The 48,349-nt window shown below is 67.7% G+C and carries 43 protein-coding genes; 22 read left to right on the forward strand and 21 right to left on the reverse strand.

Annotated features, from left to right (window positions below; all coding sequences use genetic code 11):
- The first annotated feature begins 143 nt into the window (after window positions 1-143).
- From ACTIMO_RS16435 to ACTIMO_RS16450, 4 genes are all read left to right on the forward strand, one after another.
- Complete coding sequence (locus tag ACTIMO_RS16435; RefSeq protein WP_448183095.1) at window positions 144-1,187, forward strand: methionine ABC transporter ATP-binding protein; 1,044 nt, start codon at window positions 144-146, stop codon at window positions 1,185-1,187.
- Complete coding sequence (locus ACTIMO_RS16440) at window positions 1,184-1,888, forward strand: methionine ABC transporter permease (protein WP_448183096.1); 705 nt, start codon at window positions 1,184-1,186, stop codon at window positions 1,886-1,888. The genes ACTIMO_RS16435 and ACTIMO_RS16440 overlap by 4 nt, the downstream gene beginning before the upstream one ends.
- Before the next feature lie 98 nt (window positions 1,889-1,986).
- The gene (locus tag ACTIMO_RS16445; RefSeq protein WP_448183097.1) at window positions 1,987-2,913 is read left to right on the forward strand and encodes a MetQ/NlpA family ABC transporter substrate-binding protein; all 927 of its coding nucleotides are present in this window, start codon (window positions 1,987-1,989) and stop codon (window positions 2,911-2,913) included.
- A gap of 174 nt (window positions 2,914-3,087) precedes the next feature.
- Window positions 3,088-3,741 (forward strand): SDR family oxidoreductase, encoded by a 654-nt coding sequence (locus tag ACTIMO_RS16450; RefSeq protein ID WP_055769717.1) that lies wholly within the window; start codon window positions 3,088-3,090, stop codon window positions 3,739-3,741.
- Between the two features lie 415 nt (window positions 3,742-4,156).
- Here ACTIMO_RS16450 and ACTIMO_RS16455 read toward each other — a convergent pair whose 3' ends face one another.
- The 3 genes from ACTIMO_RS16455 to ACTIMO_RS16465 all read right to left on the reverse strand — a co-directional run bounded on the left by ACTIMO_RS16455 (window position 4,157) and on the right by ACTIMO_RS16465 (window position 6,975).
- On the reverse strand, window positions 4,157-4,702 hold the full coding sequence (locus tag ACTIMO_RS16455; RefSeq protein WP_448183098.1) for a heme-degrading domain-containing protein: 546 nt from the start codon (window positions 4,700-4,702) through the stop codon (window positions 4,157-4,159).
- Window positions 4,703-4,816: 114 nt separating this feature from the next.
- Complete coding sequence (locus tag ACTIMO_RS16460) at window positions 4,817-5,809, reverse strand: peptidase (RefSeq protein WP_448183099.1); 993 nt, start codon at window positions 5,807-5,809, stop codon at window positions 4,817-4,819.
- 209 nt (window positions 5,810-6,018) lie between these two features.
- On the reverse strand, window positions 6,019-6,975 hold the full coding sequence (locus tag ACTIMO_RS16465) for a pullulanase X25 domain-containing protein (protein WP_448183100.1): 957 nt from the start codon (window positions 6,973-6,975) through the stop codon (window positions 6,019-6,021).
- Window positions 6,976-7,211: 236 nt separating this feature from the next.
- Between ACTIMO_RS16465 and ACTIMO_RS16470 the strand changes: the two genes are divergently transcribed.
- Both ACTIMO_RS16470 and ACTIMO_RS16475 read left to right on the forward strand, forming a co-directional pair.
- Window positions 7,212-7,679 (forward strand): DoxX family protein, encoded by a 468-nt coding sequence (locus ACTIMO_RS16470; protein WP_448183101.1) that lies wholly within the window; start codon window positions 7,212-7,214, stop codon window positions 7,677-7,679.
- 142 nt (window positions 7,680-7,821) lie between these two features.
- Window positions 7,822-8,691, forward strand: a complete 870-nt coding sequence (locus ACTIMO_RS16475) for a Rieske 2Fe-2S domain-containing protein (protein ID WP_448183102.1) — start codon at window positions 7,822-7,824, stop codon at window positions 8,689-8,691.
- Window positions 8,692-8,752: 61 nt separating this feature from the next.
- Here the strand turns inward: ACTIMO_RS16475 and ACTIMO_RS16480 are convergent, their stop codons facing one another.
- On the reverse strand, window positions 8,753-9,988 hold the full coding sequence (locus ACTIMO_RS16480) for a saccharopine dehydrogenase family protein (RefSeq protein ID WP_448183103.1): 1,236 nt from the start codon (window positions 9,986-9,988) through the stop codon (window positions 8,753-8,755).
- Window positions 9,988-11,547 carry an APC family permease gene (locus ACTIMO_RS16485; RefSeq protein ID WP_448183104.1) on the reverse strand — a complete coding sequence of 520 codons (1,560 nt, stop codon included), beginning with the start codon at window positions 11,545-11,547 and terminating at the stop codon, window positions 9,988-9,990. The genes ACTIMO_RS16480 and ACTIMO_RS16485 overlap by 1 nt, the downstream gene beginning before the upstream one ends.
- Before the next feature lie 99 nt (window positions 11,548-11,646).
- Here ACTIMO_RS16485 and ACTIMO_RS16490 point away from each other — a divergent pair, with 99 nt between their 5' ends.
- Both ACTIMO_RS16490 and ACTIMO_RS16495 read left to right on the forward strand, forming a co-directional pair.
- Window positions 11,647-12,189, forward strand: a complete 543-nt coding sequence (locus ACTIMO_RS16490; RefSeq protein ID WP_448183105.1) for a TetR/AcrR family transcriptional regulator — start codon at window positions 11,647-11,649, stop codon at window positions 12,187-12,189.
- Window positions 12,190-12,331: 142 nt separating this feature from the next.
- A complete protein-coding gene (locus tag ACTIMO_RS16495) occupies window positions 12,332-12,823 on the forward strand; it encodes a hypothetical protein (protein WP_448183106.1) in 492 nt (163 codons plus the stop codon).
- Between the two features lie 234 nt (window positions 12,824-13,057).
- Here ACTIMO_RS16495 and ACTIMO_RS16500 read toward each other — a convergent pair whose 3' ends face one another.
- Window positions 13,058-13,507, reverse strand: a complete 450-nt coding sequence (locus ACTIMO_RS16500; protein ID WP_448183107.1) for an excalibur calcium-binding domain-containing protein — start codon at window positions 13,505-13,507, stop codon at window positions 13,058-13,060.
- Between the two features lie 128 nt (window positions 13,508-13,635).
- Entirely contained in the window at window positions 13,636-13,959 is a 324-nt protein-coding gene (locus tag ACTIMO_RS16505) for an NIPSNAP family protein (RefSeq protein WP_422391339.1), read from the reverse strand.
- Window positions 13,960-14,211: 252 nt separating this feature from the next.
- Between ACTIMO_RS16505 and ACTIMO_RS16510 the strand changes: the two genes are divergently transcribed.
- Entirely contained in the window at window positions 14,212-14,508 is a 297-nt protein-coding gene (locus ACTIMO_RS16510) for a hypothetical protein (protein WP_422391340.1), read from the forward strand.
- A gap of 77 nt (window positions 14,509-14,585) precedes the next feature.
- On the opposite strand, the gene ACTIMO_RS16515 is transcribed toward ACTIMO_RS16510, so the two are convergent.
- The 3 genes from ACTIMO_RS16515 to ACTIMO_RS16525 all read right to left on the reverse strand — a co-directional run bounded on the left by ACTIMO_RS16515 (window position 14,586) and on the right by ACTIMO_RS16525 (window position 17,549).
- A complete protein-coding gene (locus ACTIMO_RS16515; RefSeq protein WP_422391341.1) occupies window positions 14,586-15,275 on the reverse strand; it encodes a GntR family transcriptional regulator in 690 nt (229 codons plus the stop codon).
- 5 nt (window positions 15,276-15,280) lie between these two features.
- Complete coding sequence (locus ACTIMO_RS16520; RefSeq protein WP_422391342.1) at window positions 15,281-16,234, reverse strand: hydroxymethylglutaryl-CoA lyase; 954 nt, start codon at window positions 16,232-16,234, stop codon at window positions 15,281-15,283.
- An 82-nt stretch (window positions 16,235-16,316) separates the two neighbouring features.
- Complete coding sequence (locus ACTIMO_RS16525) at window positions 16,317-17,549, reverse strand: CaiB/BaiF CoA transferase family protein (RefSeq protein ID WP_448183108.1); 1,233 nt, start codon at window positions 17,547-17,549, stop codon at window positions 16,317-16,319.
- A gap of 345 nt (window positions 17,550-17,894) precedes the next feature.
- Here ACTIMO_RS16525 and ACTIMO_RS16530 point away from each other — a divergent pair, with 345 nt between their 5' ends.
- From ACTIMO_RS16530 to ACTIMO_RS16540, 3 genes are read left to right on the forward strand one after another with little or no spacing between them, the layout of a single operon-like run.
- On the forward strand, window positions 17,895-19,991 hold the full coding sequence (locus ACTIMO_RS16530; protein ID WP_448183109.1) for a hydantoinase/oxoprolinase family protein: 2,097 nt from the start codon (window positions 17,895-17,897) through the stop codon (window positions 19,989-19,991).
- A gap of 3 nt (window positions 19,992-19,994) precedes the next feature.
- Window positions 19,995-21,866 carry a hydantoinase B/oxoprolinase family protein gene (locus ACTIMO_RS16535; RefSeq protein ID WP_448183110.1) on the forward strand — a complete coding sequence of 624 codons (1,872 nt, stop codon included), beginning with the start codon at window positions 19,995-19,997 and terminating at the stop codon, window positions 21,864-21,866.
- Window positions 21,866-22,603: an isochorismatase family protein gene (locus ACTIMO_RS16540; protein ID WP_448183111.1), complete on the forward strand. Its 738-nt coding sequence runs from the start codon at window positions 21,866-21,868 to the stop codon at window positions 22,601-22,603. The genes ACTIMO_RS16535 and ACTIMO_RS16540 overlap by 1 nt, the downstream gene beginning before the upstream one ends.
- Window positions 22,604-22,656: 53 nt before the next feature.
- Here the strand turns inward: ACTIMO_RS16540 and ACTIMO_RS16545 are convergent, their stop codons facing one another.
- From ACTIMO_RS16545 to ACTIMO_RS16555, 3 genes are all read right to left on the reverse strand, one after another.
- Window positions 22,657-24,210 carry an LTA synthase family protein gene (locus ACTIMO_RS16545; protein WP_448183112.1) on the reverse strand — a complete coding sequence of 518 codons (1,554 nt, stop codon included), beginning with the start codon at window positions 24,208-24,210 and terminating at the stop codon, window positions 22,657-22,659.
- A gap of 199 nt (window positions 24,211-24,409) precedes the next feature.
- Entirely contained in the window at window positions 24,410-25,963 is a 1,554-nt protein-coding gene (locus tag ACTIMO_RS16550; protein WP_448183113.1) for a sulfatase-like hydrolase/transferase, read from the reverse strand.
- Between the two features lie 209 nt (window positions 25,964-26,172).
- On the reverse strand, window positions 26,173-26,970 hold the full coding sequence (locus ACTIMO_RS16555) for a nitrilase-related carbon-nitrogen hydrolase (RefSeq protein ID WP_448183114.1): 798 nt from the start codon (window positions 26,968-26,970) through the stop codon (window positions 26,173-26,175).
- Between the two features lie 135 nt (window positions 26,971-27,105).
- Here ACTIMO_RS16555 and ACTIMO_RS16560 point away from each other — a divergent pair, with 135 nt between their 5' ends.
- The 4 genes from ACTIMO_RS16560 to ACTIMO_RS16575 all read left to right on the forward strand — a co-directional run bounded on the left by ACTIMO_RS16560 (window position 27,106) and on the right by ACTIMO_RS16575 (window position 30,534).
- Window positions 27,106-27,279, forward strand: a complete 174-nt coding sequence (locus ACTIMO_RS16560) for a hypothetical protein (protein ID WP_157365820.1) — start codon at window positions 27,106-27,108, stop codon at window positions 27,277-27,279.
- Between the two features lie 26 nt (window positions 27,280-27,305).
- Complete coding sequence (locus ACTIMO_RS16565) at window positions 27,306-28,739, forward strand: purine-cytosine permease family protein (RefSeq protein WP_448183115.1); 1,434 nt, start codon at window positions 27,306-27,308, stop codon at window positions 28,737-28,739.
- A complete protein-coding gene (locus ACTIMO_RS16570) occupies window positions 28,736-29,833 on the forward strand; it encodes an alcohol dehydrogenase catalytic domain-containing protein (protein ID WP_448183116.1) in 1,098 nt (365 codons plus the stop codon). The genes ACTIMO_RS16565 and ACTIMO_RS16570 overlap by 4 nt, the downstream gene beginning before the upstream one ends.
- 86 nt (window positions 29,834-29,919) lie before the next feature.
- Window positions 29,920-30,534: a TetR/AcrR family transcriptional regulator gene (locus ACTIMO_RS16575; RefSeq protein WP_448183117.1), complete on the forward strand. Its 615-nt coding sequence runs from the start codon at window positions 29,920-29,922 to the stop codon at window positions 30,532-30,534.
- Between the two features lie 24 nt (window positions 30,535-30,558).
- Here ACTIMO_RS16575 and ACTIMO_RS16580 read toward each other — a convergent pair whose 3' ends face one another.
- Both ACTIMO_RS16580 and ACTIMO_RS16585 read right to left on the reverse strand, forming a co-directional pair.
- Window positions 30,559-31,929, reverse strand: coding sequence for an ammonium transporter (locus ACTIMO_RS16580; RefSeq protein WP_448183118.1), 1,371 nt, complete (start codon window positions 31,927-31,929; stop codon window positions 30,559-30,561).
- Between the two features lie 124 nt (window positions 31,930-32,053).
- A complete protein-coding gene (locus ACTIMO_RS16585; protein ID WP_448183119.1) occupies window positions 32,054-32,752 on the reverse strand; it encodes a TetR/AcrR family transcriptional regulator in 699 nt (232 codons plus the stop codon).
- Window positions 32,753-32,952: 200 nt separating this feature from the next.
- Here ACTIMO_RS16585 and glnT point away from each other — a divergent pair, with 200 nt between their 5' ends.
- From glnT to ACTIMO_RS16600, 3 genes are all read left to right on the forward strand, one after another.
- Window positions 32,953-34,314, forward strand: coding sequence for a type III glutamate--ammonia ligase (glnT, locus tag ACTIMO_RS16590; RefSeq protein ID WP_448183120.1), 1,362 nt, complete (start codon window positions 32,953-32,955; stop codon window positions 34,312-34,314).
- 6 nt (window positions 34,315-34,320) lie between these two features.
- Entirely contained in the window at window positions 34,321-35,316 is a 996-nt protein-coding gene (locus tag ACTIMO_RS16595; protein WP_448183121.1) for an alpha/beta fold hydrolase, read from the forward strand.
- A gap of 105 nt (window positions 35,317-35,421) precedes the next feature.
- Window positions 35,422-36,306, forward strand: a complete 885-nt coding sequence (locus tag ACTIMO_RS16600; RefSeq protein WP_055769770.1) for an NAD-dependent epimerase/dehydratase family protein — start codon at window positions 35,422-35,424, stop codon at window positions 36,304-36,306.
- A 223-nt stretch (window positions 36,307-36,529) separates the two neighbouring features.
- On the opposite strand, the gene ACTIMO_RS16605 is transcribed toward ACTIMO_RS16600, so the two are convergent.
- The 6 genes from ACTIMO_RS16605 to ACTIMO_RS16630 form a co-directional block, all read right to left on the reverse strand.
- The gene (locus ACTIMO_RS16605) at window positions 36,530-38,230 is read right to left on the reverse strand and encodes a DUF222 domain-containing protein (protein WP_448183122.1); all 1,701 of its coding nucleotides are present in this window, start codon (window positions 38,228-38,230) and stop codon (window positions 36,530-36,532) included.
- A 189-nt stretch (window positions 38,231-38,419) separates the two neighbouring features.
- Complete coding sequence (locus tag ACTIMO_RS16610) at window positions 38,420-39,298, reverse strand: GntR family transcriptional regulator (protein ID WP_157365821.1); 879 nt, start codon at window positions 39,296-39,298, stop codon at window positions 38,420-38,422.
- A 20-nt stretch (window positions 39,299-39,318) separates the two neighbouring features.
- Window positions 39,319-39,462, reverse strand: coding sequence for a hypothetical protein (locus tag ACTIMO_RS16615; RefSeq protein ID WP_422391358.1), 144 nt, complete (start codon window positions 39,460-39,462; stop codon window positions 39,319-39,321).
- Between the two features lie 97 nt (window positions 39,463-39,559).
- Complete coding sequence (gene pdxA / locus ACTIMO_RS16620; protein ID WP_448183123.1) at window positions 39,560-40,585, reverse strand: 4-hydroxythreonine-4-phosphate dehydrogenase PdxA; 1,026 nt, start codon at window positions 40,583-40,585, stop codon at window positions 39,560-39,562.
- Window positions 40,582-41,877 carry a four-carbon acid sugar kinase family protein gene (locus ACTIMO_RS16625; RefSeq protein ID WP_448183124.1) on the reverse strand — a complete coding sequence of 432 codons (1,296 nt, stop codon included), beginning with the start codon at window positions 41,875-41,877 and terminating at the stop codon, window positions 40,582-40,584. The genes pdxA and ACTIMO_RS16625 overlap by 4 nt, the downstream gene beginning before the upstream one ends.
- Window positions 41,874-42,875 carry a 2-keto-3-deoxygluconate permease gene (locus ACTIMO_RS16630; protein WP_448183128.1) on the reverse strand — a complete coding sequence of 334 codons (1,002 nt, stop codon included), beginning with the start codon at window positions 42,873-42,875 and terminating at the stop codon, window positions 41,874-41,876. Before ACTIMO_RS16630 ends, ACTIMO_RS16625 begins: the two co-directional genes overlap by 4 nt.
- 593 nt (window positions 42,876-43,468) lie before the next feature.
- Here ACTIMO_RS16630 and ACTIMO_RS16635 point away from each other — a divergent pair.
- From ACTIMO_RS16635 to brxC, 3 genes are read left to right on the forward strand one after another with little or no spacing between them, the layout of a single operon-like run.
- On the forward strand, window positions 43,469-44,089 hold the full coding sequence (locus tag ACTIMO_RS16635) for a DUF1819 family protein (RefSeq protein WP_448183125.1): 621 nt from the start codon (window positions 43,469-43,471) through the stop codon (window positions 44,087-44,089).
- Window positions 44,082-44,693, forward strand: a complete 612-nt coding sequence (locus tag ACTIMO_RS16640; RefSeq protein ID WP_448183126.1) for a DUF1788 domain-containing protein — start codon at window positions 44,082-44,084, stop codon at window positions 44,691-44,693. The genes ACTIMO_RS16635 and ACTIMO_RS16640 overlap by 8 nt, the downstream gene beginning before the upstream one ends.
- 8 nt (window positions 44,694-44,701) lie before the next feature.
- The gene (gene brxC, locus ACTIMO_RS16645) at window positions 44,702-48,223 is read left to right on the forward strand and encodes a BREX system P-loop protein BrxC (RefSeq protein WP_448183127.1); all 3,522 of its coding nucleotides are present in this window, start codon (window positions 44,702-44,704) and stop codon (window positions 48,221-48,223) included.
- Window positions 48,224-48,349: the final 126 nt, after the last annotated feature.

Raw genomic sequence — 48,349 nt, forward strand, 5'->3', positions numbered from 1 at the left:
CCCTGACGAACCCGTCCGGCGGCACCTCCGCGACACCCCGCTCCCGCCCGCCCCTGGCGCACCCCTCCGGCCGCGCACCCGCGACGCCCGCGACGCTTGCGTTCCAGCCCCTCCCGACCCGTTCGACCTTCCCGAGGAACCCCATGATCTCGCTGAGACACCTGACCAAGACCTACGGCCGCGGCGACGCCGCCGTCACCGTGCTCGACCACCTCGACTTCGAGGTGCCCACCGGGCGGATCGCCGCCGTGGTCGGCCCGAGCGGTGCCGGCAAGAGCACCCTCGCGCAGTGCATCAACCTCCTCGAACGCCCCACGTCGGGGTCCGTCGTCGTGAACGGTGAGGACCTCTCCGGCCTGCCCGAGAAGCGCCTCCGCGACGCCCGGCGCCGGATCGGCACCGTCTTCCAGTCCTCGAGCCTGCTCAGCCGCCGCACGGCCGCCGAGAACATCGCCCTGCCCCTCGACTTCCTCGGAGTGACTCCGCAGGAGACGAGGAGCCGGGTCGGTGAACTGCTGGAGCGGGTGGGACTCACCGACAAGGCGGGCCACTACCCGTTCCAGCTCTCCGGCGGGCAGGCCCAGCGCGTCGGCATCGCCCGGGCGCTCGCGCTGCGTCCCTCCATCCTCCTGGCCGACGAAGCCACGTCCGGGCTGGACCCGGACACCACGCGCTCCGTCGTCGGACTCGTCCGCGAACTGCGCGACGACCTCGATCTCACGGTCGTGTTCATCACCCACGACATGGACACGGTGCGTCAGGTCGCTGATACCGTCGCCCGGCTCGACCACGGGAGGATCGTGGAGCAGGGCAGCCTCGTGGACCTGCTGACCTCGCACGGCTCCCGCCTCGGTCGCTCGCTGCAGCCCCGCCGCGGCCACGCCGGACCGGAAGCCGGCACGCGGACGTGGTTCGTCACCTACGATTCCACCACCGTTCCCGGCGACTGGATCCAGCGCGTGACCGCCGACCTCGGGGCGAGCGTGCACCTCCTGGGGGCATCGGTCGAGACCGTGCACGGCGTCAACACGGGCAGTGCGACGCTCGGCATCGCGACGGACGACGACGCCCGCGTCGTGGCGGCGCTCGCCCGGTGCGGACTGAGCGGCACTCCGGACCACTCCGCCGCAGCCTTCGGTCCGACCGACGGGCGGATCCTCGCCGGAGCCCTCGAGGACGCGGCATGAGCGCCGTCGTCCTGCCGCGCGCCGACGTCCCCCTCGGGGACCTGCCCGCCCTCCTGCTCCCCGCCTACGGGGAGACCGTCACCATGGTGTGCATCGTCATGGCCGTGGTCCTCGTGATCGGGACCCCCCTCGGCGTGCTGCTCCACAACGCGGCTCCCGGCGGGCTCCATGAGCGCCCGGCACTGCACACCGTGCTCAGCTGGATCATCAGCATCGGCCGGTCGCTGCCCTTCCTCATCCTCATGGCGGCGATCGTGCCGTTCACGCGCTTCGTCACGGGTACGAACATCGGCATCGCCGCAGCGGTCGTGCCGATGTCGCTCGCGGGCATCGCCTTCTTCACGCGTATCGTCGAGAACGCCCTGCGCTCGGTGCCGCCGTCCATCATTCAGGTGGCACGGGCCGCGGGCGGGTCCCACCTCCAGATCATGCGGTCCGCGCAGTTCGGGGAGGCCGTCCCCGCGGTGATCGGCGGCCTCACCATCCAGGTGATCGCGATGATTGAGTACTCGGCTATCGCGGGCACCATCGGTGCCGGGGGCATCGGCTACGTCGCCGTCACCTACGGCTACCAGCGGTTCGACAACACCGTGATGCTCGCGACGATCGTGATCCTCGTCGTCACCGTCGCCCTCGTGCAGGTGGCCGGCGACCGCCTGGTCCGGTTCACCACGCCGCAGAAACGGCTCCAGCGCGCCTGACGCCGCGGCGTCGTCGGCTCCATCCCGCTCCACCGCCACCCGGTTCCCCTGCTCCACCCGACACCGCGCCCTCCGGCGCGCCCAGAAAGGCCTCCACCATGTCCGAGAACACCCCTTCCCCCTCCGCCGGCACACCGATTCCCGAGGCCGATCACGGCTTCACGCTCCGCACACGGCGCAGGGCCCCGTGGATCGCGGGAGGCGCCGTCGTCGTGCTCGCGGCCGGTGCCTTCATCGCCGTACCGCTCCTGAATCCCGCGGAATCCGCAGCCGAGACGGAGGGCGCTACCCTCCTCGTCGCCACCGCCGAGGGGAACCACGCCGAGCAGGCGCTCATCGAGTTCATCGACCGCGAGGTCGCACCGAAGTACGGCATCGACATCGAGTTCACGGGGCTCAGCGACAGCAACACCATCAACCGGGCGGTGAGCGAGGGCGAGGTGGCAGCGACCGTCTACCAGCACGAACTGTGGCTCGGGCAGGTCCTCGAGGCCAACCCGGACTTCCGCGAGACCGCGGTGGCGCCGGTGTTCCGCTGGGGCTTCGGCATCTGGTCGGACAAGTACACGAGCGTCGACCAGATCCCCGACGGCGGCACCATCTCGCTGTACTCCGACCCCGCCAACGAGGCCCAGGGGCTGTGGCTGCTCGAGCGGGCCGGCCTGATCACCCTGAAGGACGGCGTGGACAAGTGGGCGGCCACCCAGGACGACATCGCGACCAACCCCAAGAACCTCACCTTCACGCTCCTCGACTTCGGGGCGCAGTCGAGGGCGCTCCCGGACCTCGATGCCGCCGTCGGCTACACCGAGTACTACACCGCGGCGAAGGTGCCCCTGGAGAAGCAGATCTTCGCGCCGGCGGCGCCGGACGAGTTCGCCTCGCAGCTGACCGTCGGCACCGACTACCTGGAGACGGAGAACATCCAGAAGCTCACCGAGGCCTTCGCCGACCCTGCCGTCCAGGAGTTCCTCACCACGGACCCGAGCGTGAAGGACCTCCTGCTGCCGATCGACGCCTCCTGAGGGCTGCGTCCGGGGACCGCGTCCCACCGTCCCATCACCCGGGCGCGGGAGACACGGCGTCCGGGTGATGGGAATACGGGTGCGCTCCGGGCTGAACCGCCCGGAAGCGGTGGCTTCGGCGCGGGGTGGGGACTAGCGTCGGGACCAGACAATCCATCGATCGAAGGAGTTCCCATGTCACGCGTAGCCATCATCGGCGGGCACGGCAAAGTAGCGCTGCACCTCACGAAGATCCTCACGGACCAGGGCCACCAGGTCAGCTCGATCTTCCGCAACCAGGACCACGCCGCCGACGTCGAGCAGGCAGGCGCCACGCCCGTCGTCGCCGACCTCGCGGAGCTCTCGGTGCAGGACATGGCGGACGTCTTCAGCGGGCACGACGCCGTGGTCTGGTCCGCCGGATCCGGTGGCAGCAGCCCCGAGGCCACGTACGCCATCGACCGCGACGCCGCGATCCGGTCGATGGACGCCGCCGAGCAGGCCTCTGTGGGCCGGTACGTCATGGTGTCCTACCTCGGGGCGGGCAAGGACCACGGCGTGCCCGAGGACAACAGCTTCTTCCACTACGCCGAGTCGAAGGCCGCCGCCGACGAGCATCTGCGCAACTCGAAGCTGGCCTGGACCATCCTCGGTCCCGGCTCCCTGACCACAGATCCGGGGACCGGCACCATCGAGGTGTCCGACAAGCCCCAGCAGGATTCGGTGCCCCGCGAGGACGTGGCGCACGTGGCCGCCGTCGTGCTCGGGGACCTCGGGACGGTGGACCGGACCATCCAGTTCAACAGCGGTCCGACGCCGATCGCCGAGGCGATCGAGGCAGCCATTTAGGGCGCACACCACCGAACGATGACGGCGCCGGGCCTGGTCCGGCGCCGTCGTCGTGTGCCGGGCTTGTGTGTTCCGGGCTTGGTCGCCGCGTCCTTCCCGCACCAACCGGCCCGGCTGCCCTGTGACTGGTGTCGCGACGGGACAGGCCGCGGCGGATAGACGCCGCTGCTTCGTGCATGCCGTTCACGCCCCGAACTGCGTGTCACGGCCCGACACGCCGCGACGGAGCGGCCTACCGACCGAAAGGCGTGTACGAAGGCCCACCCGGAGGCTGACTCGGGGCGGGTGGGACGACGACGGCGGCCGAGAGGCCGCGCGCGAGAGCGCACCCCGGAGGTTGACTCGGGGCGGGTGGGACGACGACGACGGCCGAAGTGTGCGCACGAGGGCATACCCCGGGCGGGGAGGAACCCGGTCAGAGCCCGTCGGCGGCGTGGAAGGTGCGGAGCGCCTCGACCACGAGCTTGTGGTCCTCCAGCTGAGGGAGGCCGGACACCGTCACGGTCGCCACCGGTCCCACGCCGCGGATGTACAGGGGGAAGGAGCCGCCGTGGGCCGCGTGGGTCGTCGGGTCCACCATCGGGTTGCCCTCGAAGCGGCCGCCGTTGCGCCGTGCCCTCAACCCGACGAGCAGTGACGGCACCAGGTAGCGGGCAGCGGTGCGGCTCTTGGCGTCGAGCCAGAAGTCGTTGTCGGGTGTGGCGCCGTCGAGCGCGGCACGGAAGAGGATGTGGTTCGGTTTGCTGATGCCGATGGCGATCGGCAGGTTCCGGCCGACCCCCATCTGGACGAGGAGCTGACCGAGCGCCACCGCGTCGTCGTTGGTGAAGCGGGTGAACTGGAGCTCGGCAACCTCTCCCTCGACCTTCGCGATGAGCGCTTCGAGTGCTTCCGCGGGCTGGTCGGCGCCTCCGTTGGGATCGAACGGACGGAGGACTGTCGAGGGGGCATCATTGCTCATTGGTCAAATCTACGTGGTCGGGAGTGGTCGGCGGAATTGCCGGCGGCGGACGATCTCCGGTGGTCTTGACACCGCGCGGAAGCGCCGTCCGTGCGGCTCGGACGGCGGGCGGGGTCAGTGTCCGGGCGCGCAGGGTCCGGACCCGAGAAGGGCCAGGCCGGCCCGGTCACCCGGGCCGAAGGACACCAGCCCGGTGTTCGCTGCATACATCAGCTCGCGCGGATCATCCACGTGATCGAGCCCCACGACGTGGGCGAGCTCGTGCATGAGGGTCGCCCGGACGAGGTCCCTCCCCGCGGGATACGCCAGCGTCTGGGTCGCATCGGTTGCGTCGATCTGCACCTGCCCGGCGACGTACACGAGTGGCTCACCGGGGACGTAGGCGTACTCACTGCCACCCAGTCCGGCGATGTCGCCGGCGAGCTGGGGAATCTCCGCAGGGCTCGTCCAGGTGATGAGGAGTGGCGCCCAGGTCCGGCCGTAGAGCTCCGGCTGGTAGAGATCGCGCTCCTCGGACGGCCCCTCCGACGTCGTCCCGTCGTCGACGAAGTGCAGTCCGGTGGCCGCGGACACCTCCGCCACGGCTTCCTGGACGAGCCCTTCCGTCCCCGGCGGCGCGTTGTGCGGCCGGACGACGTAGTGCACCGGGCGGCACGGGTCGACAGCTACCCACTCCTGCGACTCGGTGGGGGACGGGAGGAGCCGATAGGCGCCGGAGGCCGGAACGAGTGGTGGCACGCCGAGCGGACTGTCCTGTGCCTCGACGCCCCGGGGCGGCACATTCGCGCCGGGCAGGTAGGGCAGGGCGATCGGCAGGACGAAGCGGTCGAACAGCGACGGCGTCGCGTACAGGAAGGCAACGAGCAGGACGACCCCGATCGCGGTGACGGAGGACCGGGTGCGGGACGCCCGCCGTCGTGATCCTCGGAGCCCGGCCCGCCTGCTCCGCCGGGAGCCGGTTGCAGGAGCGCGCCATGGGTGAGGATCCCTGGCGCGTCCCACTGCGTCGTCCAGCGCCCACTGCGGGACCCTGCCCGAGGGCGAGCGCCGCAGCCTGCTGGCCCCGTCCCTGCGCTCGTGGTACCACTCCCGATCCATCGCACCCATGTGCAGCCCCCATCCTGTCCCTCCCATGCTGCGGCAGGTCGTGGACGCGGGCGGACGGCGGGGCGGGTCCTTGGGCAAAGCTGCGGCAAGGCTGAGCGGAACGGCGACGGCCCCGCCTGCTGGGCGGTCACGACCTCCGCGGGCACGGGAACGACGACGGCCCCCCTCCTGCTGTGGGGCAGGAGACGGGGCCGTGGGCCGGGACCGGGCTAGGAGGTCGTGATGTCCCTCGTCGCGTAGTCGAAGCGGAACGTGACCGACGCGTCCGAGAGCAGGTGCAGTTCGTGGTTGGCGCCGTCGCGCACGCCGAACCGGCCGTAGTTCTCGTCCCAGCCGCCGTTCACGAGGATCTTGAACTGATAGGTGCCGGCGGGCAGCTGCAGCGTCTGCTTCCAGAGGTTCTCGGTCGGCTCCCACACGAACTGCAGCTCGCGGAGGTCCGTGCTCCAGTGGCCCGCCTCGCCGAACAGCGGATCGAAGTCGCCGGAGAGTGCGACGGACTGCGGCTGACCCTGCCAGGCCTCGTCGGCCGGGGTGCTGGTCGGTACCTGCTCGGTGGCGACGTCGGGGGAGACCTCGAGGGTCGGGGCGACGTCGGGCGGGGTGGGGTCCTCGGAGGTCGTGGCGTCGGCGGGGGCGAGGTCCGCCATGGTCTCCGAGATGTCCGACTCCTCGGCTGTCGCGGGCGGCTCCGATCCCTCAGCCGACGCCGTCGCGCCCGCCTCCGGGTCGGCCTGGACGGCCTGCGCGTCCTCGCCGAGGGACTCGGGGGACTGCGGCGCGTGCGTGACGGCCGGGGCCTGCTCGGGCACGGGGGCGCCGCTGATCATGGCGTTGATGAACTGGTCGGGATCGGCGAACGCGTGGACCGCGCGGATGCCCTCGTCGGTCGCCGTCCAGCCGGAGCGGCCCTTGACCAGCCAGCCGGCCTTCACGAGCTTGGCCGTCGCCGTCGTCAGGGCCTTGTACCCGCGGGGGACGCCGCCGGAGAGGAGCTCTGCCTCCTTGGCGTCGAAGGGGACTGCCGCCACGGCCTGCGACATCACGTCGCTGGGCGCGACGCTGTTCCCGGCCTCCTGGTGCTCGGCGAGCAGGGCGAGGGTGGTGCGCAGGCGGACGTTGGTGCTGTTCCGGGGGGCGATGACGATCTCCTTCGTGGTGTTCATACGGCGTGCTGCGGTCCATCATGACCGCGGGTCCCCGCGCGCGGTGAGGAATCTGCGGAGCGCATGCTCCTACCCAGGCGGATCGCGGCGTGCTAGGACTGCGGACGGCAGCACATTGATGGTATCGAAGGAACCCCGCCCGGTGCGCCCCGGGGCGCCGGATGACGGCCCGACATCCGGGGGCGACGCCGTGGACCCGGCCGTGCCATCCGGTGGGACGGTGCTAGGTTCGCGGGATGGCAACCAGACCAGCGATCAGGACGAGACCCGGCACGACGACGGCGCCCACCTCGCTGCCCCGCACCATCGCGCGCTTCGTGCTCGGGGCGTTCCTCCTGTTCGCGGGGACCGCCCATCTCACCGTCGCGCGGTCCGAGTTCGCCGCGCAGGTGCCGTCCTGGCTGCCGCTCGACACGGACGTCGTGGTGATCGCGTCCGGCGTCGTCGAACTGCTCCTCGGTGCGGCGCTCGTCGCGCTCCGGCGGTACCGGGTCGTCGTCGGGTGGGTGGTCGCCGCGTTCTTCGTCGCGATCTTCCCGGGCAACATCGCCCAGTACGTCGAGGGTGTGAGCGCCTTCGGCCTGGACACCGACGCGGCACGCCTGACGCGGCTGTTCTTCCAGCCCGTGCTCGTCCTCTGGGCGCTCTGGTCCACGGGCGCCTGGCGGGACCGTGCGGTCCTGAGCCGGACCGTGCGGTCCTGAGCCGGACCGGGCGGAACCCTCCGTGGCCCTAGGGTACGCGGCCCGATCCGGCAAGAGCCCACCACCCGCCGGTGTTCATCAGTATGCTTCCCATATCAGCTGGTGGTGTTCGCCGCCCGGACCTGCGATATGGGAGAACTCCATGAAGACACTCCGTCCCCTCCAGTCCATCGACAAGCTCGAGAACGCTGCCGCACTGGATCCGGTGGCCAACAAGGTCCGTGATGTGGTGCAGGCCGTGCTCAAGCCCGGTGCCCTGCGTGATGTCCTGCACGGTGTGCCCATCGGCCACCCGCTGCACCCCCTGATGATCCTCGTCCCGACCGGAAGCTGGCTCTCCGCGGCGGTCCTGGACCTGATCCCGGGATCCAATAAGGCGTCCGCCGTCCTCATCGGCACCGGTGTCGCCAGCGCTGCCCCCACGGCGCTCGCCGGCTGGGCCGACTGGTCCGAAGGCCACGAGCAGCAGCTGCGCGTCGGGATCGTGCACGCGACCGCCAACCTGATCGCCGTCGGCCTGTACACCGGCTCGCTCCTCCAGCGGCTGCGCGGCAGGTCCGGCAAGCTGCTCTCCTACACGGGCCTCGTGGTCGTCTCGGCCGGTGGCTTCCTCGGTGGGCACATGTCCTACCGGCAGTCGCTCGGCGCCAACCACAACGAGGACGTGCCGCACCGCATCGAGGCCCGCTGGCACTCCATCGGGTCCCTCGAGGAACTGCAGGACGGCAAGCTCGAGAAGCGCGTGCTGGGCGAGATCCCGCTCGTCGTCTTCCGTCGGGGCAGCGAGGTCTCGGTGCTCTCCAACACCTGCAGCCATCTCTCCGGGCCGCTGAACGAGGGCAAGGTCACGTTCGACGACGGCAATCCGTGCGTCGTCTGCCCGTGGCACAACAGCGGGTTCTCACTGAAGACCGGTGAGGTGGTGCAGGGTCCCGCGACCTCTCCTCAGCACTCCTTCGAGACGCGGGTGATCGCCGGCCAGGTCGAGGTGTCGCTCCCCAACGCGGGCTGAACGGGCAGGGCCGGATCTCGGCGGCGGCGCGGGCGGAAGCGCTCGCCGGCGTCACCCCGGGTCAGGCCGCGCCGGCGTCGCGCTCCTCGAGGCCCCACGGCGAGCCGTAGCCGGCGGGGGCGTCCGCGGCGAGCAGGTCAAGGAACGGTTGGGCGTCGAAGGCCTCCGGGCCGAGGACGCCCGATCCGCTCCAGGCACCGGAGGCCAGGAGTTCCAGGGCGATCACCGGATTGACGGCGGTCTGCCAGACCACGGCCTGCGAGTTGTACTCCGCCATGGACCACGCGTTGTCCACCACGTGGTAGAGATACACGGCCCGGGGTGCGCCGTCCGTCCCGGTGCCCGTCACGTACGCGCCGGCGCAGGTCTTGCCCTTCATGCGGCTGCCGAGCGTCGCCGGATCAGGCAGCGCGGCTGCCACGACGTCGCGCGGGGCCACCGACACGCCCTTCACGTCGAGGGGTGCGGTGGAGTCCAGGCCCAGGGTGTGCAGCGTGCGGAGCACCGTGATGAACTCCTCGCCGAGCCCGTACTTGAAGGTGACCCGGCGGGCCTTCGTCCAGCGCGGCATGAGGATCACTTCCTCGTGCTCCACGTTGACGCATTCCACCGGGCCGATCCCCTCGGGGAACTCGAACACTTCCGGCTCGCTGAACGGCGCGGTGGTGAACCAGCCACGCTCCCGCTCGAAGATCACCGGTGGATTCAGGCATTCCTCGATCGTGGTCCAGATGGAGAACGACGGCGCGAAGTCGTACCCCTCGACGGTGAGATTGGCGCCGTCGCGCACCCCGAGTTCCTCGATGGAGGAGAAGAGATGGTCCTCCGCGTAGCGCGCGAAGACGTCGGAGAGGCCCGGTTCCACGCCCATACCGACGAGCGCGAGGCGGCCGGCGGCCTCCCATTGCGTGGACGCGGCGAACTGCTCGTCGCCGAGCATCACCCCGGTGTGCTCGTGCGGGTGGTCCGGGTGCGGTGTGGACAGGCTCATCGCCATGTCGAGGTACGTGGCGCCCGCCTCGAAGCAGCCCTCGAAGATCGGCATCACGAAGCGCGGGTCCACGGCGTTGAGGACGTGCGTGATGGAATGCTGGCGGACCACGGCGGCGACGGCGGACGACGACGACGCATCGATCTCCGCGGCGACCAGCCGGGGGTCGCCGAGTTCGTCGACGAGCGCCTGCGGGCGGGCGGGGTCGTAGTCGGCGATCACGAGGGCGTCGAAGAACGGCCGCCGGACGGCGATCCGGGCGGCGGCCGAGCCGACGCCGCCGGCGCCGATGATGAGGATGCGCATCAGGAGAGTCCTCCGTCGATGGAGCGTCGGTAGATGTCAGGGGAATCGGGGACCAGGACGGGGGAGTCCTCGGTGAGGGTCTTCCCGGCGAAGAACGGGCGGGAGGAGGGGCGGGTGCGCCAGAGCAGCATGAGGACCAGGCCGAGGGCCAGGGATCCGATGCCCACCACGAACGTCCCGCCGATGCCGAACAGGACGCTGTACCCGTAGTCGACGTCGGCCATGTCGATGGCGGACTTGATGAAAGCCGCGGTGAGCATCAGGGCCCCGAGCAGGGGGAGCAGGAAGCGGAAGACCACGTTGTGCCGGGAGTCGAAGAGCTCGCGGCGGAAGTACCAGACGCAGGCATAGCCCGTGATGGCGTAGTAGAAGGCGATGGCCAGGCCGAGCGAGAGGATCGAGTCGGCGAGGATGTTCTCGCTGATGATCGTCATGACGACGTAGTACGCGATCGCGGCGATGCCCATGACCAGTGTGGAGAACGACGGCGTCCGGAACCGGGGGTGAACGGCGGCGAAGCGCTCGGGCAGGGCCCGGTACACGGCCATCGACAGTGTCCCGCGGGCCGTCGGGAGGATGGTGGTCTGCGTGGAGGAGACGGCCGAGACCAGCACGGCGATCACGAGCAGCCAGGACCACGGGCCGAGGACCACGTCCTTGAGTGCCAGAAAGACGTCGTCGGCGTTGGCTTCGTTGCCGAGGCCCACGCCGTCCTCGCCCACGCCCGCGTACATCATCGCCGCGACGGTGACGCCGACATACGTCACCAGCAGCAGGACGGTCGAGATCAGGGCGGCGCGGCCCGGAATGCGCCGGGCGTCCTTCGTCTCCTCGTTGAGGGCCAGGCACGCGTCCCAGCCCCAGTAGATGAAGAGCGCCAGGAGGATCGCCTCGGTGAAGCCCTCGACGCTCTCGAAGGCGAAGGGGTTGAACCAGTCCGCCGACGGCGCCGTCGCGTTCTCCGCGGTTCCGTTGGCCACACCCACCAGTGCGAAGACCACGAAGAGGGCCAGCGCGAGGTACTGCACGGCCAACAGGATGTTCTGGAGGCGGGCACCGATCTCCACGCCGCGATAGCTCACATAGGTCATCAGGGCGATGAACACGACGCCGGTCGCCGTGACCACGAGCGGATCCTCGGCGAGTGACCCGTCCCCGACGAGCAGCCAGAGGTAGATGCCGCCAATCTGCGCGAGGTTGGCCAGCACGATGATTCCCGCGACGGCGACGCCCCACCCGGCCATCCAGCCGGCCCAGGGGCCGAAGGCCTTCGTCGCCCAGGTGAAGGACGTCCCGCAGTCCGGGACGGCCTCATTGAGTTCACGGTAGGCGAAGGCGACGAACAGCATGGGGATGAACGCCACGATGAAGGCGATCGGCGCCTGGGCGCCGACGGCGAGGACCACGAAGCCGAGAGTGGCGACGAGCGAGTAGACCGGGGCTGTCGAGGCCAGGCCGATCACCACCGAACCCCACAGTCCGAGTGTCCCGGCGGCGAGCCCCTTGCCCTGGGTGTGGGGGTCGCCCGAAAGGGTGTGGTCGGCGGGGCTGAGCGGCATGGCGACCTCGACTCCTCGGCGGCGTCGGTCCTCCGACACCGTGATGCAGCACACAATACCGACCAGTCGGTTTTCTGACCAGCCCCTAGACTTCCCCTCATGCGCCTCGCCCCACGGACCCCCCAGCGACTGCTCGACGCCTACGAGGACCTGCTGGTGACCGAGGGGGAGCGCGGTGCGACACTCGATGCCATCGCGCAGCGCGCCGGCGTCTCCAAGGGCGGGCTGACCTACCATTTCCGCTCGAAGGACGAGCTGACCGCAGCCCTCTTCGACCGGTTGCGCCTCCTCGTCGAGGAGGACCTCGGGATCATGCGCGCGGCTCCCGCCGAGGCCGCGCGGTACTACATCAGGAGTTCGCTCGACATCGCGAGCCCCCTCGAGCGCTGCAACGTCGCGGTGACGCGGCTGGCACAGGGTTCCAACTCCGGGGCCAACGAGCTGCTCGCCTGGTGCCGCGTCCAGTGGTTCGACGTCCTGCTGCAGGCCCTCGGCGACGAGGACATGGTGCACCTGGTGATGCTGCTCGGCGACGGCATCTACTTCACCGCTTCGCTCAGCGGGACGGGCGCCATGCCGTCGGAGACCGATCCTGCGACGATCGACCGCATCATCGGCCTGATCGACACCATCACGCCCTGATCCCGCGGCTGGACGTCCCGCCGTGGACTGCGGGACCGGGGTATCCCTCCGATCGTCACACGCAGGGCGAGGCGCGTTCACCCGGACGCCATGTTCGGTTCGTAGACAGGGATGGACCCGTCCGTCCTGACCCGGGAGCAGCATGCCGTCACCCACCTCCACCTCTCGCATCACCGCCCGGCGCGCGGCGACACACCGCACCGCCGCGCGAGCAGCTGCCGTGCTCGCGGCCGTCATCGTCAGCGGCGCGGGCCTGCTCGCGCTCCCGGCCAGCGGCGCCGTCGTACCGGCCGTCAGCTCCTCGGGCCAGGCCGCTGTCCTGACGCTCGGGGACACGGGTCACGACAAGAGCATCGGGTCCGATCAAGATCTTGGCGACGACCGGAGCGTCGGCTCAGCTGGGAACGTCGTTCATGAAGGGAGCGTCGGGTCCAACGCAAGCGTCGTTCATGACGGGAGCGTCGGGTCGGATGACCGGTCGGACGACGACGTGGTGTTCAGTCCGACGGGCGAACTGGCGTCGACCGGGGCGAGCGGACTCCTGCTGGCAGCAGCGGGTGTCGTCTTCGCCCTCCTCGGCGTCCTGCTCCTGGTCCTCCGGCGCCTGACCCGGGGTGACGCCACAACCGCCTGATCCTTGATCCACGACGTGGACCGGCCGAGATCGAACCCGAGGGTGCAGAGGGCGCGATGGTGCGTCGTGCTGCGGCACTGCGAACTCCGCGGCGACGTCGATCCGCCCGTAGTTCTTCCAGCGCCTCGCGGGGGTGTGGAAGGTGGTGTGTGTCCGGGTCCTGCGTCGCCGTGGCCCCGGACACGACGATGCCCGGCACCGAAGGCGCCGGGCATCGCGATGAATGGGGAGGGGTCAGTTCGTGGCCATCCGGCGGCGGACGACGAAGGCGCCGCCGATGACGGCCAGCACGAGGCCGCCGCCGAGGGCGAGGGCCGCGGAGTCATCGCCCTGCGGGGCCTGGGCGACGCCGGTGTCAGCGCCACCGACGGGCATCTGGCCCATCTGCTGCGGCACGGTCGGCGTCGTCACCGGAGGAGTGGTAACGGTGTTCTCGGCGACGATCCGATCGACGATGCTGGCGTCGTATGGTGGCGTCCCCGGCTCATCGCAACCCGTTGCATCGCCGTCGCGGTTCAGCCCGGGCTGGTAGCCGGGCGTTCCCACGGGGATGTTGTAGACGCCGGCCGCTGCAGCCTCGCTGCAGTTGTTGAACGGCAGTCCGACGGCGAGGGCCGGGCCTGCGGACAGGACGGACAGGCCGGCGACGGCGGTGGTGGCCAGGGCGATCGAGATCTTCTTCACTGAATACTCCTGAGACGTTGGTGGTGCTGGTTCCCCGACCGTACGGGGGCGACGGTCCTGGTGAGGCGGGGACAGCTGGCCTCAGGAAGAGGTTGCAGAGCGCAACTACATGGCCTATGCGGTCAGGGTTACGGCTTGAGGAGCACCGGCACCAGATCGGTCGCGTCGAGCATGACGGCCTCGATCTTCTCCGTCAACGAACCGTCGATCTCCGACGCCGCCTTCGCATCGATCCACCGCTGGTCGGTGCCGAACGCCGTCCAGTTCGCCTTCGGGTCGCCGTCGTGCCGGAGGAGGTAGATGAGGACCTCCGGATTGTCGACGGGCGTCCAGTAGCCGAGGCTCGTCATGTTGTGCTCGGTGAAAAGGTCGATGGTGACGGAGCGGAAGCGCTCCATCAGCGCGTCCATTCTGCCGGGTGTCGCGGTGTAGGTGCGCAGTTCGTAGGTCATCCCCCGATCCTGTCGCAGAAGGAGTTCTACGTCGAGCCGGTCGCTGAAGGATGGGACTCCCTGCCCCGGCAGTGTTGCCTGAGGCCCCCGTCCTTCCCCCGGTGGTCCGTGCTGAGTAGAGTTCGCCGCACGGGCCCCCGTGGGCTCGTCGGGAGCAGACCTGCGCTGGGCAGAGTCGTGGTGTGCGACCACTGTTGGACGTGTGTCTGCGACCTGGAAGCAAGGACACTTCTCCAGAGATCGAGGCACGTCATGTACAAGACATCACTGTTCGGCGCCGTCGTGTGCGTCGTCGTACTGGCAGGTGCGGGAGCCGCTCCTGCGTCGGCTCAGGGCCAGGTGGAGCGAGGCCCCGCGCACGCCAATTCCATCTGTTCGTACTCGGGCCAGAATGACGAACCCGACGCGGACTTCCCCGAGGGCGGGCGGGTCCAGTCCTACGGGCAGCTGGTCAGGGCCGGCCTGAAGGCACAGGTCCCGAGCCCCGGGATGCTGTGCAACGGGCACCTGTTCCCCTTCCCTGAAGGGTTCGGGCCGGAGGTTCCCTAGTCCATCGACACGTCGGCCCTCGGTCTCGGGGCCGGTGTGCCGGCACTGCGGACCAGGCAGCCTCGGACGCGCGGGACCTACCGCGTCGAGGGGTTCGCGCCCGCCGCGTTCCGCGCCGCGAGGATGTGGGTGCGCATCACGGCCTCCGCCCACTCGCCGTCGCGCGCCTGCGCCGCGGCCACGAGCTCCGCGTGGTGCTGCATGGACCGCCGTAGCGCCTCGCCGCTGTACTTGCGGAACGTGTGCGCGACGACGGCGGGCCGCATGACGGCCTGCAGCGCCGTCGCGACGTGCCGGTTGCCGCACCGCTCGATGAAGATCCCGTGGAACGCCGCGTTGAGGGCACTGAGCCCCTCCATGTCGCCGCCGTTCGCGACCACGGCCTCCATGCGCGCCGACAGCGCTGCGAGCTCGACGACGTCCTCGTCCGTCAGGTTCGGTATGGACAGCAGGACGGCGTGCGGCTCGAAGCCCGCGCGGACGTCGTACAGGCCGGCGACGTCCTCGGGCGAGAAGTCGACCACCTGCGCGCCCTTGTTGCGGCTGAGTTCCACGAGCCCCTCGGCCGCCAGCCGGCTGAGCGCCTCCCGGATGGGGGTCCGGCTGACCCCGATGCGTTCCGCCAGGTTCGCCTCGCGCAGCCATGACCCGGCGGCCAGCTCCCCGGAGGCGATCATCGACCGCAGCCGCCCGTACGCGCTCTCGTCCCGCGGGGCGTCCGTCAGCGGTGCGGGGGGAGCGGGTGCGGCAGCGGCAGTCGTCTCCATGCCTGTCACGCTATCGCGTCGGGCCAGGACGCGGCGGCCAGTGCGGCGCGGGTACCGCCCCTCGACACGAAGGACGACGACGCCCGCCCGGTGAGCTCGACGATCCGTTCCGAGGCCAGCATGTACCGGTCGAGGTCGATGCCCGTGGTGATGCCGAGCCCGTCGCACAGGTGCACGAGGTCCTCCAGCGCGGCGTTGCCCAGCACCGATGGGTCGCCCGGGAACCACAGGTCCCCGCCGAGCCCGGCGAAAGATCCCTCGAGCCAGGTGGCGCCTGCGAGCATCGCCGCGAGCGCGTTGGCGGGCGCGAATCCGTTGCGGTTGTGCAGGTGCACGCCGACATCCAGCCCAGGGTAGAGGCGCCGCACCTCGGCGATGCCGTCGTACATCTCGCCCGGCTCCTCCTCGCCCGAGGTGGCCGCCAAATACACGCCGTCGGCCCCGGCGTCCACGGCGGCACGGACGACGCGCAGTCGTTCCTCCCGCGTCACGGGCCCGCGCGCGGGAGCGAAGAAGGCGCAGGCGACCGCGACGACGAACCGGATGCCCGCCCGGTCGGCGAGCGCCCCGATGCGCTCGACGTCGGCGAGGATCTGGTCGACGGTGAGGCGCTGGTTCCGGAGGCTCACCTCCTCGTCGGCGGACACGACGACGACGAGTTCGTCCAGTCCGCAGTCCACGGCCCGTTCGGCGCCCCGGAAGTTCGGCGCGAGTCCGCGGTACCGGACGCCGTCCATCCTGGGGACGGCGGCCATGACCTCGGCGGCGTCGGCGAGCTGCGGGAGGACTTTCGGGTGCGCGAAGCTGACGGCCTCGATCTCGCGGACCCCGGCATCGATGAGGATGTGCACCAGCTCCACCTTCTCCGCCGTCGGCACCATCGCGGGCACCGACTGCAGGCCGTCGCGCAGCCCCACCTCGACGAGCCGGATCGAGGACGGCAGGCTCGGGAGACTCATGCGAGCCACGGTGTACGCGGGGCGGTGGGGATGGCGCCGTCGATCCCGACGTCGGTGGCCCGGTGGTCCGACGGTGACGTGCTCATGCGAGCCCCCGCCCGCGCAGGGAGGCGAGGGCGGCGTCGTCGACCCCCACCTCCGCGAGGACCGCTGCCGTGTGCTCCCCGAGCGCCGGCCCGGGCCAGCGGACCGTACCCGTGGTGCGGCTGAGCCGGGGGAAGACGTTCTGCTGCGCGACGGGGCCGAGGACGGGATGCTGCACCTCGGTGATGGACTCCCGCGCCAGGTACTGCGGGTCGGTGAGCATGTCGACGGGGCGGAAGATCTTGCCGGCGGGGACACCGTGCGCCTCGAGCGCGGCCTCGAGGACGGCAGCGTCCTGGGTGGAGGTGTAGCCGCCGATCAGGGCGTCGAGCTCGGCCTGCCGTTCCCCGCGGGCGCCGTGCGTCGCGTACCGGGGATCCGTGGCGAGATCCGGCTGCCCGATGGCTGCGGCGAGCCGCCCGAACACCGTGTCCTGGTTGGCGGCGATCAGCAGCCAGGAGCCGTCCGCGGTCGGGTAGACGTTGCTCGGCGCGACGTTCGGGAGGATGGCGCCGGTCCGCTCGCGCTGGTAGCCGGAGATCTGCCACTCGGGGACGAGGGACTCCATGACGCCGAGCACCGCCTCGTAGATCGCCGAGTCGACCATCTGCCCGCGGCCGCTCACCTCGCGCTCGCGGACCGCGGCGAGCGCACCGATGGTCGCGAACAGGGCCGCGAGCGTGTCCCCGATCGAGATGCCGACCCGCGAGGGCGGCGTCGAGGGATCGCCGACCACGTAGCGGAGGCCGCCCATCGCCTCACCGATGGCACCGTACCCGGCCCGCTGCGCGTAGGGCCCGTTTTGGCCGAACCCGGAGACGCGCACCATGATTAGGCGCGGATTCAGGGCGGCGAGGTCGGCGTACCCGAGGCCCCAGCGCTCCATGGTGCCGGGACGGAAGTTCTCGATCAGGATGTCCGCGCGGGCGATCAGCTTCCGTGCGAGGTCCTGGCCCTCCGCCTCGCGCAGGTTGAGGGTCACGGACCGCTTGTTCCGCCCCACCACGGACCACCACAGGGACTGCCCCTCGGGGAGCTGCCGGCCCCACTGGCGAAGGGGATCACCCTTGGCCGGGTCCTCGATCTTCACGACGTCGGCCCCGAGGTCACCGAGCATCTGGCCGCAGAACGGGCCGGCGAGCAGCTGTCCCAGCTCGATGACGCGGAGACCCGCGAGTGGTCCGGTCGACGCCGGTGGCTGGTCGGGGGAGGGAGTCTCACTGGCGGTCATCGGCAGGCCTCCGGGGCATCGGGATGTCCGGACAGAGTGGCCGAACGTATACAACTTCGCACTCACACGCCGAGATGGCAAGGGATGATCTACCCTGTTTCAGAAAGTTGTATGCAAACCATTGACGCTCCCGCCCGGCGCTCCTACGCTTTCACCAGCGGACGGCGTGACGCACGCCACTTCGTGCCGGAGCCCCCTTCTCCTGCACGGGTTCGTGCGACACCACCCGTCCGCGAGTGCACCACCAGCCCTGCGCGACGCGCCGCGTCCCCCATCCGGCGCGTCGCGCAGCCCACGGCCCCGTCCAGGCAGCACCCTGATCCACCCCCACCCAGAGGAGACCTGATGGCGTTTCGGCTCGGCGTAGACGTGGGCGGCACGTTCACGGACATCCTCCTCATCAATGAGGCCACCGGCGAGACCCACCGGTACAAGACGGCGTCGACGCCCGAGGACCAGTCCATCGGGGTGCTCCACGGCATCGAGCAGGCCTGCCGCGCCGCAAAGGTCCCGACGTCGGAGGTGACGGAGGTGCTCCACGGCACCACCGTGGCCACGAACGCGATCCTCGAGCACAAGGGTGCTCGCGTGGGCCTCGTGACCACCAAGGGTTTCCGGCAGGTGCTGCAGATCGCACGGTCCTTCGTGCCCGGCGGCCTGGCCGGCTGGATCATCTGGCCCAAGCCCGAGCCCCTCGCCGACCTCGAGGACACGGTCGAGGTGAACGAGCGCGTCACCACCAGTGGCGAGGTGCGCATCGAGCTCGACGACGACGACGTCCGCACCCAGCTGCGGAAGCTCAGGAAGCGCGGCATCGAGGCCCTGAGCATCAGCCTGATCAACTCCTATGCGAACGGCAGCCACGAGGCGCGGATCGCCGAACTCGCCGCCGAGGAACTGCCCGGCGTCCCCGTCTCCGTCTCCTCGGTGGTGCTGCCCGAGCTCCGCGAGTACGAGCGCACCATCACCACCGTCGCCAACGCGTACGTGCAGGGCCAGGTCTCGCGCTACGTCGGCAATCTCGAGGACAAGCTCACGGCGGCCGGCATCGAGGGCCACCTCTCCATCCTCAGGAGCGACGGCGGGCTCGTCTCCGGGAAGGTCGCCGCCGACAACCCCGTGTCCCTGCTGCTCTCCGGCCCGGCGGGCGGCGTGACCGGCGCGGTCTGGGCCGCCGAGCAGGCCGGCTTCAAGAACCTCCTCACCTTCGACATGGGCGGTACGTCCACCGACGTCGCCCTCGTCCAGGACCTCACCCCGCGGATCGGCCGCGAGACGACGGTCGGTGACCTGACGGTCCGCGCGACGTCGGTGGACGTCCGGACGGTCGGTGCCGGCGGCGGGTCGATCGCCCACGTCCCGCAGCTGACCGGCGCGCTCCGGGTCGGTCCGCAGTCCGCGGGCGCGGTGCCCGGTCCGGCGTCGTACGCCAAGGGCGGCACCGAGCCGACCGTGACGGACGCGAACGTGGTGCTCGGCTTCCTGCCGTCCCAGCTCGCCGGGGGTGAGATCGGCCTCGACGTCGAGGCCGCCGGCACTGCCGTGAAGGCCATCGCGGAGGCGATCGGACTCGACGGCGTCGAGAGCGCGGCCGAGGGCATCATCGACATCGTCAACGAGAACATCTACGGCGCCCTGAAGCTCGTCTCCACGCAGCAGGGCTTCGACCCGCGGGACTTCGCGCTCGTGGCCTTCGGCGGGGCGGGTCCGCTGCACGCCAACGCGCTCGGCAAGCTCACGGGTGCGTGGCCGGTGATCATCCCGCCGTCGCCCGGTGTGCTGTGCGCCTACGGTGACGCGACCACGAGCCTCCGCGACGAGTCCGCCCGGACCCTCGTGCGGCGCTTCAGCGAGCTCGACGATGCCCAGGTGCGCGGTGTGCTGGAGGACCTCGCGGCGACGGCGAAGGAGTCGCTCCTCGCCGCGGGCCTCGCGGAGGAGGACCTGACCGTCACCTACTCGGCGGACCTCCGCTACCACGGGCAGGGTTTCGAGATCCCCATCCCGGTGGACCTCCGGACCTTCCGGGACAGCGGCGACGACGGCGGCCTGACGGCGCTGCGGGCCTCCTTCGACACCGAGCACGAGCGGCTCTTCGCCTTCCTCCTCGACAACGAGCACGAGCTGGTGACGGCCCGCGCCACGGTGAGCGGACCACGTCCGCAGGTCGCGAGCGTCACGCTCGACGCCGGACCGGCCGACCCGCTGCTGGCGCTTCGCAGCACGCACTCCATCTTCGTGGGCGGTGAGCACCACGAGGCCTCCATCTACGACCGGCACCTCCTGAAGGCCGGGAACGTGATCACCGGTCCCGCGGTCGTCGCCGAGATGGACTCCACCACGCTGGTGCTCCCGGGGCACGCGGCCACGGTGCATCACCACGGGAGCCTGCTGATCAGGCCGATCGAGAACGACGCAGCAGCAACCACGAGTGAGGACTGACCCATGGCCCAGCTGATCGAGACCGCCACCTCGGAGCTCACCGCGGTAGACGTGGACGTGGTGACGCTCGACCTCATCGAGAACGCGCTCCGCAGTGCCCGCTACGAGATGGACGAGACCCTCTTCCGCACCGCGCTCTCCCCGGGCATCCGCGAGCAGCACGACGAGTTCCCGCTCATCGCCGATCCCGAGGGCAAGATGATCGTGGGACAGTTCGGGCTCTCCATCCCCGACTTCCTGGCGAACTTCAGCGGCACCATCGAGGAGGGGGACGTCCTCATGACGTCGGACCCGTACTCGTGCGGGGCGGCGATCAGCCACGCGAACGACTGGCTCGTGGTCATGCCCATCTTCTTCGAGGGGCGGATCGTCGGGTGGGCGTCGCAGTTCGGGCACATGACCGACGTCGGCGGGAAGACCCCGGCATCCATGCCCACGGACGCGCGGACCATCTTCGAGGAGGGCGTGATCATCCCGCCCTTCAAGCTCTACCGGAAGGGCGAGCGGGACGACACGGCGCTCGGCATCATCCTCAACCAGGTGCGGAAGCCGGACTGGAACCGGGCGGACCTGAACGGGATCGTCGCGGCGTGCCGGACGGCGTCGCGCCGGGTGCAGGAGATGTGCGCGCGGTTCGGGGTGGACACGTACACGTCCGCACTGAACGCCCTGCTGGACCGGAACTACCGGGCCATGAAGGCGCTGCTGGCGCTGGTGTTCGAGGAGGGCAAGCCGGTCTCCTTCACCGACTACATCGACGACGACGGCCGCGGCTACGGTCCGTACGAGCTGACGATGACCATCACGCGGACCGGCGACAAGGTGCTGATCGACCTCACCGGCAGCGCCCCGCAGGCGCAGGGGCCCATCAACTACTACATCAACGAGAACCTGATCCGGATGTTCTTCGGCATCTACATGATCACCGTCGCGGACCCGCAGATCCTGTGGAACGACGGCTTCTACCCGCTCGTGGACGTCGAGATCCCGGAGAACTCGTTCTGGAAGCCGGCCTACCCGGCGGCGCTCAACGGCCGTAACCACGGCATCGGCCGCCTGTTCGACCTCTTCGGCGGGCTCCTCGGCCAGGCCAACCCGGACCTGCTGAACGCCGCCGGCTTCTCCTCATCACCGCACTTCATGTACTCGGGGAACTACAGCGAGGGCGAGCGGAAGGGGGAGTGGTTCCAGCTCTACTCGATCGGGTTCGGCGGGATCCCCGGCCGTCCCGTGGGCGACGGTCCCGACGGCCACTCGCTCTGGCCCTCGTTCGTCAACATCCCCTGCGAGTACCTCGAGAGCTACTACCCGCTCATCATCGACCGCTGGGAGACCATCCCGGACAGCGGCGGCGCGGGCCTGCACCGTGGGGGCAACGGGGTCGACGTCGCCTACCGGTTCCTGGAGGCCGGCACCATCGCCATCCACGACGACCGCTGGCTGACCTACCCCTGGGGCGTGAAGGGCGGCGAGCCCGGCGCGCGCGGGACCAAGTGGATCGACCGGGCGGACGGCAGCCGCGTGGTGCTCGCGTCCAAGGTGCACGACGTCACCGTCGGCACGGACGACGTCCTCCACTTCGTGACGTGGGGCGGGGGCGGCTGGGGCGACCCGCTGGCCCGCGACCCCGAGCTCGTCTGTAAGGAGGTGCGGCGTGGCCTCGTCACGCAGGCCGGTGCCCGCACGTACGGGGTGGTGTGCGACGACGACGGTGACCTCGATGCTGCTGCCACGTCCTCGCTGCGCGCCTCGATGAGCGAGGGTCGTGAGGAGCCGTTGCCGCTGTTCAACCGGGGCGATTCCATGGAGAACCTCCTGGCCAACAGCCTCGCCGAGACCGGGCTGCCGGCACCGACCCCACCGCTGGCGGTGTAGTGGCTGCTCCAGCCGACCCGTCCGGTCCCACGCCTGCGGGGTCCGGGGAGTCGCCGCCGTCGGGCTCGCTCTCGGGGTCACCCGCTGCGGGGTCCGGCGATGGGTCGTCGCCCGGGTCCTCCGCCGGGTCGTCCTCCGGGTTCTCCTCCGGCTTCGACGGGACGCTGACACCGGGGCCGCGCCGCGCGGTCATCGCCGTCGATCTCATGCGGGCCTACTTCGACGACGCCAGTCCGCTGTGCCTGCCGTCGTCGTCGTGCCTCCACGGAGCCGCAGCCGTCCTGGCAGCCGCACGCGCGGCCGGGTACCCCGTCTTCCACACGGTGGTGCGCTTCGACGACGCCGCGCACGGGGGAGTGTTCCTCCGGAAGGTGCCCGCGCTGCAGCTGCTCATCCGGCCGAAGCCGGGAGGGGTGCCGCCCCTGGGCGAACTCATGCCCGACGTCGCGCCGCTCGAAGGGGAGACGGTGCTGGTCAAGCAGTCGGCCAGCGCCTTCTTCGGCACCGACCTGGCAGCGCTCCTCCACGAGGCACGGGTGGACACCGTCATCATCATCGGCGTCAGCACGAGCGGCTGCGTCCGGGCGACGGCGGTCGATGCGATCCAGCACGACTTCGTGCCGATCGTCGTCCGCGATGCCGTCGGCGACCGGGACGACGCAGTGCAGCGGGCCACGCTGTACGACCTGCAGGCCAAGTACGCCGAAGTGGTGGGCCTCGACGAGCTCACCTGGTGAGGCGGCTCTCCCCGGCCCGTCACTGCGGCCGGCAGGTCAGCGGGGGCGGAGGATCAGGACGTGCCCTCGGCCGCCCACGCCCTCGCGTAGAACGGGAGCGAGAGCGAATCCAGGAGGATGTCGTAGGCCTTCGGAGCCAGGGCCTGGGACGAGTTCGCCGGGATCTCCGGTGTGAAGACCGAGACGCCGAGCCCGGCCGCACCGTCCTGCAGCGTCAGCCCGGCGGCCTCCAGGAGCGTCGGGTACAGGCTGAACTGGTCCGCGTTCTGGCGCAGCGGGACGGGCCCGCTGCCGCCCGGGATCCAGATCCGGTTGAAGATGGAGCGGGTGGGATTGCCGTCCAGCTGCTCGTGCAGCGGATCGGTGGGGGGTGATCGCCGGAGGTGGTCGCCCACGATCACCACGGCGGTGTCCTCGAGATAACCCTGGTCCCTCATGTGGTTCACGAGCCCTGCCACCTGGGCCACGGAGCACGAGTTCACGGAGAGCACGTCGATCTCGGTGTCGACCTGGCAGTAGTCGTAGATGTGGGACGGCTCGTGGGTGTCGAGCGTCAGCATCGAGAGGTTGAACCGCTGTCCGGTCCGTTCCGACTCGGCGTGCAGCCGGTCGACCTCCAGCTTGGCCTGGTTCATCAGGCTGCCGTCGCTCAGGCCCCAGTCCTCACGGAAGGCCTCGGGCGGTTCGTCGGAGGCACGCCAGTCGTTGAGGTCCTTCACCTCGGTGTAGCCGTGCGTCCGGAGGTAGGTCCCCTTGCCGGCGAACGCGGCGTTGGCGCCGGTCAGGAACACGCTGGTGTAGCCGTGACCCTTCAGCACATCGCCCGAGCAGGTCAGGCCGCCGAGATAGGTGGGGGTGTCGGTGCCGAGGTCGTTCGTCAGGGGCTCGCTCGCGGCGGCGCCGGTGGCCTTCAGCGGTACCCCGCACTCGGACGCGACGATGCCGGACATGGTCCATCCCCCACCGCGGTACTGCCGGAGGGACCCGGTGTTCACCCAGCCCTCGGACGGCTGGGTCACCTCCTTGATGGGAGCGAAGGCGTCCTTCTCGAACAACCGCTCGTCCTCGAGCGTGGCCTCTCCCGATTCGAGGTAGACGACCACGAGGTTCCGCGCATTCTCGTCACTGGTGACGACCGGCTCCACGTAGTAGTCGCCGAGGTCGGCGTCGGAGTTGGCCGCAGCGATGTAGTCGGCCACGCCCACGGTGTTGGCGAACGCCGTCGTACCGCTCACGACGACGACCCCCACCAGGGCGACGGCCAAAGCCCGGGTCCTGGCGGCGGACGCCGCCCGGCGCATGTGGCGACCCGGCAGATCACGGGGGTGGCGCCACCGGTAGTGCAGGAATCCTATGGCCGCGCTGATCAGGATGGGGGCGACACCGATGCCGAAGATCCCTATCCAGACGATGGAACCGCCACCGCCCTCGGTCTCCACGGACACGAGGTTGAGCATCATCTGGCTGACGGAGATGTCGCCCCAGTAGTGGCGGATGCCGAGGCCGGCGATCAGCAGCACGAGGCCCGCCCACAGCAGGAGGTAGAGCAGCGCGTAGGCCAGGGCAACAGCGATCGGTCGGGCCGACTGTCGAATGCTCCAGGACATCGCTCCACCTCCTCTTCAACATGTCCGCGGACGTCGGCTCGCCACAGTGGCAGAACTCTCGGGGGACCATCGGATCCTAGTGGCGCTGCGTCGTTCGTTCAACAACCGTTCGAGTGTCGTTAATCATCTGTTAGCTCCGCAGGTGACACGAAGGCATCCGGTGCGCAGCCATCCGGACCTTCCCGCCACGGGAGCGTGCCTACGGTGCCACAGCTTCGTCCGCCCACGCGTCGGAGTAGAAGGACGGCGAGTTCGAATTCAGGAGCTCGGCGTAGAAGTTGTCGTCCAGCGCCTGCGCGGAATCCACCGGGATGTCCGGCGAGAAGGCCGAGACGCCGACGCCGGCCTCGCGGTCCTGGAGCGTCAGGCCCGCGGCCTCGAGCATCGTCGGGTAGAGGTTCAGCTGGTCGATGCCGGAGCGCGGTGTGAGCTCGGCGCCGCCCGGGATCCAGATCCGGTTGAAGACGGTGCGTTTCTCGTGGTGGTCCAACTGCTCGTGGAAGGCGTCGCCGGCGCTCATGTGCTTGAGGTGGTCGCCCATGATCACCACGGCGGTGTCCTCGAGGTAGCCCTGTTCCTCCATGTGGTCGACGAAGCCGGCCACCAGCTCCATGGAGCAGGCGAACACTGAGGTGACCTCCTGCTCGGTGTCGACCGAGCAGTAGTCATACACGTGGACCGGTTCATGGGTGTCGAGCGTCAGGACGGAGAGGTTGAACGGCTGGCCCGTCTGCTTCGACTCCGCGTGCAGCGAATCGAGCTCCTCGCGGGCGTTGGCGAGCAGGCGCTCGTCGCTGAGGCCCCAGTCGGGGCGGAAGTCCGAGGTGGATTCGCCGACGGCGCGCCACTGGGCGAGGCCCTTGATCGAGGAGTAGCCGTGGCCCCGGAGGAAGGTGTCCTTCGCGGCGAACGAGGAGTTCGCGCCGCCCAGGAAGGTGCTGGTGTAACCGTGCTCGCCCAGGACGTCGCCGAGGCAGGTGGCGCCGCCCAGGTAGGTGTCGACGTCGCTCTCCGGCACGGCGGCGCGGCCGCTGCTCTCGTCCGACGCGCTGCCACCCTTGAGGGGGATACCGCACTGGGTCCCGACGAGGCCGGCCATGGTCCAGCCGCCACCCTGGTACTGCTGGAGGTCCTCGATGGTCTGCCACCCGTCGGCGGCCTGCGTGACGTCCTTCAGCGGCGCGAAGGCGTCCTTCTCGAACAGCTGGTCGTCGGCGAGGGTCTGCTCACCGGACTCGAGGTAGATCAGGACGAGATTCCGCTTGTCCTCGTCGCTGGTGACGACGGGCTCGGCGTGGAAGTCCTGGATGTCCCAGTCGGAGGTCGACGCCCGGATGTAGTCGGCGACGCCCACGGTCGTGGAGAACGCCGTCGTGCCGCCGACGACGACGGCCGCCACCAGGGCGGTGGACACCGCGCGCTTGACGAACGGCCCGCGGGACGGCCGTCCGCCGTCGTCCGCCTGGCGGCGCTTCCGACGCCGAAGGAACTGGACGAGCGCGATGCTGCCGGTGATCAGGAGGGGCGCGACGCCGATGGCGAGGATGCCCCGCCACAGGAAGTCACCGCCGCCGTCCGTCTCGACGGACACGAGGTTGAGGCGCATCTGGCCCACGGAGATCTCGCCCCAGTAGTAACGGATGCCGGCGGCGGCGATGAGGAGGGTGAGGCCGGCCCAGATGAGCAGGTAGACCAGCAGCCGTCCGACGACGACGCCGACCCGTCGGGTCACGCCGGGGATTCGGGACTGCATGGCAACACCTCACGTTCCAACCATCAGGTGCCTGCCGGGCACCACTGACGTCCGACCTCTCGCAAAGGGTGGACAAGACCAGTGCCCTAGGGTACCCGTTCAACCTTGGTTCATCCTGTGTTCACGGGTTCGGTGGTATAACGGGTGCCCGAAGTGGAAGCGGGATCGTCAGGTCGACGGCGTCGAATCGAGTCGACGGCGTCGCCCGATCAGGCGTAGAGGTCCGGGCGGCGGCAGGTCAGGTAGGTATTGAGCTCCCGGGCGCGGAGGACCTCGGCCCGGGACACCTCGGCGATGAGCAGTTCGTCACCCTGCCCGGCGAGGCCCAGGAAGGTGCCGTACGGACTGGTGATGCAACTCATCCCGGTGAAGTCCGGAGCGGTGTGGTTGGCGTAGGCGATGTAGATGCCGTTCTCGAGGGACCGCGCCGGCACCAGGAGGGTCGAGATGCGCTCGGCGTTGTAGGTGGCGTGTGCGGGGCGATCGCCGACGTCGCCCGTGGCCGGGACCGCCGTCGGGATGAGGAGGAGATCGGCACCACGCTGCGCGGTGTTCCGTGCGTATTCCGGGAACTCGATGTCGTAGCAGATGCCGAGGGACACCGTCAGGCCCAGGAGGGGCACGAGTTCCGGGATGTCACTTCCCGGAAGGAAGACCGACTGTTCCTCGGCGCCGAAGAGGTGCGCCTTCCGGTAGCGGGTGAGTTCGGCTCCGCGGTGGTCGAACAGGGAGGCGCTGATGTACCGACCATTCGCTGTGGCGTCGACGGTCGAACCGACGACGGCGATGCCGCGGCGCCGCGCGATGGAGGAGAGCCCAGCGCGGATGCCCGGCCCGTCCGAATCGGCCACGTGCTCGGGGGCGTAACCCGTGGCGAACAGTTCCGGGGTGACGAGGATCTGGACCCCCTGCCCGGCAGCCCGTTCGGCGGCGCCGTCGATGCGGCGCAGATTCTCCTCGACGGCACCGGCGGTCCCGGTGGCCTGCAGTACTGCCAGAACCGGCATGATCCGTCCCTCCGGGTACCGTCCCGAACCTGTGGTGCACGCCACATGATCCGGGACAAAACCATTGACAGCCCTCATGATAGGCACAACTATTGAGCCGAACCGAATGACATTCGATTATTGGAGGCGGTATCAATGGACTCAGCAGATGCGGTACCCGAGGACGGTCTGCACCGTCGGCTCACCGAGATCTCGCACGAGGAGCAGGGGCACCCCTCCCGCGCCGCGCTCTCGGCGAAGGACCTCGTCCTCTACATCGCGGTGACCCTCGGGATCACCGCGATCGGCTTCCTGGTCCTCGCGCTGTGAGCGGCAGCACCAGCAGGGACGGGGCTGTGGGGGCGGACACTTCCAGTGGATCGCTCGGGTCGCTTCCGCTGCTGCGGAAGGAGCGGATCTGGAACGGCGCCGATTTCACCGGCGTGAACATCAGCCTCGCCATCGCGACGTGGGCGTTCCTCGTGGGCGGGTCGACGGCGCTACTCGTCGGCTTCCAGCAGGGCATCGCGGCGATGGTCATCGGCAACGCGATTGGGCTGGGCTTCATGGTCCTCGCGAGCGTCGTCGCCAGCCAGCGCTACGGCGTGGAGCAGTACACGATCCTCCGGCCGGTCTTCGGGATCGTCGGCGTGGGCATCCTGGTCTTCACCGTCATCCTGATCACCGAGATGGGCTGGTCCTCACTGCTGGCCATCATGGTGGGCCGAGCGGTCACCCAGGTGTCCAATTCGGCGTTCGACACCGGATTCGACCCCGAGAGCCTGATGGTCACGTTCTTCGCGCTCGTCGCCATCGCCGTGTCCTGGTGGATCCTGTCGCGCGGCCCCGTGACGATCGGCCGGTTCAACAAGTTCATCGCGCCTGGCCTGATCGTCGTGACCGTCTTCCTGATGATCTTCCTCGTCCTCAACACCTCCTGGGACACGCTGCTCACCGCCGCCCCGCTCGCCCCGTTCGAGGACGACCGCCTCAACTTCGCCCTCGCCGTGGAGTTCAATGCCGGCGTCGGCGTCTCCTGGTACCCCGTCATGGGTTCGCTCGCCCGGCTGACCAAGACCCCGAAAGCAGCCCTCTGGCCCTCCTACCTCGGGCTGCTCGGCGCCACGCTGATCGCGCAGGTCGTGGGGATGGCCGCAGCACTGACCCTCGGGGACTCGGACCCGACCGTCTGGATGCTGCCCTTCGGCGGACCCGTGCTCGGGGCGTTCATCCTGCTGTTCATCGCGTTCGCCAACATCACCAGTACGTCGTCGATCGTCTACTCGACCGTCCTCGCCATCCGGCAAGCCAGCGGCAACCTGCTCTCACGGGTCCGGTGGGCATGGCTCTGTGCCGCGTTCTTCGTGCTGCCGGCCATCCTCGCCTTCTTCCCGGGATTCATGTACCAGCGGTTCATGACCTTCGTGACGCTCAGCGGAGCCTTCCTCGCGCCCATGTGCGGTGCGATCATCGCCGACTACTTCCTGCTGCGCCGCCAACGGGTGGCGCTCGAGGATCTCTACCGGCACCGCGAGCAGAGCGCCTACCACTTCTCCGGTGGGATCAACTGGGCAGGGCTCGGGGCCGTCGTCGTCGGTGCTGCCTTCTACCTCGTGATATACAACCCGGTCACCCTCACCACGCTGCCCGTCTTCAGCTACATCACGGCGTCGCTTCCTTCCGCGATCGTCGGTGCGCTGGTCTACCTCGTGCTCGCGCGCGTCCTGTACGTGGGCCGCGGCGTCGGCGACTACGCTCCCACCACCACGAAAGTCGAGGGCCGTTCATGAGCCGCACGTCCCGAGCAGCCGTCCACCGCAGCGGCAGGCCGGATCTCGACCTGACGACCGTCGACGTCGCCGATCCCGTACACGGAACCGTCCTCGTCCGCATGGGTGCCTCGGGTGTCTGCGGGTCCGACCGGCACGTGCTCGACGGCGACTGGACGCTGCCCTCGCCCACGGTCATGGGCCACGAGGGCGCAGGAACCGTCGAGGCGATCGGCGACGGCGTCACCGACGTCGAAGTGGGCGACCACGTGATCCTCTCGTGGTTCTACCCCTGCCGGCGCTGCACCGCCTGCCTCTCCGGGAAGTCCTACGTCTGCTCCGGCAGCCGATCCGAGGAGTGCCTCCTGCCCGACGGCAGCACCCCGCTCTCGCTCGACGGCGAGCGCGTGTTCCCCTACCTGACCGTCGGGTCCATGAGCGAGTACGCCGTCGTGCCCGAAGCCGGCGCGATCCGCGTGCCGAAGGACGTCCCGTTCGACGTCGCCAGCCTCATCGGGTGCTCGGTTGCCACGGGCTTCGGCGCCGTGGTCAACGACGCCTGCGTGGAGGCGGGCACGTCCGCCGTCGTCGTCGGCACCGGGGGAGTGGGCCTCTCCATCATCATGGCGCTGCGGCTGGTCGGTGCGAACCCGATCATCGCCGTCGACCTCAGCGAGGAGAAGCTCGCTGCTGCCCGGGACTTCGGGGCGACCCACACACTCGTGCCGTCCGCGGACCTGGCGGAGGAGATCGGCACGCTGACCGGGGGAGGTGCAGCCTACGCGTTCGAGGCGATCGGCCGGGTGCAGACCATCGAGTCGCTCCCGTCGCTGATCGCAGCGGGTGGCAAAGCCGTCATCGTGGGGCTGCCGCCCGAGGACAGCCCGGTGTCCATCGACGCCCTGGCGCTCGCGGAGAGTGGCAAGTCACTCATCGGTTCTAACTACGGGTCAACGGTACCGGGGCGGGACTTCCCCCGCCTCGCGGAGCTGTTCCTCGCCGGTATGCTGCCCGTCGACCGGCTCATCTCGGACCGCATCGGGCTCGACGACGTCAACGAGGCCTTCGAGGCGATGCGGCGGGGGGAGCGCGCGCGGAGCGTTATCGTCTTCTAGCGACGGCTTGTCGGGCGACGACGGCGTTTTCCGCCTCGCGACCCGGAACATCACTCGGCGGCTCGGCCGCTTCTGTCAGGGGGACCATGGGGCGGCCACGCCGAGCGATTCTGTCGCCGGAGAAGATCTATAGGGCTGCACTGGACCTGGTGGACGAGTTCGGCGACTTCACGTTGCCCGGGCTCGCGAAACGGCTCTCGGTCAGTCCGTCGTCGATCTACCACCATGTGCAGGGGCGGCCGGAGATCATCAACGGGATCCGGTCCGTCATCGGCGCCGATGCCCTCGCGTCGGGCGACTTCTTCACGGCGGGAGCCGACTGGCGGGATAGGGCAGCGGCGTGGGCGCGGAGCTATCGGAGGGCCCTGGGGCAGCACGCGAAGTGCATCCCGCTGCTCGTCGGTGAGGCCGTGACGGACCACGCGACGCTCGAGATCTACGAGCACCTCGCCGCGCTCTTCGTCGAGCAGGGATTCTCCGCGAATGACGTGGTGGTTGCGGTGACGGTGCTCGACAACTTCATGCTCGGATCGGCCCTGGACGTGGCTGCGCCCGAGTCGGCCTGGCTCGCCGATGCCGAGGCCCAGCCCGCGCTGCACGCCGCGTTCGCCGATGCATCGCTGGCTGGGCCGCGCTCCGATCTCAGCTTCGAGGTGGGGGTGGCGGCGATCATCGCGCACCTGGGGACGCTGGTGGCCTGACCGGCACCAGCGCCCCGGGTGCCGTCACGGATGACGCTGCGGCTCGACGTTGTCCGCGACATCGGACTCCACGCGCGGGTCGGCCTCCAGCTCATGCAACTGCTCGGCGTGGCCACGGGGTGAGTGGGCCTTGTCCGAACCGTTCTCGTAGGCGTTCTCGGCGTGGAGCGCGAGATCGAGCCCGCGTGCTTCGACGTCGCCCGGGACCCGGATGCCCATGGTCCTGTCGAGGACCTTCGCCAGCACCCAGGTGACGGTGAAGGTGTAGGTGAAGACGGCCAGGATGGCGATGGCCTGGCGGCCCAGGAGATCGAAGCCACCACCGTAGAGCAGGCCCGTCGCTCCACTCGGGGCCTCCGGCGTCGCGATGAGGCCGATCAGCAGGCCGCCCACCACGCCCCCGATGAAGTGCAGGGCCGTGACGTCGAGCGCGTCATCGAAGCCCAGCTTGTACTTCAGCGACACGGCGAAGTAGCAGACGGCACCCGCTGCGGCGCCGATGGCCAGGGCGCCGAGGGGCGTGACCGCACCGCACGACGGCGTGATCGCGACCAGCGCGGCGATGGCGCCGGAGGAGGCGCCGAGCGTGGTGGCGTGACCGTCCCGGAGGCGCTCGACCAGAAGCCACACGCAGACGCCGGCGCAGGTGGCGGCGACCGTGTTGAAGACCGCGACGGCCGCGTTGTTGTCGGCGGCACCGAGGCCGCTGCCGTCGAAGCCGATCCACCCGGTGAACAGGAGCCCTACGCCGAGCAGTGTGAAGGGCAGGTTATGTGCCTTCGGCTGGACGGGCCAGGTGCGGCGCTTGCCCAGGACCAGCGCCAGTGCGAGGGCTGCGACGCCCGAGTTGACGTGGATGGCCGTGCTTCCGGCGTAGTCGATGGCGCCGAGGGTGTTGGCGATCCAGCCGCCCTGCACGGCACCGTCCGCCGAATCGAAGGCGAAGACCCAGTGCGCCACCGGGAAGTACACGAGGGTGGCCCACAGGCCGGCGAAGACGAGCCAGGCGCTGAACTTCATGCGGTCGGCGGCGGCGCCGGCCACGATGCCCGCGGTGAGGCCGGCGAACATCAGGTGCAGGGCGGCGAGGGCGAGGGGTGGCAGGGCGGCGTCGTCGGGGGCCGTGAGCAGTTGGCCCAGGCCGGCGTACTCGAGCGGGTTGCCGAGCAGGCCCAGCCCGCCGAGGGACGAACCGAAGACCGCGGAGTAGCCGAAGGCCACCCACAGAACTCCGACGACACAGAAGGAGCCGAACACCATGAGCATCATGTTCATGGTGGTCCGACGGCTGACCATCCCGCCGTAGAAGAGGGCGAGCCCCGGAAGCATCAGTGCGACGGCGACGACGGCGGTCAGAACCCACGCCGTGTTGCCCGCGATTGCAGCAGTGTCCATTCGATTCTCCATGACGGCTAGAAGCAGGCACCCCGCGGTGGCCGCAGGTAGCAGCGTTTCGATACGCTATCTAAATGCTCGGGGCATGCCTTTTCGATGCCATATCGATATCGTTACGGCCGCGTTAACTCTCCGTCGAGAGGTCGACGCTTGCGGACAGGGCGGCCGCCTCGATCCGGACCGCGGGGAGATCGTCGGGGGCCCGGAGGAGCGAGGCGAGCGTGGTGTCGGCACTCAGGGCGGAGACGTCGTCGGCCGTGTAGGTGCGCAGGCCGGGGAGTGGTTGGCGGTAGTGGCGCTGAAGGCCCTCGTTGAGGCTCAGCGCGGCGGTCGCGGCCGCCTCCGGGTCGACGTCCCTCAGCTCGCCGGCGTCGATGCCCTGCCGGATGATCGATGCGGCCAGCCGATGCAGTTCGCTGTAGTCCTCGAAGAAGGCGCCGAAGTTCTGCGGTTGCGAGCGTGCCACGCGTTCGAACTCGTAGAAGTCCAGGGGAGAGGCGCACAGCTGGACGGCGTCCGCGTGGAGTACCGCATAGAGCCTGGCTGCTGCGGAGCCCGGTGCGGGTTCCAGCGCCTCTGCCACCTGGAGGGAGCCGCGATTCTCCTCGAGGAGGGCCTGCAGGATGTGCTCCTTGCGGGCGAACCAGTAGTAGACAGAGGACTGCCGCAGCCCGGCGCTGCGGGCGATCTCGCTCATCGTCGTCTCGGCGTATCCCTTCGCGACGAACAGTGCCGTCGCCTCGCGGATGATCTCCTGGCGGGGGGATTTGCCCGTCGATCCGCTCAGGCGAGGACGGCCCGCCGTCGCTCCGGTGGTCTTCATCGCTTCCATTCCTGCTCCTCGTGTCATCCGGCGTGCGGCCCGACGGCAGACTATGTCGCCGATCCGTCGGGCAGGCGCGCCCGGCGCGGGTTTTACGCTGCCGTAACAATATCGACACTCTATCGAAATTGCTCGGCGCCAGACTTTCCATAGCTTATCGAAATACTGGTGGGCGTCCCGGAACCGAACAGGAGATCGTCATGAGCGTCACAACAGCGGAAGCAGCCGTCGAGACCGTCCAGCGCAGGCTTCGGGAGGCGGGCGTCAAGTATGCGATGTCGAGCTTCGTGGACCTCCACGGCAACATCAAGACCAAGTTCGTCCCCCTGTCTCACCTGCCGCAGATGGCCGCGGGATCGGAGCTCTTCACCGGCGCGGCACTGGACGGACTGCCGCAGGACATCAGCGACGAGGAGCTCTCGGCGCGGCCCGATCTCGACAGCGCCGTCCAGCTGCCCTGGCGCAAGGACGTCGCGTACTTCTCCAGCGACCTCTACCACGAGGGCCAGCCGTTCGAGGCGGCTTCGCGGAACATCCTCAAGCGCCAGCTGGAGGCAGCCAGGGAGCTCGGGTTCACGTTCAACCTGGGCATCGAGACCGAGTTCTTCGTCCTCAAGGACACCCCCGCCGGCCCCGTGGAGGTCAGCGACCGGGACAACCTCAGCAAGCCCTGCTACACGGCGCCCGCCGCGCTGGACAACTTCGAGTGGCTCACCGAGATGGTGGAGGCGATGAACGAGATGGGCTGGGGCGTCTACTCCTTCGACCATGAGGACGCCCAGGGCCAGTTCGAGATCGACTTCACGTATGCCGACGCCCTCACGATGGCCGACCGCGCCGTCTTCTTCCGCCTGATGGCCAACGAGATGGTCCGCAAGCACGGCTACTTCGCCACCTTCATGCCCAAACCTTTCGCCGACCGCAGCGGGTCCGGCGCGCACTTCAACATGTCCCTCGCCGACATCAAGAGCGGCGAGAACCTCTTCGAGACCGACGACGACCCCCGCGGCTGCGGCATCTCCGCCCTCGGCTACCAGTTCATCGCCGGCGTCCTCAAGCACGCGCCCGCCATCTGCGCCGTCATCGCACCCACTGTGAACAGCTACAAGCGGCTGGTCCGGAAGGGCAGCATGTCCGGGTCCACGTGGGCGCCGGTGTTCGTGAGCTACGGCAACAACAACCGCACCAACATGATCCGGGTGCCCCTCGTGGGTGGACGGGTGGAGTGCCGTGCCGCGGACATCAGCGGCAACCCCTACCTGGGTGCCGCGATCATCCTCGCCGCCGGGCTGGAGGGCATCCGCGAGAACCTCGACCCGGGGGAGCCACATACTGAGAACATGTACAACTACAGCGAGGCGGAGATCATCTCCAACGGCCTCGGCCTGCTGCCCCGCAGTCTGGGGGAGGCCATCGAGGAGTTCGCGGCCGACAGCCTGTCCCGCGAGGTCTTCGGCGAGAAGATGTACAACGCCTACATCGACTACAAGAGCCAGGAATGGGACGAATACCAGGCACACGTCTCCGAGTGGGAGACCAAGCGCTACCTGAAGTTCTTCTAGGTCGCCATGCTCGCTGACGTCGACCTCGGCAGGTTCGGGCTGGTCTCCGGCTCGAACCTGCCCTCAGCGCGCCTCGCCTACGAGACGTACGGGACCCTGAACGACGACGGCAGCAACTGCATCCTGCTGCCCTCCTACTACACGGGCACGTCCGCCAGTTACGAACCGTGGATCGGCCCGGGCCGGCTCTTCGATCCGGCGGACTGGTTCATCGTCGCGGTCAACCTCTTCGGGAACGGGGTGTCCACGTCGCCCTCGCGGGCCCACCCGGATATCGCGGGGGCGGACTTCCCCGACGTGGACATCGCCGACAATGTGATCGCCCAGCACCGGCTCCTCACCCAGCTGGGCGTGAGGCGGATCCGCCTCGTCGCGGGCTGGTCGATGGGGGCCCTGCAGGCGTACGAATGGGCGGTCCGGTACCCGGACCTGGTGGTTGCGATCCTCCCGATCGCCGGAGCGGCACGATGCTCACCCCACAACCTCGTCTTCCTCGAAGGGGTGAAGACGGCACTGCTGGCCGATCCCGCGTTCGGGGAGGGGCGCTACGTCACACCACCGGTAAAGGGGCTCCGCGCGTTCGGCACGGTCTACGCGGGGTGGGCGTACTCGCAGGCCTTCTTCCGCGACGGGATGTACCGAGAGCTCGGGTATTCATCAGTGGACGCGGTGATCCAGAGCTGGGCCACCGATCATGAGCGGGAGGACGCGAACGACCTCCTCGCCATGCTCGGCACCTGGCAACGGGCCGACGTCGGGAAGTACCACCCGGGCGGGTTCGCGGGGGCAATGGGAAGCATCACGGCCCGGGCGATCGTGATGCCCGGCAGCACCGACCTCTACTTCCCGCAGGCCGACAGCGAGCGGGAGGTGGAGCTTCTCCAGCATGGGGAGCTGCGTCCGCTGGTGTCCGACCTGGGTCATGTCGCGGGGCGTCCGGGTGTCCGGGAGGCCGAGACTGCGCAGATCGCCACCGTGGTGCGGGAGCTGCTGCGAGGGTGACTCCGTCGGGTGGATGACCGCGGCGTCGTGTATAGGTGAGGACATACGTTCAGAGGTCATCCGTGGCCTGATGCTCGTCACAGCCGTCACCCTCAAGGAGAGTTCATGAAAGTCCTGATCACCGGAGCACACGGCAAAGTAGGCCGAGCCACCACCCAGGCGATGATCGACGCCGGGCACGAGGTCATGACCACCGATCTGACCCGCCCGGGCTTCGACCGCAAGCCCGAGGGCGCCCCGAAGTACACGATGGCCGACCTGACGGACGCGGGCGAGGCTTATGCCGTCGTGCGCGGCGTGGACGCCGTCGTCCACATCGCTGCTATCCCGGAGCCGACCGGCAACCCACCCCACGTGGTCTTCCAGACCAATCTGATGGCGACGTTTAACGTCCTCGAGGCCGCCATCAGCTTCGGGATCAAGCGATTCGTGTACATCTCGAGCGAGACCGTGCCGGGCTTCTTCTTTCCGGAGCGGGATTTCCTCCCCGACTACGCTCCCGTGGACGAGGAGCACCCCATCCGTCCCCAGGATCCGTACGCACTATCAAAGCATTTCGGTGAGCAGCTGATGGACGCGGCCGTTCGGCGGTCGGACATCCAGTGCATCTCGATCCGCCCGTGCTGGGTGCAGTTCGAGGGCAACTACGAACTGAACCTCGGCCCGCAGATCCGCGACAGTTCCGTGTTGAGCCCCAATCTGTGGAGCTACATCGACGCCTACGACCTGGCCGACGCCATCGTGCTCGCCACGGAATCGGACCTGCCGGGTCACGAGGTGTTCTACATCGCGTCGCCCGACAACGTGGGGGGCTACGACTTCGCCGAAGTCCTCGCGCAGTACTACGGCGACCAGATCGAACTCCGTGAGCTGAGCCGGCCGGACGCCTCAGGCATCTCGAGCGCGAAGGCACAGCGGATGCTGGGCTGGACGCCCAAGCGTTCGTGGCGCGACTACCTCGATGCGGACGGCAAGGCCGTTCAGCAGTAGTGCCTGGTACGACACAGGGCGGGACTGGCGTCCCGCCCTGTGTCAGGTCTCGACCGCGCACCCCCTCTCAGTGGGTCCGGTCGGTCCCACGCCTGGCCGCGCTGTCCCTCGCGGGGAAGCTGCCCGTGGACCGGCTGATCTCGCACCGCATCGGCCTCGACGAGGTCAACGAGGCGTCCGACGCAATGCGTCGCGGCGAGCGCGCCCGGAGCGTCATAGTGTTCTAGCCGACGACGACGGCGGAGGTGGCTGGGGCGGCCGTCGTCGAGTACAGCAGCGGGGCGCTTGCAGCAGACCGTCCGCGTTCGGCGCCACGAAGCTGCTCGTGGACGGCGTCCTCCACCTGCCAGTAGGTATTTCTTCGGGGACTCCGATTCGGGTCAAGGTATCCCGGTGGAGTGAACCAAGGGATTCCGTACTTCGGTTCGACGTTCCACTTCCCTTCGTGAATCACATGATGATGCCGCGAGCACAGGAGGACGCCTTGGCTGATACTCGTTGTGCCACCTTTGGCCCAGGGCGTTATGTGGTGGGCCTCGCACCAGGTTGCCGGAATGGAGCAGTCCGGGAACGCGCAGCCCTTGTCTCTCGCAACGAGTGCCCGTCGCAGATGGGCGGGGAAGAGGCGTTGTGCCCGCCCGATGTCGAGGATCTGACCTTGTCCGCCGAGGACCATCGGAATGATGTCTGCATCACAGGCCAGCGTGCGGATGCTCCGTGCGCTCATCTGCTGCCCGAACACAGCGTGGCCGGCACGCTCCATCTGGCCAACGAGGTCGGAATAGCTGATGGTCACCATGACCTGGGGCCGGTGTCCGGCTGCTGCGGGAAGCCTGTCGGTCGACAAAGCGATCCTGCAGGCTGCGACCAGCCCGTCGAGGAGGCTTTGCGGGCGTGTCGGCCGATCTGTATCGCCCGCGCGGATGTCGGCCACGCCGTCATCGCCGGCTTCGCTCTGGCGCCTGCCCGTGGCGCTCCCACCGACGCCACACTCTTCGTTCTCGGCGGCCATCATGTCGGCTCTGTCTCCACCGATGATCGGGTCCCCGGTGTTCTGAAGGGTAATCACATTCCTCCTCGGATTCGTCGCGGTGTTCATGACGGTGACCAGATGCTCGAACTGCTCGTCGGTGGCGCCGATCTCCAGAAGATGCAGACCGTTGCGTCTGCCCTTGAGGAAGACACCCTGCCGTGCCTTGAGGACCTTTTCGGTGGGTTCCAGCCCGTCCTGGTTGAGCACGCCCTCCCAGCGTCGCGCGAGGACCCGCAGGAGGTCTTCGTCCGATTCGACTGCTTGCCGCGTGAGGTGCTGCTCCATCGAAGCGAGTTGCACCGGCGTTGCGAAGGACCGCACCCGTTGCACCGCCTCATGGACGATCGAAGCAGCGCGTCCGCTGACCTGGCCCGCGCTCGTTGCAGCACCGAGGGTGCTCATCGACGCGGGAGTGGCAGAGCCGATTGCAGTGACGCCGGGCAGGAGACTTGCCGCGAGCCTCAATCGGCGGTTCGCCTCAGTGCGGCTGATGCCGAGCCGGGCCCGCAGGAAGTCAGCACAGGTCCTGAATTCGGGGCGGAACCCATCATTGTTCCGCTGTTCGGCGCCTGCTGAAGTGCTGCCGCCGTCGTTGACGTCGTCCTGCACTGTCGACAGGCTTTGCTGCGCCCGCACGCGGAGGGATCCAGCGGCCTCCTGCTCCCCGGCGCCGGTGACTCCGTGTTCCTGCGCAGCTCCAGCGGCAACGATCTGGAGATGATCGATGACCTTCGAGAGCTCTTCGATGTCCACGAGTGCTCGCACGACGTCGTGCCTGCTGAGAAGGAGGTGACGCCCCTTCAGTTCCCGCGCGAAAGCGAGCAAGTCCGACCGCATCGACTCCAGGGAGGTACCAAGTCCCTCGGAATGCTCGAGCGGTGCGATGTCCATGCCTCATTTTATCGAACACGCGTACTATTACAGTGGGCCCGGACTCTTTGTGGAGGAGGAGTCGAGCACTCTTCCTCCACCGCCGTCGGCTGTCATCGCCGGTCGTGCCAGCGAGTCGGTGTACCGGAAAATCGCCGAGCCGTGGCGCCATCAGGCACATCTTGCTCGTACAGCCTGGGCTGAAGCCGATCAGCGCTCCGTGGTCGAGAGACCATCCGCGAAGCGCATGAGCTCTGCGCCCAGCCGGCGGGCGCGGTCGGCCAACGCCTCAGCGGTATCAACAGCAGACGGCGCCGGGCTGCCCGCCGGAACCTGCGCGACGGGCTCCCGCTGGATGTCGATGTCGAACACCACGTGGTCCGGGTGGTGCCAGGTCGAGAACACCTCGACCGGTCGACCGTCCTGATCGAAGCTCGTCCCCTCCAGCAGCAGCACGGGTGACGACGCTTCCAGCTGCAGCAGCCGCAGCAGGTCGCCGTCGCCCGGAACCGCCCGGATCTGCCGCTTGCCGGAGGTGATGCGCACTCCGTACTTCTCACCGAGCACCTCATGGAGGGACGCATCGTGTAGGGCTTCCGCGGTCAGGTCGGCGAATGTCGGTGCCGGTAGCCACGTGTGGATGACGGCGATGGGCACGCCGTCGGCCGTCCGCAACCGCTCGAGGAAGAGGACCTGCGGCGTCGCGAGGACCGCGGTCGATGGATCGGCGTCCTGCAGGGACAATGACAGCACTTCAGTACCGACGCTCGCCCCGGTACTGCCCAGCTGTGCCGATAGCCCTGAGGTGCGGTGCACCAGCCGGTGGTGTTCCCGCCGGGGGGCAACGGTGCTGCCGCGCCCGCGGCCGCGCTCGATCAGCCCTTCATCGGTCAGTGCACCGAGGGCCTGGCGCACCACGGACCGGGACACGCCGTAGCGCACCTGAAGCTGCGCCTCGCTGGGCAGCGAGGTGCCCGGCGGCAGTGAATGGTTCAGGATCTGCGCCCGCAGATGCCCTCGGAGCTGCAGGTGCAGCGGCTCGCTGCTCCCCGCGTCGAGGAGGCGGCCAGGGGTGTCAGGTGTGTCCATCTCGACCACTGTCCCTGCCGTCAGGACGCAGAGTCGGACTCATCCGACTGCGCCGGATTGTCGTCGTCGTGCTCTTCGAGGACCTTGCCGTCGTGGACCCGCTTGAGCTCGATGCCCTCGAGGTAGCTGGGGATGGGTGGGTCGAGGTCTTCGTCGCTGGTCATGATTCCGATCCTAGGCGTCCGGAGAGGACAAGCCGCGACGGCGTCGGTGGCTTGTCCTCTCCTGGTCGTCGGGCACGGTGGTTCACCGCGGGAAGACCTACTTCTTCTGCGCGGTCCGCCAGACGTGGTCCCAGCCTGGCGCCAGGGCAGCAGCCCGGCGCATCGACAGCACGAGGCTCGCCTCGCGGGCGATGCCCTGCCCGGCGATGTCGAACGCCGTGCCGTGGTCCACCGAGACACGGACGACAGGCAGGCCGACGGTGATGTTCACGCCGTCGTCGCCGTAGACCGCCTTGAAGGGTGCGTGGCCCTGGTCGTGGTAGCAGGCGATGACCATGTTCCACTTGCCCTTGACCGCGGCGGGGATGAGCGCGTCCGCGGGAATGGGTCCATGCACGTTGATGCCGTTCTCGCGGGCGGCGGCGACGGCGGGGGCGAGGATGTCGGCGTCCTCGTCGCCGAACAGGCGGTTCTCGCCGGCGTGCGGGTTGAGTCCGGCGAGGCCGATCGGCTCGTCCGGGTTGCCGAGGGCCTTCGTGAACGCACTGACGAGTTCGATCACGTTGGTGGTGCGTTCCGGCGTGACGTCCTCGATGGCCTGCCGCAGGGAGACGTGGGTGGTGAGGTGGAAGAAGTAGAGGTCGCCCGCGGAGAGGACGAGGCTGAAGTTCTCCACGCCGAACTCGTGCGCGAGCAGCTCCGTGTGGCCGGGCCACTTGTGCCCGCCGGCGTGCATCGCGGCCTTGTTAAGAGGTGCGGTGACGATGCCCTGGACCTTGCCCTCGCGAGCGAGGCGGCAGGCCTCGACGACGAAGCGGTAGGAGCCGTCACCGGCGGCGGGACTGAGCTCGCCGAGCTTCACGTCGGCCAGGGACGGACCGGTCTGCAGGAGTTCGATGATGCCGGGTTCGTTGGTCGCGTCCTCGATCGAGGACAGCACACGGACCGTGTCCGGGTCACCGCCCACGTTGGACACGCCCTGGCGCATGGCGGCCTCGTCGCCGATGACGACGGGCACGCACTCCTGCCGGACGTCGTCGTGCCCGAGGAGGGACTTCGCAGTGATCTCCGGTCCGATGCCGGCGACGTCGCCGAGGGTGACGGCGAGGGTGGGGATGCTCATGAGGATGCCTCCGTTGACTGGGCGAGTGTGGTGAGGGTTCGGGTGAGTTCGGTGACGGTGTCGAGCAGGGCGGTGACCGGCCCGAAGCCGCCGGCCTTCGTGACGACAATCTTTCCAGCCGCGGTGCCGCCTTCGACGACGCCGACCGGGATGCCCTCCTGGATGGCGCCGGTGATCCGCAGGGCCTGGGCCCGCGTGGCGTCGAGGACGGCGCGGGCTCCGTCACCGCCGACGAGCACGAGGGCGCCGACGGAAGCGCGGGCGAGGGTCTGCTGCACCACCGACGCGAGACTGTTCGCGATGGCCGTGCCGCTGAGGGTCTCCGAGCCGCCGATCGCCTCGGGGGAGGTGATGACGACGACCCGCGGCAGGGACTCCGGGACCTCGAGCTCTGCGGCGGCCCACTGGGCGAGCCGGTTCGGCTGGTCGAGCAGGGACTCGTCGGGCTGCAGGATGCGGAGGTCGGTGGAGGCCAGCTGGGATTGCAGGTGGTCGGTCTGGGCGCGGGCGACGTCGTGCAACGAACTGACGACGACGACGATCCGCTGCCCCTGCGCGGCCGGGGCTGGTTCCTGTGGGGCGTGTACTGCCCCGGCCTCTGCCCCGGCTGCCGCCATGGCTGCGGCGAGGCCGACGGATCCGGCGGGGATCGCCGTCGGCCCGGCGACGACGAGCGCGGCCGCGAGGGCGCGGAGGTCGTCGTCGGACGCCGCATTGACCACCACGACGCCGCTACCCGCCGCGTCCCGGAGCGCCTGGGCGTCCTGCTCGGGAGAGCCGCTGAGGCTGATCGTCGTCGTGCCGGGCAGGAGCTGTGAGAACTCGTTCGTCGGGACCGGGGTGACCGGATCCCGGCCGGCGGGGGAGTCCTCGACGGGTCCGCCGTGCACGCGCAGCAGGCCGTCCTCGATGGTCCGCCCCATGGCCGGGTAGGCCGGGCACACGACGGCGAAGCAGCCTGGGTGCTGCTCCTGCCATGCGTCATGGGCTCCGGCGACCTGCGCCGGGACGCTGCCGCGCATGGTCGAGTCGATCTTCAGGTACAGGCGGTCGGCCCCGGCGGTGACGAGGTTCCTGATGGCGCTCGCCGTCATATGCCGGGCGGTCGCCGGGTCCAGGGCGCGGGCGTCGGTGTTCACCGCCAGGGCGCTGCCGGGCTCCACCGAGTCCGGGAGGAGTTCGCCCAGCAGCAGCCGGGAGGACCAGCCGGTGCGGGAGAACTGGACCACCGAGTCGGTGGCGCCGGTAACGTCGTCGGCCGCGATGCCGACAATGGGTGCGGAAGGTGTCACGGCCGGTCGTCGTCCTGCGTCCGACGGCGACGGTCAGTCGGCGCCGACGGGTCACCTGCGGGTGGGAGCTCGGAGGCGGACGTCGGGGTGACTGCTACGGCGTCGTCCGTATCCAGCCCGCCTTGGCGCTTGAGCACCCAGGTGGCCAGCAGCGGGGCGAAGATCGCGGTGACCAGGACGGCCGAGGCGACCTGCGCCGTCGCAACCTCGACGAACGGGGAGAAGCTGGGGTCCGCTGCGGCGACGATCGCCGGGGTCGCGATCGAATTGCCGGCCGTGGTGGCGGAGGCGATACCGATGCCGGACTTGATGCCGCGGCGGAGGATGAACCGGTAGCCGATGTAGACGAGGGTGCCGGTGATGAGGGTGGCGGCGATGCCGACGAAGATGCCGCTGAGGCCGCCGGTGATGACGTTGCGGAGATCGATGCCGGTGCCGAGGGCGAAGGCGAAGAACGGAATGACGATGTTCGGCACGGGCCGCATGACCTCGGTCCACTTGGCGTCGAGGTTGCCGACGATGAAGCCGAGGATCAGAGGGATGACGGCGGCGAGCAAAGTGAGGAACGGAATGTTGCCGAGGCCGGAGATGCCGAGGAAGAGGAGTGTGAAGAAGGGGCCGTCGTTAACGGCGGACGCCATGTAGGCGCCGCGGTCGCGGTAGTCGCCGTAGCGTCCGGTGAAGGCGAGCCAGAGGCCGCCGTTGCTGTTGTCGAAGCTGGCCAGGAGGGCGAGGATCGAGATCCCGAGGATGCCGTCGATGCCCACCACGAGGCCGAGGCCTGCGACGAGGGCGGCGGGGATGATCGTCTTGAACAGCAGGACGACGCCGGTGGTCGCCAGCACGGGGCCGGACGCCTTGGCGGTGATCTGCATGCCGGTGGCGAAGATCAGGACGGCGATGAGCGGGAGGGCCGAGTCGGCGAACAGGGCGGTGGTGAAGCTGCCGAGTTCGAGGAAGCCGGGGGCGAAGGTCCCGACGATCGAGCCGAGGATCAGCCGAGGATCAAGGGGATCAGCATGAGGCCGCCGGGGATGCGGTTCATGCCGTCGAACAGGGGGATGCGGGACTTCGGAAGCGATTCGGCTGCCATGGCGAATCTTCTCTCTGTGCGGGAGGTCTGTGTGCGGACGGAGGAGTGCGTACACGTAGTACGGACAAGTAGTACTGAGGGTACGGGGAGTGCGGTGGGTCACACAAGGAGGAGTTCTGTTGGGGAAGGGACTTCGGGTAGCTGAGCTAGCGCGCAACACGAGAGGCTCCAGCGCTGTGGCGATGATGAACAGGAATTTCGTCTTTGCGGCTGGCGAAGCGCCTTCACAATTCTTGAGCAGCGTTGTGCTCTCGGTATGCCTCGTCACTCCTCTTCTGAGCGACTGCCAATCTCTTCCAAAACCAAGACGTCGCCCTGCAGTGGCGCCCCCTGCGCGGCACGCTGGGTGATCGAACAGCGGTCCGCGCCATATCTATGGCTCAGCCGATAAGATCACATCATGCAGCTAAGTTCACCCAACGGCCAGCGTCGCCGGGCCCCGGTAGTCGTTTTGTGACGAGTGAGTATCCAAGTGGCAGCGGAACCGCTCGCGCGGGAATGAGCAGCGGAGGGCGGTACAAGCTTTCCTTCACGACTGGTGGACTACTGGCTAACGAATGTCGCGTCGTTGCTGCAGAGTATCTGCGTCTGGGCGACTGGCAGGATGCCAGAGCTTCCGTGAGAGCTGACAACCTCATCCAGAAGCGCACCGCGTCCGCTGTTGTACGGATCAGTCGGGAGGCGATGGACCGCGCCAGTAGGCTAACCGACTCGGAACTGGAGATCGTGGTCAGCGGTAACGCACCGGAGCGCCATCAGCTCGTGTGGTTGGCGATTTGCCTCCAATACTGCTTCGTGGCCGATTTTGCCGAAGAAGTTGTCAGAGAAAAGTACCTTTCTATGAACAATGCGCTGGACCCAACTGCTCTTGATACTTTTTTCGTCAAGAAATCGTTCTGGCACGGCGAGCTTGAGGAGCTGAAACTGTCTACCAAGTACAAACTGCGACAGAATTTGTTCCGGATGCTTCGCGAAGCGCAAATAGTGTCAGAGGCTGGCCTTATCCTTCCTCAAGTGATAGGGGAAAGGGTCGCGAAAGAATTACGCAGACGCGGCCCCGGATCATTTTTGGTTTACCCCGTCACGGACTTCGAGATTGAAAGTTTAATGCATGCATAAGAAGGTCTCAGATCTGCCCCTCGCGAAGCGCGAGGGGCACCTGCTCAAGGCACTCACAAGCCGCAGGTTCCTTGACAACAAGGTGCCAGGAAACGAAGTTCCCTTCTTCATCTGCCCATTCGTGCCAGCTGAGGCACTCGCTATGGAGCAAGTCCAAAAGCGGCTCCAGAACCGTCTCAAACTCGAGGGCATCGAGGTGCTCGAGATTAACCTCTACGACCTCACAATTGAGATTCTTCAAGAACGAGACCTGTGGGACAGCGTTCTGGAGGCCGAACCACAGCACTCCAAGGACGAGTTCAGGGAACTCTTTCAGCAGGTGTTCGATCCAGCCCACGAGCTTGCTCCGCGGGTAAGGGAAAAACTGGCGTCCCCGCACGACATATTCTTTCTCACAGGGATCGGTGAGGTTTTTCCTTACATACGGTCCCACACCGTGCTGAATAATCTGCTGAGCATTTCCAAAGACAAACCAATGCTGATGTTTTTTCCGGGCGAGTACCGTCAGTCGGCTTCTCAAGGGTCCTCGCTGGTGCTCTTCGGGCAGCTTACAGACGACCAGTACTACCGGGCGTTCAACATCTTCGATTACCACGTTAACTAGGGGGAACGATGAAGCTTCATGACATTTTTGCGAAAGACATTTCGCGAACTATCGAGGGTGTCGTCAAAGCCGACGATGAGTCTCAGATCGGCACCGAGGTAAGTGAATACGTTCTCACGAACGAGGCCAGCCAGCGCATGGAAACCCTCCTGGATGCCTACAACAACTATGCCGGTGCAAACGGCGCCTGGGTTTCCGGGTTTTTCGGATCCGGAAAATCCCACATGCTCAAAATGCTGGCCCACTTACTCGGCGACGTCGACGGGCAGAAGGTCTCGCGGGACGAAGTAGTTGACAGTTTCATCCAAAAGACTGCCGGCAACGGGATTCTTCGTGGTGCAATCGAGAAGTCCCGGCAAATTCGGGCCAAGAGCATCCTCTTCAACATCGACCAGAAGGCGACGTTGCAGAGCAAGGACCAGCCCGACGCCTTGCTCAGCGTTTTCGTCAAAGTTTTCAACGAATCCTGCGGGTTCTACGGACAGCTGGGCCATGTTGCCAGGTTCGAAAGGGACCTCGTTAAAGAGGGGCTCTTTAAGGCATTCAAGGCCGCCTTCCAAGATATCTCCTCCAAAGCATGGAACGAGGGGCGTACGCTCGGCATCCTGCAAGAGGGCAATATCGCCAAGGCATATGCCCGCGTAACGGGCCAGGACGAAACTGCGCCCACACAGATCCTTTCCAAGTACCGGGCCGAGTACAGCGTTTCTATCGAAGACTTTGCAAACGACGTCAAGGTGTGGCTGGACAGCCAAGATGGCGACTACCGCCTCAACTTCTTCGTTGACGAGGTCGGACAGTTCATCGCCGACAATACGAAGCTCATGCTTAACCTCCAGACTGTCGCGGAGACCCTCGCTACCAGGTGCAATGGCCGTGCCTGGGTATTGGTCACTTCCCAAGAGGACGTCGACGCCGTCATCGGCGACCGGACCAGCAAACAGGGCAACGACTTCTCCAAAATCCAGGCGCGCTTCAAGAACCGCGTCAAGCTCACCAGCGCCGACGTGGAAGAAGTCATTCAAAAGCGTCTCCTCGAGAAAACTGCTACCGGATCGATCCATCTGGGCGGGATCTACGCTGCAGAAGCCAACAACTTCAAAACGCTTTTCGATTTCGCAGACGGTTCGCGTAAGTACCGCATCTTCCAGGACGAAGAGCATTTCACGTCCAGCTACCCGTTCATCACGTACCAGTACACACTGTTCCAGGACGCCCTCAAAGGGCTCTCTGCCCATAACGCGTTCGAAGGGAACAACCTAGCCGTCGGGGCCAGATCAATGCTCGGCGTCTTCCAGGACGTCATCCAGCAGCTAAAAGACACTCCCGTCGGCGAGCTCGCGACCTTCGACCGCATGTTTGAGGGCATTCGGCACTCCTTGAAATCACAGCTCCAAAGTGCCATCTTCACCGCTGAGGATCACCTCAGCCAGCAGAACCAGTTTGCGGTCCAAGTGCTCAAAGCCCTCTTCCTGGTGAAGTATGTGCCAGACTTCAAAGCCACGCCCCGGAATCTCACCATCCTCATGTACAGCAGGTTCGGTTTGAACATGGTCGGCTTCGCCAATAAGGTGAAGGACGCGCTGAACCTGCTGGAGCAGCAGACGTATATCCAGCTCAATGGCTCGACATATGAGTACCTGACGAGCGACGAAAAGGACATCGAGCAGGAGATCAAGTCCGTTGAGCTGGACTCAAACAAGTTCGGGTCGGAGTTTGCAGGGTTCCTGACCGGTGACATTCTGAAGTCATCCAAGGTGCGGTACGTCTCGAACGGGCAAGATTTCCCGTTCGGTGTTCGTCTCGACGACGGCCCGTACGGCCAGCAGAAGGAGTTGACTCTTCATTTCATCAGCCCGGAATATGAGTACGCTGATTCGCTTGAAACCTTGAAGGCCCACAGCTCTGGCAAGGATGAGCTCCGCGTAGTCATCGCCGACGACGGCCGTCTCATGGCAGATTTGCGGCTGTACCTAAGGACTGAGAAGTACCTCAGACTGAAAAGCTCCAGCCAGCAATCCGACGCCGTGCGGCACATTTTAGAAGTCAAGGGGCGACAGCTTGCGGAGCGGCGCAAGGAAGTGGTCGGGCGCCTTCGGAGCCTGATTGCGAAAGCGACACTTGTAGCCAATGCTTCGGAGATCGCAGTGGCGTCAGAAGATCCGGCGGCGAGGATTGATCTGGCATTTCAGGATCTCATTGCGCGGACGTATCCGATGCTCTCAATGCTTGGGAGCGCGAAATTCACCGATGACCAGATTCAGAAGAACCTTAGAGTCCTTGATGGGGCGCTCGAAAGCGATGCCGCACAAATGGTTTCGGCAGGCGAGCAGGAGCTTTTGAACTGGATCACTCTGCAGAATACCCAGGCAGCCAAGGTCACTGTAAAGTCGGTTGACGAGCACTTCGTGCAGAAACCGTACGGGTGGTCGACCATTGCCATTCAGGTGCAGCTCGCAAAGTTGATAGGACTCGGCAAAGTTGCTGTGAGCCGTGACGGTGTGAAGCTGGCACGTACGGAGGCCGGGTCAGACCTGAAAAACACGGCCCGTTTCCCTGTCCTCGTTCTGACCGTCCCGGTTGCTTACCGGTCGGCTGACGTCCGCGCGCTGGCGGACTTCTATAAAGATTTCTTCCTTGAACCCCAGCCGACCGCCGACGCCCTGGAACTGGCCGCCATTACGAAAGCCCGTCTGCAGTCCCTGCACGACAAGCTCAAGTCGGACCAGGCCATGTTTCACTATCCGTTCATGGGCTCCCTTTCGGCGGCTGTAGAGGCGCTGTCCAAGGTGTGCGGTCAGGCCGATGATTGGTACCTCACATTATTTCGGACCCATATGGATGAGCTGCAGGACTTTAAGTCTGATTTCATTGATCCCATCGAGAGCTTCCTCAACGGACAGCAGAAAAAAATATACGACGACGCTGCCGCTTTGCTGAGGGGCGAGCAGGCCAACCTGGCGCTTATCGAGTCTGAGCTGCCCGGGATGATCGAAAAACTTTTGGATGATCCGATGATCTTCCGCGGGGGAAAAATACCCGCTCTGAACACGCAGCTGCAGCAACTTCGTGCCGAGCTGGAAGCGGCCGTGGCCACAGCACGCTCGGCTGCCCAGGACGCTGTCGGAAAGGCAGCTTCGGCCGTCACCGCCAGCGATCACTACGAGAAGGCAACAGCGGAGGCTCAAGCTGCCGTGCGCAGTCGTGTGCAGAACTTTGAAAACGGGATTGCGACCGAGAAACAAATCGTCACTCTCAGGGGCAAGGTAAGTGCATTTCATGATGGCGTCAAGCCCGGGTTGTTCCAGATTCTGGCTCAGAAACCTGTGCAGCCTGCCCCTGGAGGTTCACCGGGCCAAAGCGGCGATTTTCAGCCGGAAGAAATTGTGAAGATTGTGTCCTTCGGGTCGTTGGAGTTGGACTCCGACATCCAACTTATTGAAACAGCGGCTGACATCGAAGATTTCGTAGATGCCATCCGTCGTGCCTTGACTGCAGAAATCACTAATGGAACCAAGGTGACCCCCTAATGGATTTGTCGTTGTTGCGTGGGTTTGCTGCGGGTGTTCGGGTTGAGTTGGTGGGTGTTGTTGGGGCTCGTTTGGCTGGGGTGTTGTTGCCTGGGTCGGTGGAGCGGGTGGAGTTTCCTGAGGCGG

Source organism: Arthrobacter sp. CP30 (assembly GCF_053470025.1).

Bases quoted from the DNA above. Each gene is read 5' to 3' on its own strand.
- ACTIMO_RS16435 (WP_448183095.1), top strand. From the start codon at position 144: ATGATCTCGCTGAGACACCTGACCAAGACCTACGGCCGCGGCGACGCC.
- ACTIMO_RS16440 (WP_448183096.1), top strand. From the start codon at position 1,184: ATGAGCGCCGTCGTCCTGCCGCGCGCCGACGTCCCCCTCGGGGACCTG.
- ACTIMO_RS16445 (WP_448183097.1), top strand. From the start codon at position 1,987: ATGTCCGAGAACACCCCTTCCCCCTCCGCCGGCACACCGATTCCCGAG.
- ACTIMO_RS16450 (WP_055769717.1), top strand. From the start codon at position 3,088: ATGTCACGCGTAGCCATCATCGGCGGGCACGGCAAAGTAGCGCTGCAC.
- ACTIMO_RS16455 (WP_448183098.1), bottom strand. From the start codon at position 4,702: ATGAGCAATGATGCCCCCTCGACAGTCCTCCGTCCGTTCGATCCCAAC.
- ACTIMO_RS16460 (WP_448183099.1), bottom strand. From the start codon at position 5,809: ATGGGTGCGATGGATCGGGAGTGGTACCACGAGCGCAGGGACGGGGCC.
- ACTIMO_RS16465 (WP_448183100.1), bottom strand. From the start codon at position 6,975: ATGAACACCACGAAGGAGATCGTCATCGCCCCCCGGAACAGCACCAAC.
- ACTIMO_RS16470 (WP_448183101.1), top strand. From the start codon at position 7,212: ATGGCAACCAGACCAGCGATCAGGACGAGACCCGGCACGACGACGGCG.
- ACTIMO_RS16475 (WP_448183102.1), top strand. From the start codon at position 7,822: ATGAAGACACTCCGTCCCCTCCAGTCCATCGACAAGCTCGAGAACGCT.
- ACTIMO_RS16480 (WP_448183103.1), bottom strand. From the start codon at position 9,988: ATGCGCATCCTCATCATCGGCGCCGGCGGCGTCGGCTCGGCCGCCGCC.
- ACTIMO_RS16485 (WP_448183104.1), bottom strand. From the start codon at position 11,547: ATGCCGCTCAGCCCCGCCGACCACACCCTTTCGGGCGACCCCCACACC.
- ACTIMO_RS16490 (WP_448183105.1), top strand. From the start codon at position 11,647: ATGCGCCTCGCCCCACGGACCCCCCAGCGACTGCTCGACGCCTACGAG.
- ACTIMO_RS16495 (WP_448183106.1), top strand. From the start codon at position 12,332: ATGCCGTCACCCACCTCCACCTCTCGCATCACCGCCCGGCGCGCGGCG.
- ACTIMO_RS16505 (WP_422391339.1), bottom strand. From the start codon at position 13,959: ATGACCTACGAACTGCGCACCTACACCGCGACACCCGGCAGAATGGAC.
- ACTIMO_RS16510 (WP_422391340.1), top strand. From the start codon at position 14,212: ATGTACAAGACATCACTGTTCGGCGCCGTCGTGTGCGTCGTCGTACTG.
- ACTIMO_RS16515 (WP_422391341.1), bottom strand. From the start codon at position 15,275: ATGGAGACGACTGCCGCTGCCGCACCCGCTCCCCCCGCACCGCTGACG.
- ACTIMO_RS16520 (WP_422391342.1), bottom strand. From the start codon at position 16,234: ATGAGTCTCCCGAGCCTGCCGTCCTCGATCCGGCTCGTCGAGGTGGGG.
- ACTIMO_RS16525 (WP_448183108.1), bottom strand. From the start codon at position 17,549: ATGACCGCCAGTGAGACTCCCTCCCCCGACCAGCCACCGGCGTCGACC.
- ACTIMO_RS16530 (WP_448183109.1), top strand. From the start codon at position 17,895: ATGGCGTTTCGGCTCGGCGTAGACGTGGGCGGCACGTTCACGGACATC.
- ACTIMO_RS16535 (WP_448183110.1), top strand. From the start codon at position 19,995: ATGGCCCAGCTGATCGAGACCGCCACCTCGGAGCTCACCGCGGTAGAC.
- ACTIMO_RS16545 (WP_448183112.1), bottom strand. From the start codon at position 24,210: ATGTCCTGGAGCATTCGACAGTCGGCCCGACCGATCGCTGTTGCCCTG.
- ACTIMO_RS16550 (WP_448183113.1), bottom strand. From the start codon at position 25,963: ATGCAGTCCCGAATCCCCGGCGTGACCCGACGGGTCGGCGTCGTCGTC.
- ACTIMO_RS16555 (WP_448183114.1), bottom strand. From the start codon at position 26,970: ATGCCGGTTCTGGCAGTACTGCAGGCCACCGGGACCGCCGGTGCCGTC.
- ACTIMO_RS16560 (WP_157365820.1), top strand. From the start codon at position 27,106: ATGGACTCAGCAGATGCGGTACCCGAGGACGGTCTGCACCGTCGGCTC.
- ACTIMO_RS16570 (WP_448183116.1), top strand. From the start codon at position 28,736: ATGAGCCGCACGTCCCGAGCAGCCGTCCACCGCAGCGGCAGGCCGGAT.
- ACTIMO_RS16575 (WP_448183117.1), top strand. From the start codon at position 29,920: ATGGGGCGGCCACGCCGAGCGATTCTGTCGCCGGAGAAGATCTATAGG.
- ACTIMO_RS16580 (WP_448183118.1), bottom strand. From the start codon at position 31,929: ATGGACACTGCTGCAATCGCGGGCAACACGGCGTGGGTTCTGACCGCC.
- ACTIMO_RS16585 (WP_448183119.1), bottom strand. From the start codon at position 32,752: ATGAAGACCACCGGAGCGACGGCGGGCCGTCCTCGCCTGAGCGGATCG.
- glnT (WP_448183120.1), top strand. From the start codon at position 32,953: ATGAGCGTCACAACAGCGGAAGCAGCCGTCGAGACCGTCCAGCGCAGG.
- ACTIMO_RS16595 (WP_448183121.1), top strand. From the start codon at position 34,321: ATGCTCGCTGACGTCGACCTCGGCAGGTTCGGGCTGGTCTCCGGCTCG.
- ACTIMO_RS16600 (WP_055769770.1), top strand. From the start codon at position 35,422: ATGAAAGTCCTGATCACCGGAGCACACGGCAAAGTAGGCCGAGCCACC.
- ACTIMO_RS16605 (WP_448183122.1), bottom strand. From the start codon at position 38,230: ATGGACATCGCACCGCTCGAGCATTCCGAGGGACTTGGTACCTCCCTG.
- ACTIMO_RS16610 (WP_157365821.1), bottom strand. From the start codon at position 39,298: ATGGACACACCTGACACCCCTGGCCGCCTCCTCGACGCGGGGAGCAGC.
- ACTIMO_RS16615 (WP_422391358.1), bottom strand. From the start codon at position 39,462: ATGACCAGCGACGAAGACCTCGACCCACCCATCCCCAGCTACCTCGAG.
- pdxA (WP_448183123.1), bottom strand. From the start codon at position 40,585: ATGAGCATCCCCACCCTCGCCGTCACCCTCGGCGACGTCGCCGGCATC.
- ACTIMO_RS16635 (WP_448183125.1), top strand. From the start codon at position 43,469: ATGAGCAGCGGAGGGCGGTACAAGCTTTCCTTCACGACTGGTGGACTA.
- ACTIMO_RS16640 (WP_448183126.1), top strand. From the start codon at position 44,082: ATGCATAAGAAGGTCTCAGATCTGCCCCTCGCGAAGCGCGAGGGGCAC.
- brxC (WP_448183127.1), top strand. From the start codon at position 44,702: ATGAAGCTTCATGACATTTTTGCGAAAGACATTTCGCGAACTATCGAG.